General features: G+C 70.2%; 53 protein-coding genes and 12 pseudogenes (2 of these 65 only partly in view). 48 read left to right on the top strand and 17 right to left on the bottom strand.

Annotation, left to right across the window (positions count from 1 at the left end; translation table 11 throughout):
- The 3 genes in view from rpsP to rimM are tightly spaced (at most 2 nt apart) and all read left to right on the top strand, a layout consistent with a single transcriptional unit that may run on beyond the window.
- On the top strand, positions 1–106 hold the end of the coding sequence (gene rpsP, locus QQK29_RS11240; RefSeq protein WP_284300353.1) for a 30S ribosomal protein S16. 410 nt of this gene lie to the left of the window's left edge; 106 of the gene's 516 nt are visible here — the last part of the coding sequence; its start codon lies off the left edge, out of view; the stop codon is at positions 104–106.
- A 2-nt stretch (positions 107–108) separates the two neighbouring features.
- The gene (locus tag QQK29_RS11245) at positions 109–348 is read left to right on the top strand and encodes an RNA-binding protein (protein ID WP_284300355.1); all 240 of its coding nucleotides are present in this window, start codon (positions 109–111) and stop codon (positions 346–348) included.
- On the top strand, positions 345–935 hold the full coding sequence (rimM, locus tag QQK29_RS11250) for a ribosome maturation factor RimM (RefSeq protein ID WP_284300357.1): 591 nt from the start codon (positions 345–347) through the stop codon (positions 933–935). Before QQK29_RS11245 ends, rimM begins: the two co-directional genes overlap by 4 nt.
- Positions 936–1,003: 68 nt before the next feature.
- On the opposite strand, the gene QQK29_RS11255 is transcribed toward rimM, so the two are convergent.
- From QQK29_RS11255 to nirB, 3 genes and pseudogenes are all read right to left on the bottom strand, one after another.
- Positions 1,004–2,140, bottom strand: coding sequence for a uroporphyrinogen-III synthase (locus QQK29_RS11255; RefSeq protein ID WP_284300358.1), 1,137 nt, complete (start codon positions 2,138–2,140; stop codon positions 1,004–1,006).
- Positions 2,137–2,936: pseudogene (gene cobA / locus QQK29_RS11260) on the bottom strand (uroporphyrinogen-III C-methyltransferase). Before cobA ends, QQK29_RS11255 begins: the two are co-directional and overlap by 4 nt.
- Positions 2,929–5,528 (bottom strand): annotated as a pseudogene (nirB, locus tag QQK29_RS11265) (nitrite reductase large subunit NirB). Before nirB ends, cobA begins: the two co-directional pseudogenes overlap by 8 nt.
- Before the next feature lie 198 nt (positions 5,529–5,726).
- Here nirB and nirD point away from each other — a divergent pair.
- The 4 genes and pseudogenes from nirD (at position 5,727) to QQK29_RS11285 (ending at position 8,712) form a co-directional block, all read left to right on the top strand.
- Positions 5,727–6,167 carry a nitrite reductase small subunit NirD gene (gene nirD / locus QQK29_RS11270; RefSeq protein ID WP_284300359.1) on the top strand — a complete coding sequence of 147 codons (441 nt, stop codon included), beginning with the start codon at positions 5,727–5,729 and terminating at the stop codon, positions 6,165–6,167.
- Positions 6,164–6,883: a sirohydrochlorin chelatase gene (locus QQK29_RS11275; RefSeq protein ID WP_284300360.1), complete on the top strand. Its 720-nt coding sequence runs from the start codon at positions 6,164–6,166 to the stop codon at positions 6,881–6,883. The genes nirD and QQK29_RS11275 overlap by 4 nt, the downstream gene beginning before the upstream one ends.
- Positions 6,884–6,998: 115 nt before the next feature.
- Positions 6,999–7,690: pseudogene (trmD, locus tag QQK29_RS11280) on the top strand (tRNA (guanosine(37)-N1)-methyltransferase TrmD).
- A gap of 146 nt (positions 7,691–7,836) precedes the next feature.
- Positions 7,837–8,712, top strand: coding sequence for a formate/nitrite transporter family protein (locus tag QQK29_RS11285; RefSeq protein ID WP_284300361.1), 876 nt, complete (start codon positions 7,837–7,839; stop codon positions 8,710–8,712).
- A 95-nt stretch (positions 8,713–8,807) separates the two neighbouring features.
- Here the strand turns inward: QQK29_RS11285 and map are convergent.
- Positions 8,808–9,577 (bottom strand): annotated as a pseudogene (gene map, locus QQK29_RS11290) (type I methionyl aminopeptidase).
- A gap of 22 nt (positions 9,578–9,599) precedes the next feature.
- On the opposite strand from map, the gene QQK29_RS11295 reads away from it, so the two are divergent.
- The 12 genes and pseudogenes from QQK29_RS11295 (at position 9,600) to QQK29_RS11355 (ending at position 16,646) form a co-directional block, all read left to right on the top strand.
- Positions 9,600–10,112 carry a hypothetical protein gene (locus tag QQK29_RS11295; RefSeq protein WP_284300362.1) on the top strand — a complete coding sequence of 171 codons (513 nt, stop codon included), beginning with the start codon at positions 9,600–9,602 and terminating at the stop codon, positions 10,110–10,112.
- Positions 10,109–11,215, top strand: a complete 1,107-nt coding sequence (locus QQK29_RS11300) for a type III polyketide synthase (RefSeq protein WP_284300363.1) — start codon at positions 10,109–10,111, stop codon at positions 11,213–11,215. Before QQK29_RS11295 ends, QQK29_RS11300 begins: the two co-directional genes overlap by 4 nt.
- Positions 11,216–11,555: 340 nt before the next feature.
- Positions 11,556–11,912, top strand: a complete 357-nt coding sequence (locus QQK29_RS18025; protein ID WP_348533858.1) for a methyltransferase domain-containing protein — start codon at positions 11,556–11,558, stop codon at positions 11,910–11,912.
- The gene (locus QQK29_RS11310; protein WP_284300364.1) at positions 11,909–12,310 is read left to right on the top strand and encodes a hypothetical protein; all 402 of its coding nucleotides are present in this window, start codon (positions 11,909–11,911) and stop codon (positions 12,308–12,310) included. Before QQK29_RS18025 ends, QQK29_RS11310 begins: the two co-directional genes overlap by 4 nt.
- Positions 12,310–13,115 (top strand): annotated as a pseudogene (locus tag QQK29_RS18700) (nitroreductase family protein). The gene QQK29_RS11310 and the pseudogene QQK29_RS18700 overlap by 1 nt, the downstream one beginning before the upstream one ends.
- 174 nt (positions 13,116–13,289) lie before the next feature.
- Positions 13,290–13,637: a 50S ribosomal protein L19 gene (rplS, locus tag QQK29_RS11325; protein WP_284300365.1), complete on the top strand. Its 348-nt coding sequence runs from the start codon at positions 13,290–13,292 to the stop codon at positions 13,635–13,637.
- A gap of 181 nt (positions 13,638–13,818) precedes the next feature.
- Complete coding sequence (lepB, locus tag QQK29_RS11330; RefSeq protein WP_284300366.1) at positions 13,819–14,658, top strand: signal peptidase I; 840 nt, start codon at positions 13,819–13,821, stop codon at positions 14,656–14,658.
- A 58-nt stretch (positions 14,659–14,716) separates the two neighbouring features.
- Positions 14,717–15,319, top strand: a complete 603-nt coding sequence (gene rnhB, locus QQK29_RS11335; protein WP_284300367.1) for a ribonuclease HII — start codon at positions 14,717–14,719, stop codon at positions 15,317–15,319.
- Positions 15,320–15,392: 73 nt separating this feature from the next.
- A complete protein-coding gene (locus QQK29_RS11340) occupies positions 15,393–15,716 on the top strand; it encodes a DUF2469 family protein (protein WP_284300368.1) in 324 nt (107 codons plus the stop codon).
- Positions 15,713–16,096: a YchJ family protein gene (locus QQK29_RS11345; RefSeq protein WP_284300369.1), complete on the top strand. Its 384-nt coding sequence runs from the start codon at positions 15,713–15,715 to the stop codon at positions 16,094–16,096. Before QQK29_RS11340 ends, QQK29_RS11345 begins: the two co-directional genes overlap by 4 nt.
- The gene (locus tag QQK29_RS11350; protein WP_284300370.1) at positions 16,093–16,488 is read left to right on the top strand and encodes a VOC family protein; all 396 of its coding nucleotides are present in this window, start codon (positions 16,093–16,095) and stop codon (positions 16,486–16,488) included. The genes QQK29_RS11345 and QQK29_RS11350 overlap by 4 nt, the downstream gene beginning before the upstream one ends.
- Positions 16,488–16,646 carry a hypothetical protein gene (locus tag QQK29_RS11355; RefSeq protein WP_284300371.1) on the top strand — a complete coding sequence of 53 codons (159 nt, stop codon included), beginning with the start codon at positions 16,488–16,490 and terminating at the stop codon, positions 16,644–16,646. The genes QQK29_RS11350 and QQK29_RS11355 overlap by 1 nt, the downstream gene beginning before the upstream one ends.
- Before the next feature lie 10 nt (positions 16,647–16,656).
- Here QQK29_RS11355 and QQK29_RS11360 read toward each other — a convergent pair whose 3' ends face one another.
- Complete coding sequence (locus tag QQK29_RS11360) at positions 16,657–17,196, bottom strand: CGNR zinc finger domain-containing protein (RefSeq protein WP_284300372.1); 540 nt, start codon at positions 17,194–17,196, stop codon at positions 16,657–16,659.
- 124 nt (positions 17,197–17,320) lie between these two features.
- Here QQK29_RS11360 and QQK29_RS11365 point away from each other — a divergent pair, with 124 nt between their 5' ends.
- The 4 genes from QQK29_RS11365 to QQK29_RS11380 are packed head-to-tail and all read left to right on the top strand — an operon-like array spanning position 17,321 to position 19,619.
- Complete coding sequence (locus QQK29_RS11365; protein ID WP_284300373.1) at positions 17,321–17,554, top strand: hypothetical protein; 234 nt, start codon at positions 17,321–17,323, stop codon at positions 17,552–17,554.
- A 9-nt stretch (positions 17,555–17,563) separates the two neighbouring features.
- Entirely contained in the window at positions 17,564–18,133 is a 570-nt protein-coding gene (locus QQK29_RS11370; RefSeq protein ID WP_284300375.1) for a TetR/AcrR family transcriptional regulator, read from the top strand.
- Positions 18,130–18,861, top strand: coding sequence for an ABC transporter ATP-binding protein (locus tag QQK29_RS11375; protein WP_284300377.1), 732 nt, complete (start codon positions 18,130–18,132; stop codon positions 18,859–18,861). Before QQK29_RS11370 ends, QQK29_RS11375 begins: the two co-directional genes overlap by 4 nt.
- Positions 18,858–19,619: an ABC transporter permease gene (locus QQK29_RS11380; protein ID WP_284300379.1), complete on the top strand. Its 762-nt coding sequence runs from the start codon at positions 18,858–18,860 to the stop codon at positions 19,617–19,619. Before QQK29_RS11375 ends, QQK29_RS11380 begins: the two co-directional genes overlap by 4 nt.
- 9 nt (positions 19,620–19,628) lie before the next feature.
- Here the strand turns inward: QQK29_RS11380 and QQK29_RS11385 are convergent, their stop codons facing one another.
- Positions 19,629–20,117, bottom strand: a complete 489-nt coding sequence (locus QQK29_RS11385; protein ID WP_284300381.1) for a GNAT family N-acetyltransferase — start codon at positions 20,115–20,117, stop codon at positions 19,629–19,631.
- Between the two features lie 102 nt (positions 20,118–20,219).
- On the opposite strand from QQK29_RS11385, the gene QQK29_RS11390 reads away from it, so the two are divergent.
- The 6 genes from QQK29_RS11390 (at position 20,220) to QQK29_RS11415 (ending at position 25,074) form a co-directional block, all read left to right on the top strand.
- The gene (locus tag QQK29_RS11390) at positions 20,220–20,924 is read left to right on the top strand and encodes a hypothetical protein (RefSeq protein WP_284300383.1); all 705 of its coding nucleotides are present in this window, start codon (positions 20,220–20,222) and stop codon (positions 20,922–20,924) included.
- Positions 20,925–21,063: 139 nt separating this feature from the next.
- A complete protein-coding gene (locus QQK29_RS11395) occupies positions 21,064–21,420 on the top strand; it encodes a YraN family protein (protein ID WP_284300385.1) in 357 nt (118 codons plus the stop codon).
- Positions 21,420–22,949 carry a YifB family Mg chelatase-like AAA ATPase gene (locus QQK29_RS11400; protein WP_284300387.1) on the top strand — a complete coding sequence of 510 codons (1,530 nt, stop codon included), beginning with the start codon at positions 21,420–21,422 and terminating at the stop codon, positions 22,947–22,949. The genes QQK29_RS11395 and QQK29_RS11400 overlap by 1 nt, the downstream gene beginning before the upstream one ends.
- Entirely contained in the window at positions 22,946–23,479 is a 534-nt protein-coding gene (locus tag QQK29_RS11405) for a hypothetical protein (protein ID WP_284300389.1), read from the top strand. Before QQK29_RS11400 ends, QQK29_RS11405 begins: the two co-directional genes overlap by 4 nt.
- Positions 23,410–24,243 (top strand): DNA-processing protein DprA, encoded by an 834-nt coding sequence (locus QQK29_RS11410; protein WP_284300390.1) that lies wholly within the window; start codon positions 23,410–23,412, stop codon positions 24,241–24,243. Before QQK29_RS11405 ends, QQK29_RS11410 begins: the two co-directional genes overlap by 70 nt.
- A 60-nt stretch (positions 24,244–24,303) precedes the next feature.
- Positions 24,304–25,074, top strand: a complete 771-nt coding sequence (locus QQK29_RS11415) for a class I SAM-dependent methyltransferase (protein WP_284300392.1) — start codon at positions 24,304–24,306, stop codon at positions 25,072–25,074.
- Between the two features lie 238 nt (positions 25,075–25,312).
- On the opposite strand, the gene QQK29_RS11420 is transcribed toward QQK29_RS11415, so the two are convergent.
- On the bottom strand, positions 25,313–25,513 hold the full coding sequence (locus tag QQK29_RS11420; protein WP_284300394.1) for a hypothetical protein: 201 nt from the start codon (positions 25,511–25,513) through the stop codon (positions 25,313–25,315).
- 264 nt (positions 25,514–25,777) lie between these two features.
- Between QQK29_RS11420 and QQK29_RS18705 the strand changes: the two genes are divergently transcribed.
- Positions 25,778–26,509, top strand: a complete 732-nt coding sequence (locus QQK29_RS18705) for a trypsin-like serine protease (RefSeq protein ID WP_431308689.1) — start codon at positions 25,778–25,780, stop codon at positions 26,507–26,509.
- Positions 26,510–27,089: 580 nt separating this feature from the next.
- On the opposite strand, the gene QQK29_RS11425 is transcribed toward QQK29_RS18705, so the two are convergent.
- On the bottom strand, positions 27,090–28,268 hold the full coding sequence (locus QQK29_RS11425; RefSeq protein WP_284300396.1) for a hypothetical protein: 1,179 nt from the start codon (positions 28,266–28,268) through the stop codon (positions 27,090–27,092).
- A gap of 348 nt (positions 28,269–28,616) precedes the next feature.
- Between QQK29_RS11425 and QQK29_RS11430 the strand changes: the two genes are divergently transcribed.
- Together QQK29_RS11430 and QQK29_RS11435 are read left to right on the top strand one after the other, a co-directional pair.
- Positions 28,617–29,540: a phosphodiesterase gene (locus tag QQK29_RS11430; protein WP_284300398.1), complete on the top strand. Its 924-nt coding sequence runs from the start codon at positions 28,617–28,619 to the stop codon at positions 29,538–29,540.
- 225 nt (positions 29,541–29,765) lie between these two features.
- Positions 29,766–30,670 (top strand): annotated as a pseudogene (locus tag QQK29_RS11435) (tyrosine recombinase XerC).
- A gap of 15 nt (positions 30,671–30,685) precedes the next feature.
- Here the strand turns inward: QQK29_RS11435 and QQK29_RS11440 are convergent.
- The 3 genes from QQK29_RS11440 to QQK29_RS11450 all read right to left on the bottom strand — a co-directional run bounded on the left by QQK29_RS11440 (position 30,686) and on the right by QQK29_RS11450 (position 32,403).
- Positions 30,686–30,985: an SHOCT domain-containing protein gene (locus QQK29_RS11440; protein WP_284300400.1), complete on the bottom strand. Its 300-nt coding sequence runs from the start codon at positions 30,983–30,985 to the stop codon at positions 30,686–30,688.
- A gap of 45 nt (positions 30,986–31,030) precedes the next feature.
- The gene (locus tag QQK29_RS11445; RefSeq protein WP_284300402.1) at positions 31,031–31,423 is read right to left on the bottom strand and encodes a M23 family metallopeptidase; all 393 of its coding nucleotides are present in this window, start codon (positions 31,421–31,423) and stop codon (positions 31,031–31,033) included.
- A gap of 149 nt (positions 31,424–31,572) precedes the next feature.
- Positions 31,573–32,403 (bottom strand): serine protein kinase RIO, encoded by an 831-nt coding sequence (locus QQK29_RS11450; protein ID WP_284300404.1) that lies wholly within the window; start codon positions 32,401–32,403, stop codon positions 31,573–31,575.
- Positions 32,404–32,778: 375 nt separating this feature from the next.
- Here QQK29_RS11450 and rpsB point away from each other — a divergent pair, with 375 nt between their 5' ends.
- Together rpsB and tsf are read left to right on the top strand one after the other, a co-directional pair.
- Positions 32,779–33,867, top strand: coding sequence for a 30S ribosomal protein S2 (gene rpsB, locus QQK29_RS11455; RefSeq protein WP_284300406.1), 1,089 nt, complete (start codon positions 32,779–32,781; stop codon positions 33,865–33,867).
- Positions 33,868–33,905: 38 nt separating this feature from the next.
- A complete protein-coding gene (gene tsf / locus QQK29_RS11460) occupies positions 33,906–34,733 on the top strand; it encodes a translation elongation factor Ts (RefSeq protein ID WP_284300409.1) in 828 nt (275 codons plus the stop codon).
- Positions 34,734–34,808: 75 nt separating this feature from the next.
- Here the strand turns inward: tsf and QQK29_RS11465 are convergent, their stop codons facing one another.
- Positions 34,809–35,243, bottom strand: coding sequence for a cupin domain-containing protein (locus QQK29_RS11465; protein WP_284300411.1), 435 nt, complete (start codon positions 35,241–35,243; stop codon positions 34,809–34,811).
- Between the two features lie 163 nt (positions 35,244–35,406).
- Here QQK29_RS11465 and pyrH point away from each other — a divergent pair.
- The 9 genes and pseudogenes from pyrH to QQK29_RS11510 all read left to right on the top strand — a co-directional run.
- Positions 35,407–36,134: pseudogene (gene pyrH, locus QQK29_RS11470) on the top strand (UMP kinase).
- A 16-nt stretch (positions 36,135–36,150) separates the two neighbouring features.
- Positions 36,151–36,986 (top strand): annotated as a pseudogene (locus tag QQK29_RS11475) (DUF3097 domain-containing protein).
- Positions 36,987–37,025: 39 nt separating this feature from the next.
- On the top strand, positions 37,026–37,580 hold the full coding sequence (gene frr / locus QQK29_RS11480) for a ribosome recycling factor (RefSeq protein ID WP_284300413.1): 555 nt from the start codon (positions 37,026–37,028) through the stop codon (positions 37,578–37,580).
- Complete coding sequence (locus QQK29_RS11485) at positions 37,580–38,605, top strand: phosphatidate cytidylyltransferase (protein ID WP_284300416.1); 1,026 nt, start codon at positions 37,580–37,582, stop codon at positions 38,603–38,605. The genes frr and QQK29_RS11485 overlap by 1 nt, the downstream gene beginning before the upstream one ends.
- A 70-nt stretch (positions 38,606–38,675) precedes the next feature.
- Positions 38,676–39,221, top strand: a complete 546-nt coding sequence (locus tag QQK29_RS11490; RefSeq protein ID WP_348533921.1) for a DivIVA domain-containing protein — start codon at positions 38,676–38,678, stop codon at positions 39,219–39,221.
- Positions 39,222–39,435: 214 nt separating this feature from the next.
- Positions 39,436–40,026: an aggregation-promoting factor C-terminal-like domain-containing protein gene (locus QQK29_RS11495; RefSeq protein WP_284300420.1), complete on the top strand. Its 591-nt coding sequence runs from the start codon at positions 39,436–39,438 to the stop codon at positions 40,024–40,026.
- A 135-nt stretch (positions 40,027–40,161) separates the two neighbouring features.
- Positions 40,162–41,918, top strand: a pseudogene (locus QQK29_RS11500) (cation:proton antiporter).
- 21 nt (positions 41,919–41,939) lie between these two features.
- A complete protein-coding gene (locus tag QQK29_RS11505; protein ID WP_284300422.1) occupies positions 41,940–42,233 on the top strand; it encodes a hypothetical protein in 294 nt (97 codons plus the stop codon).
- A pseudogene (locus QQK29_RS11510) lies at positions 42,175–42,939 on the top strand (alpha/beta hydrolase); the annotation flags it as partial. The gene QQK29_RS11505 and the pseudogene QQK29_RS11510, both read left to right, overlap by 59 nt.
- A 5-nt stretch (positions 42,940–42,944) precedes the next feature.
- Here the strand turns inward: QQK29_RS11510 and QQK29_RS11515 are convergent.
- The 3 genes from QQK29_RS11515 to QQK29_RS11525 form a co-directional block, all read right to left on the bottom strand.
- Positions 42,945–44,006, bottom strand: coding sequence for an AI-2E family transporter (locus tag QQK29_RS11515; protein ID WP_284300424.1), 1,062 nt, complete (start codon positions 44,004–44,006; stop codon positions 42,945–42,947).
- Positions 44,007–44,078: 72 nt separating this feature from the next.
- Positions 44,079–45,509: a coiled-coil domain-containing protein gene (locus tag QQK29_RS11520; protein WP_284300426.1), complete on the bottom strand. Its 1,431-nt coding sequence runs from the start codon at positions 45,507–45,509 to the stop codon at positions 44,079–44,081.
- A 176-nt stretch (positions 45,510–45,685) separates the two neighbouring features.
- Complete coding sequence (locus QQK29_RS11525) at positions 45,686–46,498, bottom strand: hypothetical protein (RefSeq protein WP_284300429.1); 813 nt, start codon at positions 46,496–46,498, stop codon at positions 45,686–45,688.
- 291 nt (positions 46,499–46,789) lie between these two features.
- Here QQK29_RS11525 and QQK29_RS11530 point away from each other — a divergent pair, with 291 nt between their 5' ends.
- From QQK29_RS11530 to QQK29_RS18030, 3 genes are read left to right on the top strand one after another with little or no spacing between them, the layout of a single operon-like run.
- Complete coding sequence (locus QQK29_RS11530) at positions 46,790–48,652, top strand: DUF8094 domain-containing protein (RefSeq protein WP_284300431.1); 1,863 nt, start codon at positions 46,790–46,792, stop codon at positions 48,650–48,652.
- A gap of 9 nt (positions 48,653–48,661) precedes the next feature.
- Positions 48,662–49,402, top strand: a complete 741-nt coding sequence (locus QQK29_RS11535) for a thioredoxin domain-containing protein (RefSeq protein ID WP_348533859.1) — start codon at positions 48,662–48,664, stop codon at positions 49,400–49,402.
- A complete protein-coding gene (locus QQK29_RS18030) occupies positions 49,366–49,575 on the top strand; it encodes a tetratricopeptide repeat protein (protein WP_348533922.1) in 210 nt (69 codons plus the stop codon). Before QQK29_RS11535 ends, QQK29_RS18030 begins: the two co-directional genes overlap by 37 nt.
- Positions 49,576–49,632: 57 nt before the next feature.
- On the opposite strand, the pseudogene glgB reads toward QQK29_RS18030, so the two are convergent.
- Positions 49,633–51,800, bottom strand: a pseudogene (gene glgB / locus QQK29_RS11540) (1,4-alpha-glucan branching protein GlgB).
- A gap of 1 nt (position 51,801) precedes the next feature.
- Positions 51,802–53,811 (bottom strand): annotated as a pseudogene (locus QQK29_RS11545) (alpha-1,4-glucan--maltose-1-phosphate maltosyltransferase).
- 412 nt (positions 53,812–54,223) lie between these two features.
- On the opposite strand from QQK29_RS11545, the gene QQK29_RS11550 reads away from it, so the two are divergent.
- Together QQK29_RS11550 and QQK29_RS11555 are read left to right on the top strand one after the other, a co-directional pair.
- Positions 54,224–54,754, top strand: coding sequence for an alternate-type signal peptide domain-containing protein (locus QQK29_RS11550; protein ID WP_284300433.1), 531 nt, complete (start codon positions 54,224–54,226; stop codon positions 54,752–54,754).
- A gap of 90 nt (positions 54,755–54,844) precedes the next feature.
- Positions 54,845–55,294: the 5' portion of a hypothetical protein gene (locus QQK29_RS11555; RefSeq protein WP_284300435.1), read on the top strand. Its footprint extends 141 nt past the window's final position; only the first 450 of its 591 coding nucleotides appear in the window; it begins with the start codon at positions 54,845–54,847; its stop codon lies beyond the right edge, outside the window.

The raw sequence follows: 55,294 nt of genomic DNA on the forward strand, positions 1-55,294 counted from the left end.
GACCGCCGAGACGGTCACCGACGCCGAGGCCGCGGTCGACGAGGCCGCCGGTTCCGAGGCGACCGAGGCCGAGGCCCCGGCCGACGCCGACGCCGACAAGGAGTAATCGTGCTCGCATCCGCCCTTGAGCACCTCGTCAAGGGGATCGTCGATCACCCCGACGACGTGCAGGTGGATTCGTCGAGCTCTCCGCGCGGCGAGGTCCTCGAGGTGCGTGTGCACCCCGAGGACCTCGGCCGCGTGATCGGCCGCTCGGGGCGCACCGCGAAGGCCCTCCGCACCCTCGTGACGGCGCTCGCCGACGGGCGCCGGGTGCGCGTCGACGTCGTCGACACCGACGCGGCGTGAGCGGGACCAAGCGTCCCGGCACCACCCAGCTGCGCGTCGGGCGGCTGCTGAAGGCGCATGGACTCAAGGGCGCCCTCAAGCTCGAGCTCTACACCGACGACCCCGCCAAGCGCTTCGTGCCGGGAGCGACCTTCTCGCTGCAGGTGCCTGCGGCATCCGAGTGGCACGGCAAGAGCCTCGAGCTCACCGAGCTGCGCTGGTACAACGGCCACCCGGTGGCCTTCTTCGAGGGCGTCGCCGACCGTACGGCGGCTGAGACCCTCGTCAAGGCGATTCTCTGGATCGACGCGGATGTCGCGGCCGAGGAGCCCGAACCCGACGCCTGGTACGACCACCAGCTGGTCGGCCTGCGCGCGCTGCGCGACGGCGTCGAGGTCGGCGAGGTCGTGCGCGTCGAGCACCTGCCCGCCCAGGACCTGCTCGTCGTGAAGACGCCCGCCCGCGAGGTGCTCGTGCCGTTCGTGGCGGCGATCGTGCCGACCGTCGACGTCGAGGCGGGCACCCTGACCCTCACCCCGCCCGCGGGCCTCTTCGAGGACCTGCCGACCGATCCGGCTGACACCGTCCCCGACGACACCGGGGCGTAGCTGGAGCCGTGACCCGAGGGCGGGGGACACGCCCCCGTCGTGCGGTCGTTCCTCCCGCCGCGGACGGCTCAGGCCGCGACGTCGAGCCGGTAGCCGCGCTTCACGACGGTCGCGATGATCGGCGCGCCGAGCGCCCGTCGGAGTCGGCTGAGCGCCATCTCGAGCGCGTGCTCGTCGGCCGTCCCCGCCGCCCGCAGCAACTGCTCGCGCGACACGACGGCACCCTCGGCATCCAGCAGGGTGCGCAGCAGCGCGAGCGGCGTCGGCGTGAGCGGGATGCGCCGCCCGTCGAGCTCGACGATCGTGCCCCGCACCACGACATCGCCGTGCGCCGTGCGGGCCCGCGCGACCCGCAGCTCCGGCAGCCGCTCGCACACGAGGCGGATGAGCGCCCCCATCCGGTAGCGATCCGGTTGCAGGGGCAGGATGCCGGCCGACACGAGCGGTGCCGCGGTCACCGGCCCCACGGCGGCAGCGACCACGCCCCTGCGGAACGCCGCGAGCATCGCGTCGTACGCCCCCAGAGCATCCGCCGCGGCATACAGCGCATCGACGGCGGGCGCGCTCGTGAACGTGACGCAGTCGAGCTGGCCCTGGCAGATCGCGTCGACGAGACGCGGGATGCGTTCATCGGCGTCGTCGAGGGCGCGCCACCGGTAGGGCGCGACGAGCAGAACCCGATGGCCGGCCCGCCGCAGCGGATCCAGCAGCGCGTCCTCGAGGTAGCCGTGCGCCTGCACCGCGATCGTGAGCCCCGCCGCGTGCTCGGCGAGCACCTTCGCGACGAGGGATGCGGTGGTCTCCTCCTCGCTCATGCCCGCGTCGTCGAGGCCGGCAGCGCGCACCCCGCCGCGCGCCTTGGGGCCCCGCACGAGGATGCGCGAGGCCTCCATGGCGTCGAGGAGCGCCTCGCCGAGCCCCGCGGCATCCGCGACCTCGAGCCAGCGCCGGATGCCGAACGCGGTCGTCGCGAGCACGATGTCGGGCTCGGCCTCGATGATCGCGCGCGTGTCGGCGATGACGCGGTCGTCGTCGCGCGCGTGCTCCATGCGCAGCGTCGGGGCGTGCACGACCTGCGCGCCCCGGCGTTCGAGGGCGTCGATCAGATCGGCGGCCCGGCGCTCGCTCGTGACCCCGATGCGGAACCCTTCGAGCTGCGCGCGGTGGAACCCCGGCACGAGCTCGGCCCCCGGTGCCCCCGTCATGGCGCGATCGCGTCCTCTCCGGCGCGGCGCAGCACGGCATCCGCCGCGACGTCACCCTCGGCCGCGAGTCGCACGACCTCGCCGATCACGATCACGGCGGGCGAGCGAACCCCGCGCGCGCCGCGGCGACGGGCAGCTCGCCGAGCGGCGCGCAGGTCGTGCGCTGCCCGCTGCGGTGTCCGCGTTCGATGACGGCAGCGGGCGTGTCGGACGCAAGCCCGGCCGCGACGAGCCCGGGCGCGAGCGCCGGCAGGGCGCTCACCCCCATGAGCACGACGATCGTGCCGCCGAGCCCCGCGAGGTGGGTGAACTCGGATGCCGTGAGCGGCGCGTGCCCCGAGATCACGGTGAACGCGTGGCTGATGCCGCGGTGCGTGAGCGGGATCCCGGATGCCGCCGGCACCGCGACCGCGCTGGTCACGCCCGGGATCACCTCGACCGGCACCCCCGCACGTCGGCACGCGAGGACCTCCTCGCCACCCCGCCCGAAGATGTACGGATCCCCGCCCTTCAGGCGCACCACGCGAGCCCCCGCGAGCGCGTGCTCGACGAGCAGTCGCTCGATCTCGTGCTGCGGCACGGCGTGGTGGCCGGGCAGCTTGCCGACGTCGATGTGCACCGCGTCGGGGCAGAACTCGTCGAGCACCTCGATCGGCGCGAGGCGGTCGTAGAGCACGACGTCGGCCTGCCGCAGTGCTTCGACGGCGCCGAGGGTGAGCAGGTCGCGCGACCCGGGCCCGCCGCCCACGAGGGTGACGCGCCCGGGGGTGACGCCGTCGGAGCGCCGCTCAGTCATCCTCGCCTCCCCGCACCGGGATGCGCGCGCCCGCGAGCAGCACGCGCCCGTCCGGCACGCCCGCCGAGAGCTCCGCCGCGGTCGCCGGTCGCGCCTGCCCGCGCTCGATGACCCGGGGAATGCCGGGCGCCGCATCCGCCGGCGCGTTCACGAAGCTGCGGAAGCGCTTGAGCCGCTCCGGGTCGCGCAGCGTCGCGGCCCACTCGTCCTCGTAGTTCTCGACGTGCCGCGCCATCGCGGCCTCGAGCTCCGCGCCGATGCCGAGTGCGTCATCCACGACGACGGAGCGCACCCGGTCGAGCCCGCCGTCGAGCTCCTCGATCCAGCGGGCCGTGCGCTGCAGGCGATCGGCGGTGCGGATGTAGTACATCAGGAAGCGATCGATGTAGCGGATGAGGGTGTCGTCGTCGAGATCGCTCGCGAGCAGCTGCGCGTGGGCTGGCTGGAAGCCGCCGTTGCCGCCCACGTAGAGGTTCCATCCGGCCTCCGTGGCGATCACGCCGACATCCTTGCCGCGGGCCTCGGCGCACTCGCGCGCGCATCCCGACACCCCGAACTTGAACTTGTGCGGCGCCCGCAGCCCGCGGTAGCGCAGCTCGAGCTGGATCGCCATGCCCACCGAGTCCTGCACGCCGAAGCGGCACCACGTCGATCCGACGCAGCTCTTCACGTTGCGCAGGGCCTTGCCGTAGGCCTGCCCCGACTCGAAGCCGGCCTCCACGAGCTGCGCCCAGATGTCGGGCAGCTGGTCGAGCCGTGCCCCGAACAGGTCGATGCGCTGACCTCCCGTGATCTTCGTGTAGAGCCCGAACTCGGTGGCGACCCGCGCGATCACCGCGAGCTTCTCGGGGCTGATCTCGCCGCCCGGGATGCGCGGCACGACCGAGTAGGTGCCGTCGCGTTGCATGTTGGCAAGCGCCCGGTCGTTGGTGTCTTGCAGACCGCCAAGATCGCCGTCGAGGATGTAGCCGCCGCGCTGGCTCGCGAGGATGGATGCGACGGCCGGCTTGCAGATGTCGCAGCCGCGTCCGGTGCCGAAGCGCGCGATCGTCTCGTCCCACGAGGTGATGCCGAGCGTGCGGATGAGCTCGAAGAGCTCCTGCCTGCTGTGCCCGAAGTGCTCGCAGAGAGCGTGCGACACGGTGAGACCGGACTTCGCGAGCTCCTGCTCGAGGGTCTTCTTGATGAGCGGCACACACGATCCGCACTGCAGCCCGGCGCGCGTGCAGGCCTTGAGCTCCGGCACGGTGTGGCAGGGCTCGGCCCCGTCGACGCCGTGCACGGCGGAGCGCACCGCGCCGACCGTCACGTTGTTGCACGAGCACAGCAGGGCGTCGTCGGGCAGCTCGTCGGCGCCCGCGGGCTCCGCACCGGATGCCGAGAGGTACGCGGCAGGCTCGGAGCCGAGTTCGCGTCCGAGCAGGGGCCGCAGGGTGAGGTAGGGCGCGGCGTCGCCGACGAACACCCCGCCGAGCAGCGTGCGGGCGTCATCCGACACGACGACCTTCTGGTACATGCCACGCGCCGGGTCGGCGTAGACCACCTCGAGCGCGCCCGGGGTGGTGCCCATGGCATCCCCGAAGCTCGCGACCTCGACCCCGGCGAGCTTGAGCTTGGTGGCGTCGTCGATGCTCGTGAACGTCGCGTCGCCCCCGAGCAGTCGGTCGGCCACGACCTCGGCCATGGCGTTCGCTGGGGCGACGAGCCCGACGCAGCGACCCAGCACGTGCGCGACCTCGCCGATCGCCCACACGCGCGGGTCGGAGGAGCGGCACTCCTCGTCCACCACGATGCCGCCGCGCGGTGCCACCTCGATCGCGGCGGCGGATGCCAGCTCGTCGCGCGCGGCGATGCCGATCGCGAAGACGATGAGGTCGGCATCGATGCTCTGGCCGTTCGTGAGCCTGACGCCCGACACGGCGCCCGCGGTGCTGAGGATCTCGCGCGGGCGGGTACCGAGGTGCATCGTGATGCCGCGGGACGCGATGAGCCGGCCGAGCGCTTGCCCCGCCCCTCGTCGAGCTGGGCCGACATGAGCCAGCCGCCCGAGTGCACGATCGCCGAGTCGGCGCCCAGCTCGGCGAGACCGCCCGCCGCCTCGAGTCCCAGCAGGCCGCCGCCCGCGACCACGGTGCGCGGTGCGCGCCCGAGCACCGCCGAAAGCAGGGCGACCTCGGCGGCGAGGTCGTCGACATCCGCGATCGTGCGATAGACGCGAGCGTGCTCGGCGCCGGGGATCTCGGGAACGGGTGCACGCGATCCGGTCGCGAACACGACGTCGTCGTAGTCGAGCATGCGCCCCGCATCCGTCGTCACCGTGCGCGCGACGCGGTCGAGGGCGATCGCGCGTTCCCCGCGCAGCAGCGTGATGCGCTCGTGCTGCCAGACCGAGGGGTCGAGGGTGAGGTCGTCACCGCCGATGAAGCGCTTGCTGAGCGCCACCCGGTCGTACGGCAGCTGCTCCTCCTCGCCGATCACCCAGAGCCGGATGCGGCCCGCGGCATCGCGTGTGCGGATCGCGTCGGCCAGGCGGTGCGCCGCAGGCCCCGCCCCGATCACGATGACGCGGCGTGGTGCGTTCTCGTCGGTCATGCTGCCTCCCGTCGTGCTCGACAGTAGGCAGCCGCCGTTGCCCCGCTGTTTCCCCCGTGTAACAGGCACCTCACACGCACCCCACGGATGCCGCGTGACCGTGTGAGCACAGCGTCACAGTCCCGAAACCTGCCGCGCCGGTGGGCGAAACACGCGCCGCCTAGCGTGGCGGCATCCGCGATTCGCAAGGAGCACGCCATGACCCTCACGATCCCCGGCACTGCGACCCCGTCTGCCACGAGCGACGCGCGCGCGAACGACGTCATGACGGAGTCCGCATCGACCGGGCCCGCCTCGGCCGAGCCCGCCTCGGTCGGCTGGTTCCCGGTGTGCGAGGTCGAGGCCCTCGAGCCGAGCTGGGGCGAAGCCGTGCTCGTGGAGGGGCACCAGATCGCCCTCGTGCTCGCCTCGCCCGGCGAGCTGTACGCCGTCGACCACCGTGATCCGGTGACGTCGTCGTACGTCATGGCCCGCGGCATCGTCGGCTCGCGCGGCGACCGGGCCACGATCGCCTCGCCGCTGCTCAAGCAGGTGTACGACCTGCAGACCGGCGCATGCCTCGACGACCCCGCGCTCGCGCTCGCCGTGTACCGCACGCGTGTCGTGGGAGGCATGGTCGAGATCGAGGTGGCCGCGTGAGCTCCGCGGCGCTCGCCACGCGCACCGCTCCGGCGCTGCTCGCGGTCTCGCACGGCACCGCCTCGCCGAGCGGGGCAGCCGCCGTCGCCGCTCTCGTGGACGCCGTGGCCGCGCGCGGCGCGATCGAGGTGCATCCGGCTTTCGTCGACGTGCAGCAGCCGGATGTGCCGACCGTGCTCGGTGCCCTGACTCCCGGGCGCTCTTCGGTCGTCGTGCCGCTGCTGCTCTCGGCCGGCTACCACGTGCACGTCGACCTCGCGGCGGAGGCGGAACGGGCCCCGCACGTCGTCGTCGCGGGGGCGCTCGGGCCAGACGACCGGCTCGTCGCGGTGCTCGCGACGCGCCTTGCGCACGCCGACCTCGGGCCGGACGACGTCGTCGTGCTCGCTGCCGCCGGATCGAGCGATGCGCGCGCGGTCGCGGACTGCGTCGAGATGGCACGTCGCCTCGGCGTCGTGCTCGAACGGCCGGTGTCGGTCGGCTTCATCTCCGCAGCGCTGCCGCGCATCGCCGACGAGATCCAGACCGCGCGGCAGGCGCATCCGGGTCGCCGAGTGGTGGTCGCGAGCTACCTGCTCGCGCCCGGGTACTTCGCCGATCTCGCGGCGAGCGCCGGCGGCGACATCACCACCGACCCGCTGCTCGTGGCGGGCGGGCCCGTCGCCGAGGAACTCGTCGACATCGTGCTCGAACGGTACTCGGCAGCATCCGGCTGACCGCATCCGACTCGTCTCGCCCGTCGTCCGGGAGGACGACACGCCACATCCAGGCACACCTCTCGCCCACGATGGCGTGTCGTCCTCCCGAACGGCGGGCGGCTACGCTCGATCCGTGCGCATCGACGTCGTCACGATCTTCCCGGAGTTCTTCTCGGTGCTCGACGTGTCGCTGCTCGGCAAGGCGCGGGCGAACGGCCTCATCGACGCGCGCGTGCACGACCTGCGCGACTTCACCCACGATCGGCACCGCACCGTCGACGACACTCCGACCGGTGGCGGAGCCGGTATGGTCATGAAGCCCGAACCGTGGGGTGAGGCGCTGGATGCCGTGCTCGCGGATGCGGCGGACGCGGTGGTCGTGTTCCCGACGCCCGCAGGCGAGCTGTTCCGCCAGCCCATCGCGCGCGAGCTCGCCGCGGCATCCCACCTCGTATTCTGCTGCGGACGATACGAGGGCATCGACCAGCGCGTCATCGAGCACACCGCGAGCCGGCCCGAGGTCGCCGCGGTGCGCGAGTTGAGCCTCGGCGACTACGTGCTCAACGGGGAGAGGTCGCCGTCATGGCGATGATCGAGGCGGCGGCGCGACTCGTGCCCGGCATGGTCGGCAACCCCGAGTCGCTCGTCGAGGAGAGCCACGAAGACGGCCTGCTCGAGTACCCGAGCTACACGAAGCCCGCCGTGTGGCGGGGGCTCGAGACCCCGCCCGTACTGCTCTCGGGCAATCACGCGGCGATCAACGCCTGGCGTCGCGAGCAGCAGCTCGAGCGCACGCGGCGCATCCGTCCCGAGCTCCTCGGCTAGCGGTTCCCGCTCCGGCCCGCGCCTCACCTCGGGGTCTGCTCGATGTGACCCCTTCGTTCGCGGAGCGCAACAGAGTGCGACGGCGGCTGAAACATCCGGCGGGAATCCTGGGACGAACGCTTCCCCGTTCCCACCCCGGAGGTCCCATGTCCTACGTCACACCGGCCGAGCTCGTCAACCGCATGATCGATGCGGGCGAGTACAAGATCAAGCTCTCCACGCGCGACACGCTCATCCGCTCCTACATGGGGGCGGCGCTCCTGACGCTCGGCGCGGCGTTCGCGGTGACCGTCTCGGTGCAGACCGGGCAGCCGCTGCTCGGCGCCGTGCTGTTCCCGGTCGGCTTCGTGCTGCTCTACCTGCTCGGCTACGACCTCTTGACCGGCGTCTTCACCCTCGGGCCGCTCGCGCTGCTGGCGCGCCGCCCCGGCATCCGGGCGCGCGGACTGCTGCGCAACTGGGGACTCGTCTTCCTCGGCAACTTCGCCGGCGCGTTCACCGTCGCCGTGCTCATGGCGATCTACTTCACCTACGGGTTCTCGGCCGACCCGAGCCCCGTCGGGCACGCGATCGGCGAGATCGGGCACGGCCGCACGGTCGGCTACGCCGAACACGGGGCGGGCGGGATGCTCACGCTCTTCGTGCGCGGCGTGCTCTGCAACTGGATGGTGTCGACGGGCGTCGTGGCGGCGATGATGTCGGACACCCTGATCGGCAAGGTCGTGGGCATGTGGCTGCCGATCATGCTCTTCTTCTACATGGGGTTCGAGCACTCGATCGTGAACATGTTCCTGTTCCCCTCGGGCCTGCTGCTCGGCGCCGACTTCACCCTCGGGGACTATCTGCTGTGGAACGAACTGCCCACGATCGCCGGCAACCTCGTCGGCGGTCTCAGCTTCGTGGGGCTTCCGCTGTACGCGACGCACCGCATCCGCGCCGCGAAGCAGCTGCCGCTCGACGTGCCCGCCGTCTCGCGCACCCGCCGCGCCGCCCGCCCGGCGCTCGTGCCGGAAGGCTCGTAGCCGCGGGACTCCTGGCGGCGGGAGGAACGACCCCACGGCGGGAGTCGTTCCTCCCGCCGCCGTGTCACGGCTCCAGCCGCGCCACGAGGAAGGGGTCAGCTTGCGCGGGCGGTCAGCACGATCGGGCCGTCGTCGGTGAGGGCGACCGTGTGCTCGGCGTGGGCGCCGCGCGAGCCATCGCGCGAGCGCAGGGTCCAGCCGTCCTTGTCGGTGTAGATCTCATCCGTGCCGTGCATGAACCACGGCTCGATCGCCATGATGAGCCCGGCCCGCAGGGGCAGGCCCGCCCCGGGCGGCCGTCGTTCGAGACGTGCGGGTCGCCGTGCATCGTACGGCCGACGCCGTGGCCGCCGAACTCGAGGTTGACCGAGAGCCCAGCACCGCGCGCGACGTCGCCGATCGCCGCCGACACGTCGCCCATCCGATTGCCGACGCGGTACGCGCCGATCGCCGCCTCGAGCGCGCGCTCGGTGGTCGCGATGAGGTCGAGGTCAGCGGGATCGGCCTCGCCCACCACGATCGACAGCGCCGAGTCGGCGACCCAGCCGTCGACGGATGCCGCGAAATCGAGCGAGAGCAGGTCGCCGTCGCGCAGGCGGTAGTCGTGCGGCAGCCCGTGCAGCACGGCGTCGTTGACCGAGGTGCAGATGACCTTGCCGAACGGCGAGGCGCCGAACGACGGGTGGTAGTCGATGTAGCAGCTCTCGGCGCCCGCCTTGCGGATCATCTCGTGCGCGAGCGCGTCGAGCTCGAGCAGGTTGACTCCGACGTCTGCCGCGTCGCGCGTGGCCTCGAGCACGCTCGCCACGAAACGCCCCGCGGGCTTCATCTGCTCGATCTCAGCCGACGTCCGGAGTTCTATCACCCTTCGAGCGTAACGTTGCGACATGGTCGCACGCCGCGTCGTCTACCGCCTGTTGTTCCCGGCCGCCGTCGTGCTGCCCATCTGGCTGTTCATCGGGCGCGGCATCGTCACCGGTGACGCCTGGACGGCCGCCGGATTCCTCGTCATCTCGCCCGTGCTGTTCCTCGCGCTCGCGATCATCGCGGGCCTCGTGACCTGGCGACCGGGGGTGCGCGGCGAGCGCGCCGTCTCGATCGCGGATGCCGTGGCGCTGCCCGTGCTGTGGCTGCTGCTGATCGCGGCGGCGATCGCGACGCATCCGGCGCTCGCCGCGGTGACCGTGGTCGCGCTGCTGGCGATGTTCTGGTTCGCCGTGTGGGAGCTCGTCACCGAGAGCCGCCGCCGCATCCGCGCCGTCATGGACGACGTCGAGGCGACGCTCGGCGGGGCGCGCGCCTCGGTGCCCCAGCGCCCGGAGGCGACCGACATCGGTGAGGTGATCGTCGTGACCTCGGAGGATGTCACGCCCATCGACCGAGGCGATCGCACGTCGTGACGCCGTCCGGGGCGCCGCAGGGCGCAGCGCCGCGGATCGTGGCGATCGAGACGGCGGTGCCGCCGACGGTGCTGGCGCAGGAGCGGGCGCGTGACATCTTCGCGCGCCAGCCGGGTCGCTCGCGTCTCGGGGCGCGTCTCACGATGACGGCGTTCGACGCCTCGGGCATCGAGCAGCGGCACACCGTGGTCGACGCGCTCGCCACGGGGGAGGCCTCGGAACTGCTCGCCGCCGATGGCACGATCCGACCGGCGTCCACCGGCGTGCGCAATGCGCTCTACGCCGAGCACGCCTCGGCACTCGCACTCGAGGCGGCACGCCAGGCGCTCGCCACCTCAGGGTTCGATGCCGCGCAAGTGACCCACGTTGTCACGGCCTCCTGCACGGGCTTCGTGTCGCCGGGCCCCGATCTCGCGCTCGTGACCGGCTTGGGGCTCGCGCCGAGCACCGCGCGACTGCATGTGGGGTTCATGGGATGCTCGGCCGCCTTCCCCGCGCTGCGTGCGGCGGATGCGGTGTGCCGCGCCGACCCCGACGCCGTCGTGCTCGTGGTGTGCGTCGAGCTCTGCACGCTTCACCTCGGAGTGAGCGACGAGCCCGAGCAGATCGTCGCGATGTCGCTCTTCGCCGACGGGGCCGCCGCGGCCGTCGTGACGGCGCGCGACGCGCCGGGCCCCGCTCTTGCACTCGACGGCTTCCTCACCGGTCTGCTCCCCGACAGCATCGACGAGATGCGCTGGACGATCGGCGACACCGGCTTCGTGATGCACCTCTCGAGCAAGGTGCCCACGCACCTCGGCCGCGGCATCCGATCCGGGCTCGCGCCGCTTCTGCCCGAGGGTGCGGATGCCGTCGACGCCTGGGCGGTGCATCCGGGTGGGCGCAGCATCGTCGACAACGTGCAGCGGGCGCTCGCGCTGTCGGAGGCCGCGATGGCGCCCACCCGTGGCGTGCTGGCGCGCTACGGCAACATGTCGAGTCCGACCGTGCTGTTCGTGCTGCGCGAGCTGCTCGCCGGGGGCGCGCGCGGCATCGTGTGCGCGATGGCGTTCGGCCCGGGGCTCACCCTCGAAGCGGCGCGGATGCGGGTGGAGGCGGGGTGAGCGGCCTGCGGGAGCGCGAGACGCGGCTGCTCGAGCTCATGGACGATCCCGAGTGCGACCTGCGGCGCCTCGAGAACACCTACCGGCTGTTCGGACCCGTCAACCGCGCGGTCTCGGGCTGGCGCGGGCTCTACCGCGACCGCATCCGCCCCCTGTTGGATACGTCGCGGCCGTTCCGGTTGCTCGACCTCGGTTCCGGCGGCGGCGACATCGCGCGTTCCCTCGCCGGCTGGGCGCACCGCGACGGGCTCGCTCTCGAGGTGACGGCAGCCGATCCCGACGAGCGCGCCTATGCCTTCGCATCCGCGGCGCCGCATCCAGGCGTCGAGTTGCGGCGCGCATGGGCCTCGAACTCGCGGATGCCGGTGAGCGCTTCGATCTCGTCGTGTCGAATCACGTGCTGCACCACCTCGACGACGTGCCGGGATTCCTCGCCGAGAGCGCGCGGCTCGCCTCGCGGGCGCTGCACAGCGATCTGCGGCGCTCCGGCCTCGCCTTCGCGCTCTACTCCGCGGTGACCTGGCCGACGGCGCGGCGTTCGTTCCTGTTCACCGACGGGCGGCTGTCGATCCGGCGCAGCTACACGCTCGACGAGCTGCAGGCGCTGGCTCCGGAGGGCTGGCGGGCCGAGTCGGCTCGGCCGTTCCGCGTGCTGTTGAGCCGGGGCATGACGCGCAGTGGGGAGGACCACGGATGAGCGCCCGCCTCGCCGCGACGTACGCTGCGGTCTCCTACGCCGCGAATTGCGCGCTCGGCCTCGCCGTCGCGTCCGGACGACTCCGCACGGGCCGCGCCCGCTGGGTGCACCACACGCTCTTCATCAACACGGCCGCATCGACCACCGCGGCCACGGTCGCGCTCATCGCCGAGCGGGGCCGCGCGGGTGCTGTGGTTGCGCCGGCTCTCATCCCGCTCGCCGCGATCCCGTACGCGGGCACCCGCGGCTGGCGGCATCCGGCGCTCGCCGTCTCGATCGCACCGTTCATCGTCGCGGGCCTGATCGTGGCATGGCGGCGGCCCGCGACCAGCCGCCCGACCGAGAGAAGCCGCCTAGCGCGCAGAAGCCGCACGACCGAGAGAAGGAGAGCACGCTGATGGAGTTCCTCGACGTGGTGCGACGCCGGAAGACCACCAACGGGCCGCTCGCGCCCCATCCGGTGTCCGAGGAGCACCAGCGACTGCTCATGGAGGTCGCGAGCCGCGCACCCTCGCAGCTCAACAGTCAGCCGTGGCGGTTCGTGCTCATCGAGGAACGCGACACGATCGAGCAGATCGCACGCATCAGCGGGGAGTCGATGACGACAGCGATGTCGAACGGCACCTTCTTCGAGCGCTACAAGCCGTACTTCCGCTTCTCGAAGGAGGAGATGGCCGAAAAGCGCAGCGGGATGCTGTTCGACAAGCTGCCCGCGCCGCTGCGGCCGTTCACGGGGCAGGTGTTCACGAAGCGCGGGCAGAAGCTCATGAACACCATGCGTGTGCCGCAGCTGCTCGGCGAGGAGAACCGCAAACTCGTCGCGGGGGCGCCCCTGCTGCTCGGTGTGATGCTCGACCGCGCCGAGTACCGGCCGGGGAGCTGTCGTCGTTCTACTCGGTGTTCTCGATGGGCGCCGCGATGGAGAACGTGTGGCTCACGACGGTGGAGCTCGGGATGGGCATCCAGTTCGTGTCGTTCCCGATGGAGGTGCCGGGGCAGTGGGATCGCATCGTGGAGTTGCTCGCGGTGCCCGACGAGCTCGAGCTCATGGCCGTCTACCGCCTCGGCTACCTGCCGGAGTCCGACAAGCGCCCCGCGATCGACTGGACCAGCCACGAACGCAAGCTGCCGTCGCAGTACGTCTTCCGCGGCACCTGCGCCACCCCCGAGACCCGCTGGGACGAGCCGCCCGCCGATCGCTGACGGCCGATCCCTGACCGCCGGTGTCGCCGGGGAGGCCCGCGGTGTGGCAGAATTGCTCCTTGTGCTTCCGCACGGCCCTGCCACAGGGGAGCCGTGACTGCGAGAAGCGCGTCTGACACCCACTTTCTTGATACCCGCGTTCGACCTGTGGCGGGCGCAGAGAGCGAAACTCCCATGCACATCCTCGACGACGTCGACGCCGCCTCGCTGCGTTCCGACATCCCCGAGTTCCGCGCCGGCGACACCGTCAAGGTGCACGTGAACATCATCGAGGGCAGCCGCTCCCGTATCCAGGTCTTCCAGGGCGTCGTCATCGGCCGCTCCGGTCAGGGCGTCCGCGAGACCTTCACGGTGCGCAAGGTCAGCTTCCAGGTGGGCGTCGAGCGCACCTTCCCGGTGCACTCGCCGGTGATCGACCGCATCGAGGTCGTCACCCGCGGTGACGTGCGTCGCGCCAAGCTCTACTACCTGCGCGGGCTGCACGGCAAGAAGGCCAAGATCAAGGAAAAGCGCGACGCGTAACGCGCTCCCGCATCCGTCCGAAGCCCGGTTCCCGCATCGCGGGGCCGGGCTTCGTCGTCGGCGCGTGGGCGCGCGTTCCGCGCGACGGATGCCGCCACCGCATCCGGATGCCGTCACCGGGTGTCGCATGGAGGGCGGCGCGTGAGGCGGCGCATATGCTTGCAGAGACTTCAGGGGAGTGATGAGCGAGGACACTCGAGCGCGCGCGGACGACACCGCCGACGACGCCACGGCAGAGGCGGCTCCCGCCGAGCAGGCCGCGACCGAGAAGCGCGAGCGGGGCGGCTCCCGCAAGCGCGGATTCGCCCTCTTCCTGCGGGATGTGGCGCTCATCATCGTCGCGGCGATCATCATCTCGTTCCTCATCAAGACGTTCCTGATCCGGTCGTTCTACATCCCGTCGGAATCGATGGAGGACACCCTCCTCGTCAACGACCGCATCATCGTGAACCAGCTCGTGCCCGACGTGACCGCGATCGAACGTGGTGACGTCATCGTGTTCACCGACCCGGGCGGCTGGCTCGACCCGGTGTACGAGGCCCCGAAAGACCCGATCTCGGGCTTCTTCGAGTGGCTCGGGTCGATCGTGGGGCTCACGGCGCCCGACTCGAACGATCACCTGATCAAGCGCGTCATCGGACTCCCCGGCGATCACGTCACGTGCTGCAACGACTTCGGACAGTTGAGTGTCAACGGCGTCGCCCTCGACGAAGACCCCTACGTGCGCCTGCCGGACGGGGTCACCAAGGTGTCGCGCGACGACTTCGACGTGACAGTACCGGAGGGGTCGCTCTGGGTGATGGGTGACAACCGTTGGAATTCGCGCGACTCGCGCTACAACCGCGACAAGCCGGGGAATGGCTTCGTGCCGATCGACGATGTCGTGGGCCGCGCCATCCTGATCTCCTGGCCGGTCGAGCGCTGGACCTGGCTCGACAACTACCCGCTCGTGTTCGACGGCGTCGAGAACGACGCCACCCCGAGCCCCGAGCCGACCGCGACGGAGACCTCGGGCGGATGACGGTGGCCGATCCGACGCTGCGGATGGAGCGGGGCTCTTCCGCGAGGGAGCCGCGCTCGTGATCGGCTGCGACGAGGTCGGGCGCGGCGCGATCGCGGGCCCGGTCGCCGTGGGTCTCGGCGTGTTCCTGCCCGACGTGCGGCGGATGCCGAAGGGGCTGCGCGATTCGAAGCTGCTCTCGGAGCAGCGCCGCGAGGAGCTGCACCCGGAGGTGCTCGCCTGGGCCCCGCACTCGGCGGTCGGACTCGCCGACAACACCGAGGTCGACGCGCTCGGCATCATCGCGGGGCTCGGTCTGGCCGCGGTGCGCGCCTTCGAGACGCTCGTGCTGCAGGGGGTGCCGATCGAGTCGGCGATCGTCGTGCTCGACGGATCGCATGACTGGCTCACCCCGGCGCTCGCCGACTGGCCGGCGTCGTCGCGTCCGCGGGTGATGACCCGCGTCAAGGCCGACCGCGACTGCGCGACCGTTGCTGCCGCATCCGTGTTGGCGAAGGTGCACCGCGACCGCCTCATGATCGACGCGGATGGCGTGCACCCCGGCTACGACTGGCCCAGCAACAAGGGCTACGCCTCGGCGAGCCACTACGCCGCGATCGACCTGCTCGGCGCATCCGCTCTGCACCGCTGGAGCTGGCTCAAGCAGCCCGCGCTGTTCTAGGGGCAGACAACAGCCGGCAACAGCACGCTCGACGGGCGAGCCGCTCGCGCCCGCCCCAACTAGACTCATCCCGATGGATGACGACGACTTCGACGACTACGACCGCGAGGTCGAGCTGGCTCTCTACCGCGAGTATCGCGACGTGGTGGGCCAGTTCAAGTACGTGATCGAGACCGAGCGCCGTTTCTACCTCGCCAACGACGTCACGCTCGAGCGCCACGACACCGAGCACGACTTCTACTTCGAGCTCACGATGAACGACGTGTGGGTGTGGGATGTCTACCGCAACGACCGTTTCGTGAAGAGCGTGCGCGTGCTCACCTTCAAGGACGTCAACGTCGAGGTGCGCGGCGACAAGGACCTCGAGCTCCCGAAGGAGCTCGCTCTCGACGAGTGAGCGACTGCCCCTGCGGTTCCCTCCTCCCCTACGAGGAGTGCTGCGGAGTTCTCCACAACGGCGAGACCGCGCCGACCGCCGAGGCGCTCATGCGGTCGCGGTTCGCGGCGTTCGCGCTGGGGCGGGACGACTATCTGCTGGCCTCATGGCATCCGTCCACTCGCCCTGCGGCCCACGATCTGGATCCGGATGTGGTGTGGCGGCGCCTGCAGATCGTGGACACGGTCGCCGGCGGACCGGATGACGCCGAGGGCATCGTGGAGTTCCGCGCGTCGTATCGCGACGCCGATGGTGCGGGGCTGCTGCACGAGCGCTCGCGTTTCGTGCGCGTCGATGGCCGCTGGGCCTACCTCGACGGCGCGACTACCCTGACCCCATGACCGGCCTCGTTCCGTACCTCTTGCTCCCCGGCACAGCCCGCGCCGCCCTCACGCGGTACGCCGAGATCTTCGGCGGCGACCTCGCCCTCCACAGCTACGCCGACTTCGGCCGGGACGACGGCCCGGCGGATGCGATCGCGCACGGCATCCTGAGCGGTCCCGTGGCGCTGTTCGCGGCTGACGTCGCGGGTGACGACGAGCCCTTCGCGGCATCCGGGCTCATGTTCTCGCTGCTGGGCGCGGCGGATCCGGCGACGCTCGAGACGTGGTTCGCGGCGCTCGCCGAGGGTGGCGAGGTGCTCGAGCCCTTGCAGGCCCGCGACTGGGGCGACCACGACGGCCAGGTGCGCGACGCGTTCGGGGTGCATTGGCTCGTCGGATACCAGGGCTGATGCCAGCCGCGTACGCGTCGCTCATCGCCGGGTGGAACCCGGATGCGACAGTGTGGCTGCGCGACGGTTCGGTGGTGCAGACGGGCGACCCGCAGACGTGGATTCGTGAGGAAACGGGTGGTACGCGCGCGGTCTGGTCGCCCGCTGCGGTGAACTGAGCCTTCCGCCCTACTGACGTCGAGCCGCGGCCCGGCGGGCGACGTAGCGGCGCATCTTCTCCTGCGTGCCGCAGTCCTCCATCGTGCACCAGCGGCGGGTGCGGTTCTTGGTCGTGTCGAGCAGCAGGAAGCCGCATCCCGGGCAGATCCCGATCCGGTCGACGAGCTCTCCGCGCATGAGGTCGACGGCGGAGACGGCGATCCGGGCGAGCACCCCGTCGACCGTGGCGGTGTTCCACGACCAGGTGAGCCCCGCGCCGTCCATGCGGCAGGTCGCGCTGCGCAGCGCGACGGCGGCGGCAGAGGTCAGGGTCGTCAGCGCGCGCGCGTCGGGTTCCCGACCCGCGGCGAGCGCTTCTGCGATGGCGCGGAGGGCCGCGCGGAGGCGGCGCGCGCGGCTCATCGCGGACGGGCGATCGCTTGCGGTGTCGGTGTCGCCGTGTGCGAGGTCGGCCTCGCGCGCCCAGGCGAGGAACACCTCGGGGGACCTCAGGATGTCGGACTCCCGGTTGGCGCCCGCGAAGACGCCGGTGTTGACGAAATCGAGCACGACGTCTCCGGCGACCGAATGGGGCCATCCGCCTCGTTCCACGGTATCGATGTCGGACCCCCTGTTACCGTCTAAACACTTATAGATGGTAACACTTCGGGTGGCCGCAGCTGAGGAGGAACGCATGATCGACATGATGTTCGCGGCCGGACTGATGACCGCCGCACGCGCCGACGACGAGAACCGCTACGCGGGCACCACCATGTGGAGCGCCCTGCCGCATGCACCCGTGGTCGCTGAGCGGCCTCCGCGTTTCCGGCGCCTCCGCGCGGTGATGGTCGCCGGGGTGCGGGGGCGTTCAGCTGCGGGGCGTCGCCGCGGATCGGTCCGCCTTGCCGCGCAAAACGTTAGTGACTAACATTTTGGCATGGCCCTTTCCGAAGCGCCCGTCGGGCGCGCTGCTCGCACGCGGGCGAGCATTCTCCAGGCGGCTCACCTGCTGTTCGCCCAGCACGGCTATGAGAGCGTGACGGTCGCGCGGATCGCGACCGAGGTGGGCATCAGCGAGATGACCTTCTTCCGTCATTTCCCGACTAAGGAATCGCTCGTCGTCGACGACCCCTACGACCCGCTCATGGCGGAGCATGTGGCGCGGCAGCCGGCGGAGGCGCCACTCATGGCGCGGGTCGTCGGGGGCATTCGTGCGGCATGGGCCGCGGTGCCACAGCCGGACGCGGCGGTCGTGCGTAGCCGGCTGCGCATCGCCGCGGTCTCGCCCGTGCTGCGTGCCGCGACGCGCCAAGCCAATGAAGCATCCGCGCACGCCATCGCCGACAGCCTGGTGACGAGCGGCGCGGACGCAGTCGAGGCGCGCATTGCGGCCGAAGCAGCCCTGGCGGGCTTGACCGAGGCGCTGCTCAGCTGGGCGGCGCACGACGATCTCGAGCTCGGTGAAGTACTCGAGCAGGCGCTCAGCGTGCTGGAGGGCTCGCGATGACCGGTATCGAAGCCGCCCGACTCGGTCGCACCTTCGCGGGCGGCGCGGGCGTGCACGACATCGACATGCGCGTCGATGCCGGCAGCCTTCACGCGCTCATCGGCCTCAACGGGGCGGGCAAGTCGACGCTCATGCGCCTGCTGCTCGGGATGCTCGCGCCGCAGCGCGGGAGCGTGCGCATCGCGGGCCACGATCCCCGTCGGGCCGAGGCAGAGCTCGGCCCCCTCGTCGGGCATCTCATCGAGTACCCGCTCGCCTATGGCGAGCTGACCGCGCGGGCGAATCTGGAACTCGGCGCGCGACTGCACGGCGTGCCCGCGGCGGAGGTGCGGACCACGGTCGCGCGCGTGTTGGACGAGCTCGACCTCGAGCGCTTCTCAGACGTGCGGGCGCGGCGCCTGTCGCTCGGCAACCGCCAGCGCCTCGGGCTGGCGTCGGCGCTGCAGCACGACCCCCGGGTGATCGTGCTTGACGAGCCGAGCAACGCCCTCGATCCGGCGGGGGTCGTCCTCCTGCGGGAGGCGCTTGTGCGCCGTGCGCGAGACGGTGCCGCGGTGCTCGTGTCGAGTCATCATCTCGACGAGGTCGCACGCATCGCCGATGTGATCACCGTGATCAATGGCGGCCGCATCATCGGCAGCCTGGAGCCCCGGCAGAGCGAGCTCGAGCACGCCTTCTTCGAGTTGGTGCACGCCGATGATCGTGCACGCGCGGAGGTGGCGGCATGAGCCGTTGGTTGCTGGCGCTGCGGATCGAGACGGCCAAGGCGCTCGCCTCGCGCGTGGTGTTCGCGACAGCCGTGCTGACCGTCGCCGGGATCGCGGCGATCGTGATCTCCTTCCGGGCTGTGGCGGCATCCGGCGACCCTCAGGTTCTCGCCAAGCTGGGCGAGGCGGGCGCCGCTCCCGGTTGGCCGGGCATGCTGGCGACCGCGATGCAGGTGGCCGCGCCTGCCTTCCTGCTCGGCATCACCGTCTTGCACGCGTGGTTGGTCGGGCGGGAGTTCGCCGACGGTACGGTCGTCGCGCTCTATGGGCTGTCGGTCGGACGGGGACAGGTGGCGGTAGCGAAGTTCGTGCTCGCGGTGGGCGCGTCCGCTGTGATGGGCGTGATGCTCGCGGTGGCCCTGCTCGCGGGCGGTCTTCTGCTCGGGTACGGCGCGCCCAGTGGCGCCGACGCTGCCGTGCTCGGGCGCATCGCGGTGCTCGCGCCGTTCAGTGCTCTCGTGGCGAGCCCGGTGGCACTCGCCGCGACGCTCGGCCGCGGCATGCTCGCGGGCATCGCGACCGGCTTCGTGCTGCTTGCGAGCGCGCAGGTGCTCGTGGTGCTCGGGGTCGGGGGCTGGTTCCCGCTCGCCGTGCCGGCGCTGTGGGCGCTGTCACCGGATGCTGTGGCGCTGCCCGCTGTTGCGCTCGCCTTGGCGATCGGGGTCGCCGTGAGCGCCATCACCGCGGTGGCGTGGCGTCGACTGCAGCTCAACAGATGACAACGCGAGCTATGCCACGGGCGAGCGCAACTCCATCCGGTGGCACGGGACGGGCAGGTGGCCTGCCTCGCCGATCTCGGCGGGGTAGCTGAACTCGCCGGCATCCGTCCAGCCTTCGCGCTCGTAGAAGTGGCGGGCGCGCGCGTTGCCGCGGGCGACGGCGAGCCACGGCTTGGGATGCCCGGCGGCACGGATGCGATCGGCGGCGTAGGCGAGCAGCTGCGACGCGATCCCCGTGCCCCGGAAGGGCGCGTCGACGTAGAGCTGGTCGACCTCGTCGTCGTGCACCATCGTGAAGCCGGCGACCTCACCACCGGTCTCGGCCACCCAGGTGCGACCGATTGCGGCGTCGACGCGCGGCACGAAGGCGTCGTGATCGCGGTGCGCGAGCAGCTCGGGCGGGGCATCGGCGAGGTGCCCGTCGCGCCATCCTGTCGCCCAGATGTCGACGATGCGGGCCGCGTCATCGGGGCGGGCGGGGCGGATGCGGGCGGTCATGCGTCCAGTCTGCTCCTCTCGCCCCCAAGCAGGGTCCGCGGCTGGGCGATGAGCACGAAGTCGTGGTCGCGCGCGCTCGCCCCCGACTGTCATCCTGAAGGCATGCGCACAGAAGTCGTCCTTCCCGGAGACTTCACTCTCGCGCACGTCGACGCGATCCTGCTCGAGCTCGCGGGAGGTCGGCAGGGTCCCGTCAAGATGCCTTACCTTGCTGTCGGCGGCCGCAGACGCGTGGCCGGGGAGCTCTTGCCGCGCTCGGTCCATGTGTATCGGCGGCTCGGGACGGCTCAGGCGCTTGCGCGACGGCTCGACCTCACCCCCGACATGGCGAGCTACATGCACGGCGACCACGTTGTGGACTTCTGGTGGGATGAGCACGGGCAGGTGAAGCTCGTTCTCGTCGGTGAGGCCGGTCCCGTCATCGACGCGCTGCGACGGATCCACGGAGATGCGGCCCGAGTCGGGCCGGCGTCGGACGTCGCTGTCCAGCGGACTGATCGTGGGGTCGAGGAGATGGCGGCGATCACACGGCGTTCCTTGCCTCCGAAAGCGCCCCGATCCGTCGCCCCGGTGGCCGCGCCTTCGACATCTCGAGCGGTGTCGAAGGGGTCGGCCGCTCAACCCGGCGCGAGACCTCCGAGACCGACGGTCGACGGCCGCCGCACGACGTCACCGGCGCAGCGTGCCGATGCCAATGCGGGGCAGCGAGCGGAGAAACCGTCTGAATCCCGAGAGCTCAAGAGGTTCGTGACCTCAGTCTCGGCCGCCGTCGTCGCGGGGATCATCTTGCGGGCTCTCGGGTTCTGAACGAAGCGGGGTGTCTCCGTCCCTCAGTTGATGACGTGTCGTCGTTCACGTTCCCTCAACAGCCCACGCCCCGGGTGAGCTTTCCACTATTCGCAGTGGAGCCCCTGTCCTGCGTTTCTCGCTGCGCGAAGCTCGCCTCATGGCGGCGAAAGACGACTTGGGCAGGCGCGGCGAGCGGCTCGCGGAGCAGCACCTGCTGGCCCGCGGGTATCGACTCGTGGAGCGCAACTGGCGGTGTCGGCAGGGCGAGATCGACCTCGTCGTGCGCGACGGCGACGCGCTCGTCTTCGTCGAGGTGAAGACCCGCACCTCGACCGCGTTCGGGCACCCCTTCGAGGCGATCACGCCCGTGAAGCTCGCCCGGCTCCGGCGCCTCGCCGTCGAGTGGTGCACGGCGCACCCGACCGAGCGCGGACGCATCCGCATCGACGCCGTCGCGGTGCTGGCGCCGCGAGACGCCGTGCCCGCGATCGAGCACCTCGTGGGGGTGTTCTGATGGGCGTTGGACGGGCCCATGCCGTCGCCCTGCTCGGACTCGACGGTGCGCCCGTCGAGCTCGAGGCCGACACCGCGAGCGGCCTGCCCGCGTTCGTGCTGGTGGGGCTTCCGGATACCGCGCTCGGCGAGGCGAAGGCGCGCGTGCGCTCGGCGATCGGCAACAGCGGGTTCGCTTTCCCGAGCGGCCGGGTGACGGTGAACCTCTCACCGGCGTCTCTGCCCAAGACCGGTGCAGCCTTCGATCTCGGCATTGCGATGGCGTTGCTCGCCGCCGAGGGCTGGGTCGACCCCACGTCCGTGACGGGCGTCGTGCACCTCGGCGAGCTCGGGCTCGACGGCCGCCTGCGACCGTGCCGGGGGATCCTGCCCATGGTGCTCGCCGCTGAGCGGGCGGGCTTCGACACCGTGATCGTGCCCGCGGGTAACACCGACGAGGCGTCTCTGGTGCCCGGCGTACGCGTGGTGGGCGTCGCGAGCCTGCGCGACGCCGCCATCTGGCACGGCGCCGAGCTCGAGCCGGTCGAGGTGGAGCCCCTCGTGCCTGCCGCAGTCGCCGAAGCCGGGGACGATTCCGGAGATCTCGCGGAGGTGGTGGGCAACCGGGATGCCGTCGAGGCTGTGCAGGTCGCGGCGGCGGGTGGGCATCACATGTTCTTGCTCGGCCCGCCCGGCGCCGGCAAGACGATGATCGCCTCACGGCTGCCCGGCATCCTGCCCGACCTCGACGAACGGGCCGCGATCGAAGTGAGTTCGATCCGTTCACTCGCGGGGCTGCCGGTCGGGCGCTCGCTCGCGACCCGGCCCCCGCTCGAGGCGCCGCACCACTCGGCATCACCGGCGGCCATCGTGGGCGGCGGCAGCGGAGTCATCCGCCCCGGGGCCGCGGCCCGAGCCGCGCACGGCATCCTGTTCCTCGACGAAGCCCCCGAGTTCGCGCCGTCGGCACTCGACTGTCTGCGGCAGCCGCTCGAATCGGGCGTCATCACGATCTCTCGGGCAGCCGCGACGGCGAGCTTCCCCGCACGTTTCCAACTCGTCTTGGCCGCGAACCCGTGCCCGTGCGGCAACGCGGGGGTGCGCGACGCGGAGTGCACCTGCACCCCCTTCGCGCGTCGACGGTACCTGGGGCGACTCTCGGGTCCGCTGCTCGACCGCGTCGACATCCGGCTCGACGTGCCGCGCGTGACGGCCGCCCAGCTGAGGGTGGCGACGGATGCGCCCACCACCACGAGCGCGGCGGCCCGGGCGCGTGTGCAGGAGGCCAGATCGCGCGCCGCGCGACGGCTCGCGGGCAAACCGTGGCGTCTCAACGCGCACGCTCCCGGAACCTGGCTCCGCAACGAGGGTGCACCCGGGTCCGGCGCGACGGCGGCGCTCGATCGCGCTCTCGAGCGCGGCGCCCTCACGATGCGCGGTTACGACCGCGCGCTTCGTCTCGCCTGGACCCTCGCCGACCTCGATGGCATCGACCGCCCCGGACTCGACCACGTCGGTCGCGCCCTCTACCTCCGAAAGGCCGCCGCATGACCATCCTCGGGATCGCCGAAGCCACAGTCGCGTCGCTGGTGCGTGCTGTCACCGATCCGGCGCACGACCGCGATGCGGTCGCGGAGCGCTTCGCCCGCGCGACCTGGACCGGCATCGCCGAACCCGGCGACCGCCTCGCGGGGCTCGTCGTCGGCGCGGTCGGGGCCGAGCAGGCGCTCGCGGCGCTCATCGCCGATCGCGAGGGCGGGGCACTGCGTCAACTGGTCAGCGCGTGCGACGGTGGTCTCGCCGGTCTCGGCATCGACGAGCGCGACCTCGACGACGCCGTCGCACGGTGGGCGCCGCGCATCTCGCAAGCGGATGCCTTGCGTGCGTTGCGTCAGGCCGCGCGCTTCGCGGTCCAACTCGTGGTGCCGGGGGATCCCGACTGGCCTGCTTCCTCGGCGATCTCGCCGAGCACGCCCCCATCGCACTCTGGCTTCGCGGACGTCGCGACGCATTGGCTGACCTCGATCGCGGTGTGGCGATCGTGGGTGCACGCGCGGCGACCGGCTACGGCGAGCACGTGACGATCGAACTCGCAGCCGGGCTCGTCGACCGCGGCTACGCGATCGTCTCGGGAGCCGCCTACGGCGTCGACGGTGCCGCGCACCGCGCCGCGCTCGCGAGTCGCGGCACCACCGTCGCCTTCCTCGCAGGTGGCCTCGATCGCTTCTACCCGTCGGGCAACGAGGCCCTCATCACGCGCGTCACCGAGCACGGTGCCGCGATCTCCGAGGTACCCTGCGGCGTCGCACCCACCAAATGGCGCTTCCTGCAGAGAAATCGGCTCATCGCGGCGGCAAGCATCGCCACCGTCGTCGTCGAGGCAGGGGCGCGGTCCGGATCTCTCAATACCGCGGGGCATGCGGCGGCGCTCGGTCGTCCGCTCGGCGCGGTTCCCGGGCCGATCACGAGCTCGGCCTCGGCGGGATGTCATCGACTGTTGCGGGAATACGACGCGGTGTGCGTCACCACGGCCGACGAGATCGCTGAGCTCGCGCCCCTTCCTGAGCCGCTCGAGCCGATGGCCGATGAGACGGACGCAGACGCTGTGCACGCCGACCCACCGACTGTCGAGGAGGCGGAGGCCCGGGGGCGCCGCCCGGCCGCGGACCCCACGGGCACCCGCATCCGCCTCCTCGACGCCCTCTCCGCCCGCAGCCCGCGCAGCGTCGAGAAGGTCGCCGCGCTCTCGGGCCTCGCCGCCGACCGAGTGCGCGCCGAACTCGGCCTGCTCTCCCTCGACGGAGCGGTGCGCGAGCGGGCGGGCGGATGGGTGCGGGCGTCATGATCCGAGCGGTGCCGGCAGGTCGCACTAGCGTGGGAGCATCAGGCAGCAGGAGGCGACGAGATGCGCGCGCACCGCGACGGATCCGCCGGAGACGCGGACTACGGCACGATCGGAGAGGGATACGGCCGGTACCGACAGCCGGAACCCGCGTTCGAAGAGGCCATCGCGCGCGCCCTCGGCGACGCACGCACGGTGATCAACGTCGGAGCGGGCGCGGGATCGTACGAACCAGCGCATCTCGACGTCATCCCCGTCGAGCCCTCCGCATCCATGCGCGCGCAGCGACCCGCGCACCTCGCCACCGCGATCGACGCGACCGCCGAGTCACTGCCGTTCCCCGACGATCACGTCGACGCCGCCATGGCCACCTTCTCAGTGCACCAGTGGGCCGACCTCGACGCCGGGCTCGGCGAACTGCGACGCGTCGCGCGCGGGCCCGTCGTCATCATGACCTGCGACCCCGAACGGCTCGACCGGTTCTGGCTCGTCGACTACGCACCCGAGGTGATCCGCACCGAAGCGCGTCGGTACCCGGCCATCGACCGGATCGCGCGCGGGCTCGGCGGCGATATCGAGGTCGTGCCGCTGCCCATCCCGCTGCAGTGTCGTGACGGCTTCGGCGAGGCCTACTTCGGCCGCCCCGAGATGCTGCTCGACCCCGCGGCGCGCCGAGCGAACTCCGCGTGGAGCTTCCTCGAGCCGGCCGAGGCCGAACGTGCCGTCGACCATCTGGCGCGCGATCTCGCATCCGGAGCATGGGACGCGCGCTACGGCGAGCTGCGAACGCGCCCCACCTTCGACGGATCGCTCGTGCTCGTGGTGGCGCGCTGACGGCGCCGCCGTCGGCGTGACGGATGCGGCGGCTACGCTCGCTGCATGGTGCAGCTCGGACAGCACGCCCCGCCGATCCATGCGATCGCGCACATCAGCGACACCCACCTGCTCGGGGAGGGCGCCCGCTCTACGGCGCCGTCGACACCGACGCCCATGTCGAGCGCGCCCTCGCCCAACTCGAGCGCAGTGGTGCGAACCCCGAGGCACGACGAGCGCGAGCCGTTCGCATCTATTCTCATGGTGGAGGAGCCCACTCGCGCTCGTAGGCTGATGCCTCTTGCATCACCTTGGCGCCAGTCTCCATGACCGCGACGAGGTCAGTAATCGTGCGGAGGAGTCGGTCGACGTCAACGGCGACGATGGCGTCGAACCGAGCGCGCGACGCGTCGGCGAGCATCCCAGCCCACTCCGTACCCTCGCCGCGACTCGAGGTCACCGACGCATCATTGTCCGTCTAGGTCGCCGCGAGGATAGAGCTTCGCGCGTCGCCGACGAGGTTCGGCCGAACTCGGCTTGCTCTCCCGCGAGGGAGCGATGCGTGAACGTGCGGGCGTCTGGGCGCGCGCAAGGTGGTTGGTGCCGCGGCCGCACGAGGCCGTTATCGTTTCCGCCGCCGAATACGTCGGGGCGCTGGGGCGCCGGCGCGACGCGGTGTATCGTGCGATCAAATGCCTTGCCGTTCTGTGTTCCAGATCCACCGGTGGCGTACGTCAGCGTTCGGCGAAGCGCTCAAGGCAGGGATCTGAGCGTAGCGGACAGGGTTCGGCGTGTTCTTGCGACCGCTACGGCGATCATCGCTCTTGTCGGTGCTCTGTCCGGTTGCGCGGATCCTCACCCGGACGAGCCTCCCGGTTATCTCGTAGCCCTGATCAACGCAACTGCACCGGATAACGATGTTTCGAGCACGCAATTCTGTACCGGCGTGCTCATAACTGAGACTGAGGTCCTAACAGCTGCTCATTGTCTACGTGATCGAGAATCACTCTCGATTGACGCCATCGTCGGCGCCAAGAACCTCTGCAATACCGGCCCCATACAAGGAGAGCGTGTGGGGGTCCAGTCGATGAACCTGAGTGATTCAGTCGACGCCGCGGTGCTCACTTTGAGCCGCGCTGTCGATCGCGCCCCCGCGGCAACTGATAGACCCGAGGCGGAAACTGGCTCTGTCGCGGTCGCGTGGGGTTGGGGAAAGGACTCGATGGGAGGCGTGGCGCCGTGCGACGCGGAGCCTAAGGAACTTGTAATCGTGTTGCCGTCAGCGTGCCTCGGTGCACCGGGCGCGGGCCCCGGCACGCTTTGTGGCATTCCCGCTGGCGATGCGAACACCTGCGAAGGGGACAGTGGAGGGCCGCTTGTCGGCCGCGATGGCTCCATCAAGGCAATAACTACGTCGGGACTTGGGTGTGGGCAAGACACGCAGGTGTCTACCTGAGTGTCGACGTCGCCCTTGCGGCGCTGCGCTAGGCAATCGTGACGTGCACCCGTCGCATTCAAACGAACTGACTAGGTGCAGGGCTCGGTCGAGAGCGTCAGACCCAAATGTGAGATGGTCTGGTACTGATCTCCATTGAAGGAATAGTTCACTCGAACGCCATCCAAGTGTCCTCCGCCTGCGCCCGTTGTGACACGGAGGACCATGTCGTAGGCGCCGTCCGTCGGAAGCTCGGCGTCAATGGCGGGCACCGCACGCCTCCAAGAATTGGGAGTCTGCCCGGTTGGCGGGAACGCATCCAGGAGCAGCCGTAGCCGATCCGCGGCTGGCATGACATAAACGCCGCCAAGCGCAACTCCGGATGCCCCCACGGGCTCAATCGAATTGAATACGATTCCGTCGGGAAGGTCGTCTGCCAAATTGATTCCCAAAGCGGCATCAGCGAACTGCGGAACTGGCGCACAAACTCGGGTCTCTTCGTCCGAAAGCACGAGCGGTCCGTCGGTTCGAATTGAGCCACATGCAGACAGCAGGGTGGTGCTCGCCAGCGTAGCGAGCACCACCACACCAATGCGGTTTCTCACAGGAGTGAGATGAAGCCGGGAGTTCCGCCGGGGTACCCACTGACTCCGCACAGATTCTTGCTGGACCCGGACGAGTTTGTGAACGCGACTTTCGTGGACGACGTGTAGCCGGTTCGCACGGAGAGGTCGATGCCGATATCCGCAATTAGCTTTGCCCCACTCGAGAAGGTGCCCGCGGTCGTGCTGCTCTTCGTTAACGTAGATCCATTTGCCAACGCCACGCAGTAGTTGGCGGGCGGTGCCGAGGTAACGCTTACGGCCGACCCGCCGGCAAAGCTGGACGCGCGCACCTTGTACGCATAAATGTCACTCGGATCATATGAGCCGCCGATGGGATAGCACCATTGGGCATATTTGCCGTAAACGTAGTACGTCTTGTAGAGGCGTCCACCGGTGCCGCCGGCGAATGAGACGGTGGTCGTCGAAGAGAGCGAAATGCTGCCAGAAGCTGAGTAGGAGCCATAGACACCGGTCATCGACAGCCCTACGCCGAGGGTCGACGAGGACCCGCTCGTGTATGTCAAAGAACCTGTACGACCGGCTCCGGCTGTGTAGGTCTGGCCGATTGCCACGGCCCGTGTGCCGTAGTTTGCGACCAGGGTCTCGCCACAAATTTGGGTCTTGTTGATGGGTCCCATGCGAGAGCCCTCGAGGTTGAGTACCGCATCGTTGGCTGGGAGAGAAACAAGATTCAACCCGACAAGGTCAGCGCGTTGCATGCGTGCCCCATTGAGTGCGTCCAACTCGCTGCTGAACGAGAAGGCGGCATAGTATGCGCCGCTGATAGCTCGGATCTCGAAATTGACAACGCCGAGCGCCGACGCATAACGCTTCAGTTTCGAAGGCTCCGCCAAACGCATCTCGAAATGACCGCTTTCATCGGTACGAGCTTTTGCGACGGGAGAGACCTGGATGGTGTCGCCCTCCTTCAGCGTTCGCATTACCTCCTCGGCTGGATATGCAACGAGTTCGACGGTTGCGCCTTCTGGGAAGGCGTGGCCGTCTGGGCTCGTGACGTTGCCGGAGCTGACGACGGAACTCGTGAGCATCGAGGAGTCAACTACGCTCGGTAGCCACTCATCGGGAGCAGGTGTTGCCGCTGCTGCCGGCTGCGCGAGACTCGCTATGAGGAGCGCACCCAGAAGCGCGCTCGCCGATCGATATGACTTGAGCACTGAAGTGCCTTTCGCTCATTCGATGGTCGGGCACCTCGATTCGGGTGATCTGAAACTACCCTCGGCGGGAATGTACTCTCGCGATCGCAGGCAATGCAAGCAGTTCTCAGGTGCGGGTACACGGAGGCGCCTCGCTCAAGAGCGGGCCCCTTCTCGAAGCTCACAGGCCGGTCCTTACATTTCGGTCGAAGGAGCAGGCCTTCGACCGTCACCTTGGCGCGAGCATTGCCCCCGAACTGGGGTAGGCCAAGCGGCCTCGATCGACCGGTAACTGGGTGGCTCCTTATGTAGGAGCGACCCGATCGAGTCGCCAACGTGTTCCGCGGATGCGGCGGCTACGCTCGCTGCATGGTGCAGCTCGGACAGCACGCTCCGCCGATCCACGCGATCGCGCACATCAGCGACACCCACCTGCTCGGAGGCGGGCGCCCGCTCTACGGCGCCGTCGGCACCGACGCCCACGTCGAACGCGCCTTCGCCCAACTCGAGCGCAGTGGTGCGAACCCCGAGGCCATCGTCATCACCGGCGACCTCACCGACCTCGGGGAGCCCGATGCCTACGAGCGGCTGAAGGCACTCGTCGAACCGGCTGCCGAGCGCATGAGGTCACGCATCATCTGGGTCATGGGCAACCACGACGAGCGCGAGCCGTTCGCATCAATCCTCCTGGGGGAGGAGCCCACCGCCGCACCGCAGGACCGTGTGTACGACGTGGGCGGGCTGCGCATCATCGCCCTCGACTCCTCCGTGCCCGGCTACCACCACGGCGACCTCGAACCCGCCCAGCTCGAATGGCTCCGCGACCAGCTCGCCACCCCCGCGCCGCACGGCACCCTGCTGGCGCTGCACCATCCACCGATCCCGACGCCCGTCGAACTCATGGCGATCATCGAGCTCGACCACCAGGCCGAGCTCGCCGAGGTGCTGCGCGGCAGCGACGTGCGCGCGATCCTCGCCGGGCACCTGCACTACTCGACCTCCGGAACCTTCGCCGGCATCCCGGTGTCCGTCGCGGCCGCCACCTGCTACACGATCGACTCGAGCGCCGAGCCGGGCACGCTCGCCGGCGTCGACGGCGGGCAGACCTTCAACCTCGTGCACGTCTACGACGACCAGGTCGTGCACTCCATCGTCCCCCTCGGCGACGCGCGCCGGGTGGCCGGATTCTCGGGCGCATTTCTCGACGCGCTCGCGGCCATGACGCCCGAGGAGCGGCGCGAGGCGTTCTCGAGCAAGGCGTCGACGTTCCAGCTGCCGCCGCTCACAGACTGAGCTGAGACGGCGGCTTCGAGACGCGCATCACTGCGCGATGCGCTCCTCAGCCACCTGAGTCCGCACCCGCTCGCTGAGGGCACCGTCCGCCCGCCGCGGATGAGCGCCGCGCGCAGCGCACCGCCTGCGGATGAGTGCCGCGCGCAGCGCACCGCCCGCCGCGGATCGAGTGCCGCGCGCAGCGCGGTGTGTCGAGATCGACGCCGCCAGTGCGACCATGGCCGCATGGAGCTGCGCGCCGCCGTCGAGGCCTACCTCGCTGCGCTCACACACGAGCGCGGCTACTCGCCGCACACCGTGCGCGCCTACGGCATCGACCTCGCCGACCTCGTCGGCTTCGCCGAGGCGCTCGGCCAGCCGGATGCGGCATCCCTCGACCTCGAGACCTTGCGTGACTGGGTCTGGCGCGGTTCGCAAGCGGGGCTGGCGGCATCCACTCTCGGTCGACGCGTCTCGTCGGCGCGGTCCTTCACCTCATGGCTCACCCGCCAAGGCGTCATCGCCGCCGACCCCGGCCTGCGGCTCCGCACTCCGCGGGCGGGGCGCCGCCTGCCCCGTGTGCTCACGCGCGGCCAGATGGACAGCATTCTCGAGCGCCTGCACGCCGCTGCGGGAGAGGGGAGCCTGGCGCCCTGCGTGACGTCGCGATCATCGAGCTTCTCTACGCCTCGGCCGTTCGCGTGAGCGAACTCGTGGGTCTCGACATCGACGACGTCGACCGTTCCGCGCGCACCGTGCGGGTGCTCGGCAAGGGCGCCAAGGAGCGCGTCGTGCCCTACGGCGGGCCTGCCGCCCACGCCCTCGACGACTACCTCGATCGCGGGCGTCCGCACCTCGCGGGCGAGGCATCCGGCGCGGCGTTGCTGCTGGGTGCCCGCGGTCGACGCCTCGGCACCCGCGCGGTGTACGAGCTCGTGGCTCGAGAGCTCAGCGAGCTGCCCGGCTCCGGTCCGGCCGGTCCGCACGCCCTGCGGCACACTGCGGCGACGCACCTGCTCGACGGCGGCGCCGATCTGCGCATCGTGCAGGAGCTGCTCGGCCACGCGAGCCTCGCCACGACGCAGCTCTACACGCACGTGTCGACGGAGCGGCTGCGGGAGAGCTACCGACTCGCGCATCCCCGCGCCTGAAGCGCGAGCGAGCGGTCAGGGCCCCGCGAGCGTCTCGGCCCGAGCCTTCGCGTGCTCGTCGGCCGTGATGACACCTCGTGCGTGCAGATCGTCGAGTTCGGCGAGTCGGGCCTCGAGGCTCGGCCGGGGAGCGAGCAGTTCCGAGTCCATGGCGCGTGCCGCGAGCTCCGTCTGCATCGTGAGCGGGTCGTGCCCGAGTTCCCGCGCCTTGGCGGCGTTCCGGCTGATCATCACGACCATCACCACTGCCACCGCGATGATGAACAGCACCGCCAAGGCGAAGAAGATCACGAAGCCGGCACCGAGGATGTTCATCGCCCCATCATGACGCATCGCCTTCCGCGGGAACGCGAAGCGCCGTTACGGCGGCAGCAGCACGGCTCGGGGCTGTCCGCCCAGAAACAGCAACGGCGACACGTACTCGCCGTGGATGCGCACCCCGAAGTGCAGGCATGCTCCGCTGGTGCAGTGGCTCGGAAGGAGCTCGCCGATCACCTGCCCACGCCGCACGACGTCACCTTCCTGCAGAGAGGTCACGACCGGCTCATAGCTCGAGAGCACACCGCCTCCCTGGTCGATGGAGAGCACCGGGCGGTCCACCACGATCCCGGCGAAATGCACGATGCCGTCGGCCGGGGAACGCACCTCGTCGCCGGCAGCGGCACGGATATCGATGCCGCGATGGCCCGATGCGTAGGGGTGGCCGGCGCGAGATACGGTCGCGCGATCGGATGCGGTGCCGCGATCGGCCACGACCACAGCGCCGCGACCGCCAGGGCCGCGGTGGCGAGGCGACGAACGGGAACGTGCATGCCCGCATCCTGCTCCCGTCCGCACGCGTGGCCGCGGCCGCCCGCAGGCATCCGCGAAGAACCCGTGCCGCGCGCGGCGGGGAGGAGACGTCAGAACAACTCGCCCACCGCCCGTGCGAACAGTTCATCGACATCGCACGCGAGCCCGCGCCGTGCGAACCACGTGCACACGTTGCGGCAGTCGCGCTCGAGCAGAGCCATGCCGTTGGGGTTGGCGACGACGTCGACGAGCTGGGGAAGATCGATCACGACGACGCGCCCGCGATCCACGAGCAGGTTGTAGGGCGAGAGATCCCCGTGGGCGCATCCGGCCCGGGCGAACCCCAGCACGATGTCCACCACCTGCGCGAAGAGGTCGGCGAGCTCACGGCCCACAGCATCCGACTGTGCGAGCCGCGGTGCCGTTTCACCGTCGTCGCCGATGAACTCGAGCAGCAGCTCGGTGCCGTTCACCTGCACGGGATAGGGCACCGGGATGCCGAGCTCATACGCCCGCGAGAGCGCGGCGAACTCCGCGTACGACCAGGCGACGGCCGCGACCGAGCGCCCGTAGGCGGTTCCGCGTTCCACCGCCCGTTGGTCGCGCGAGCGCCGCTCGATGCGGCCCTCCCGGTAGACGCTCGAGCGGTGGAAATCGCTGCGCTCGGCCGATCGATAGCGCTTGGCCGCCAGCAGCACCGTCTGCGCCGGCTCGTCGGGCACCGCGCGCTCGAGGAGGAACACGTCGGCCTCCTTGCCCGTCTTCAGGATGCCGAGCTCGGTGTCGATCGCCGCGGCTGAGGTGACGATCCAGTCCGGCCACGGCTGCGGGCCGCGCTCGGACGGGGTGATGGCCGGCCAGGTCGACCAGCGCTGTCCGTCGCCGGGTTCGGCGTCGGAGAAGGTGGGAACGACGAAGTCGTCGCCGAAGAAGTTGTTCACGTGGTGGCTCCGGATCGGAGACCACCACAGGTCAGTAGGCGGTGGCCTCGAAGATGAGGGTCGGGTCGTCAGGCACGACAAAGACGGTGCGCATCGAGTCCTCCTTCCCTCACAGAGCCGCGGGCCATCCGGGCCGCCTCAGCATAGACCCGTGGCGCGCGCGTGTACACCCGCGCTGCTACACTGAGGTCAGCACCCGCATCGCGCGGGTGACTTCGCGTGCCCATCGCACACGGTCCACATCCTTCAGTCCGCCTCGAACGAGGCAGCGGATGTTGCGCCGGGGCACCAGGGATCGCGACCGGCCGGTCGCGGCAGACAACTGAGAAAACAGCGGGACGGCTCTGCCGTGCCCGCGAGAGAAGGAGAACGGCCATGGCCGTCGTCACCATCCGCCAGCTGCTCGACAGCGGCGTTCACTTCGGACACCAGACCCGTCGCTGGAACCCGAAGGTCAAGCGCTTCATCCTCACCGAGCGCAGCGGCATCCACATCATCGACCTGCAGCAGTCGCTGGCCTACATCGACCGCGCCTACGACTACGTCAAGGAGACGGTCGCCCACGGCGGCACCATCCTCTTCGTCGGCACGAAGAAGCAGGCCCAGGAGGCCATCGCCGAGCAGGCCACCCGGGTGGGTCAGCCCTACGTCAACCAGCGTTGGCTCGGCGGCCTCCTCACCAACTTCCAGACGGTCTCCAAGCGTCTCGCGCGCATGAAGGAGCTCGAGGAGATCGACTTCGACGACACGACGAAGGGCTTCACCAAGAAGGAGCTCCTCATCAAGAAGCGCGAGCTCGACAAGCTGCACAAGACCCTCGGCGGCATCCGCAACCTCACCAAGACCCCGTCGGCGATCTGGGTCGTCGACTCCAAGCGCGAGCACCTCGCGGTCGACGAGGCCACCAAGCTCGGCATCCCGGTGATCGGCATCCTCGACACCAACGCCGACCCCGATGAGCTGCAGTACCCGATCCCGGGCAACGACGACGCGATCCGCTCCGTGAGCCTGCTCACGCGCATCATCGCCGACGCCGCGGCCGAGGGCCTCATCCAGCGTCACCAGAAGCCCGAGGCCGAGGGCAACGTCTCGGCTGTCGAGCCGCTCGCCGAGTGGGAGCGTGAGCTGCTCGAGGCGTCGAGCACGCCCGAGTCGACCGCCGAGAAGATCGAAGAGGTCGACGGCCGTGTCGACGGTGACGTCGAGGCCGGTGCCGAGAAGGTCGCCGAGGTCGTCGAGGCCGCGGTTCCCACCGAGCAGAACGACGCGGATGCCGTGGTCGCCGAGCACGAGGCCGAGGCCGACCCGAACCTGGTTCCGGCGCACGCCCCCGAGTCGGACGAGTTGACCGAGGCCAAGATCGAGGCGGAGAACGAGAAGCCCGCCCCGGCGAAGAAGGCGGCGGCCAAGAAGCCGGCTGCCAAGAAGGCCGACGCGGCGGACGCCGACGCGGCTGCCGAGTAACACCCCCTTTCGATTTCGAGAAGCTAAGGAACACATCCATGGCCAACTTCAGCCTGGAAGACGTGAAGGCCCTGCGCGAGCGCCTCGGTACCGGCATGGTCGACACGAAGAACGCCCTCGTCGAGGCGGACGGCGACATCGAGAAGGCCGTCGAGATCCTGCGGCTCAAGGGTGCGAAGGGCAACGCGAAGCGTGCCGACCGCTCCACGAGCGAGGGCCTCGTCGCCGTCGTCGAGTCGGCCACGGCCGCCACGATGATCGAGCTCGCCTGCGAGACCGACTTCGTCGCGAAGAACGAGAAGTTCGTCGCGCTCGCCGAGAAGGTCGTCGCGGCTCTCGCCGACTCGGGCGCCGAGACGGTGGATGCCGCCCTCGCGGTCGCCGTCGACGGCACCACCGTCGGCGCCCTCATCGAGGACCAGGCCGCCACGATCGGCGAGAAGGTCGAACTGCGTCGCGTCGTCCGCATCCCGGGCGACAAGTTCGCGGTCTACCTGCACCGCACCTCGAAGGACCTCCCGCCGCAGATCGGCGTCGTGGTCTCGTACACGGGGGATGACGCGGAGACCGCGCGCTCGATCGCGCAGCACATCTCGTTCGCCGACCCGGCGTACCTCTCGCGCGACGACGTGCCGCCGGCCGACGTCGAGAACGAGCGTCGCATCGTCGAGCAGATCAGCCGTGAGGAGGGCAAGCCGGAGGCCGCCCTTCCGAAGATCGTCGAAGGTCGCCTCGGTGCCTACTTCAAGCAGGTCGCCCTGCTCGAGCAGGACTACGCCCGCGACAACAAGCTGAACGTCGGCAAGGTCATCGCCGACGCCGGCCTGACCGTGACGGGCTTCGCCCGCTTCAAGGTCGGCGCCTAAGCAGCCGCACCGAGGGCCCCGGATCCGCGTGATCCGGGGCCCTTCGCGTTGTCGGAACCGCGTCGTACGCGGAGGTCAGTCGCGCCAGGGTTGGGGCCGGTCGGGTCCGCGCTCGCTGTCGTCGGGCAGTTCCGGCAGTTCGTAGCCGCCGGCGCGGATGCACAGCCAGCGCAGCTGCGTCGGGCTGTCGGGCACGCAGCGCCAGGTGCGCCAGACGCCCTGGCCGACGCGCACGACAGTGCCGGGCCCGACATCCACGACTTCGTCATCGAGTCCCATCTGGCCGTGCCCCTCGAGGAACACGTACACCTCCTCGACGCGCGAGTGCCGGTGCCAGTAGCCGGCCTGCTCGCCGGGTTCGTAGGCGTTGGCGGTGAACCCCAGATACTGCATGGTGAGCTCGAAGTCGACGACGCGGCGTCCGTCACGCGAGCTGTCGGGGCGGAAGCCGCCGTAGTGGTCGCGCCAGGTGTCGAGAGAACCCAGTTCGGTCAGCTGGTAGTCGCTCATCCGGCCACTCTAGGTACCCGCGCATGCCCGCATCGGTGCGCGCGCGATCCGCGTCCCCGCGCCGAAACGGCACTGCGGGGTCGTTGTCGAGCCGTGACCCCAGCGTGACCCGGTACGATCGACACGGCCCCCGGGCCCGCGTGATCCCCTCGGAAGGACCCCCATGTCGAAGCGCCGCCGCGTCCTGCTCAAGCTCTCGGGGAGGCCTTCGGCGCCGGATCGCTCGGCGTGAACCCGGATGTGATCGCCGGCATCGCGAAGGAGATCGCGGCGGCGACACCCGCGGGCGAGGACGACCCGGACGGTGTCGAGGTCGCGGTCGTCGTCGGTGGCGGCAACTTCTTCCGCGGTGCGGAGCTCAGCCAGCGCGGCATGGACCGCGGACGCGCCGACTACATGGGCATGCTCGGCACGGTGATGAACGCCCTCGCCCTCCAGGACTTCCTCGAACAGGCGGGCGCCCCCGTGCGCGTGCAGTCGGCGATCTCGATGATCCAGGTGGCCGAGCCCTACATCCCCTTGCGCGCCGAGCGCCACCTCGAGAAGGGTCGCGTCGTGATCTTCGGCGCGGGCGCCGGGCTTCCGTACTTCTCCACCGACACCGTGAGCGCCCAGCGAGCGCTCGAGATCGGTGCGGATGCCGTGCTGGTCGCCAAGAACGGCGTCGATGGTGTCTACGACGACGACCCGCGCAAGAACCCCGACGCCAAGAAGCTCGAGCGTGTGAGCTACCAGGATGCGCTCGTGCAGGGTCTCAAGGTGGTGGACTCGACGGCGTTCAGCCTCTGCATGGACAACAACATGCCGATGCTCGTGTTCGGCATGGAACCCGCGGGGAACATCACCCGGGCGTTGCGGGGCGAGCAGATCGGCACCCTGGTCACGGCGTGAGCGGTCGGAGCATCGCGTGACCGACCCCTACGGCCGCGACGTTCTCGCGGGCGACTGGCGTGCGCGCGGCCGCAAGGTCGTTCCCCAGGTGCCGGCGGAGAGGGCCTCGTCGTCGAGCTCGCCGACGGCTTCGTCGGCGCCGTGACGGGCATCGAGAAGGGCAACGTGGGCCTCGAGGATCGCCGTGGCAAGGTGCGCTGGTTCCCGCTCGGGGGCGGCTACCTCATCGACGGCGAGGCGGTGGTCTTGACCGCCCCGAAGGCTCCGGCCGCCGCGCGCGCGTACACGGCATCCGGATCCCGCGCCGCGGCGCCGCAGCGGGCGCGGGTGGCGCGCGAGAGCCGCATCTTCGTCGAGGGCCGCCACGACGCCGAGCTCGTGGAGAAGGTGTGGGGCCCCGACCTGCGCACGGAGGGGGTCGTGGTCGAGTACCTCGAGGGTGTCGACCATCTGCCCCAGGTGCTCGCCGAGCTGAGCCCGGGCCCCGATGCGCGGCTCGGCGTGCTGGTGGACCACCTGGTGCCGGGGTCGAAGGAGTCGCGGATCGCGGCGCAGGTCGCAGGCAGTCACGTGCTCGTCGTGGGCCACCCGTACATCGACGTGTGGCAGGCCGTGCGCCCCGAGCGCATCGGCATCCGCGCCTGGCCCGAGATCCCGCGCGGCGTCGAGTGGAAGCACGGCGTGTGCGAGGCGCTCGGCTGGCCGCACGCCGATCAGGCGGATATCGCGGCCGCCTGGCAGCGCATCCTCGGTTCCGTGCGCAGCTACACCGACCTCGAGCCGGCGTTGCTCGCGCGCGTCGAGCAGCTCATCGACTTCGTGACGACGCCCGCCGACGCCCCCGGTCACTAAGCTTGACCGGGAACACCCCGGAACTTCGAAGGAGCCCCCGTGATCAGTGACGTCCTCACCGAGGCGAAGGACAAGATGGGCCGGGCGGTCGAGGTCGCCAAGGACGACTTCGCCACCGTGCGCACCGGACGCGCGAACCCGGCGCTGTTCCAGAAGATCCTCGTCGACTACTACGGCACCCCGACCCCGCTCGGTCAGCTCGCCGGGCTGCAGAACCCCGAGGCCCGCACCCTCGTCATCACGCCGTACGACAAGGCGGCGCTCAAGGACATCGAGAAGGCGATCGTCAACTTCCCGAACCTCGGCGCGACCCCGACCAACGACGGCAACATCGTGCGCGTCACGATGCCGGAGCTCACCGAGGACCGTCGCAAGGAGTACGTCAAGATCGTGCGCGCCAAGGGCGAGGATGCCAAGGTGGCGATCCGCAACGTGCGCCGCAAGGCGAAGGATGACCTCGACGCTCTGCAGAAGGAGGTCGGCGAAGACGACGTCGCTCGTGCCGAGAAGGAGCTCGACAGCATCACCAAGGCGCACGTCGACCAGATCGACGCGGCCCTCAAGGTCAAGGAAGCCGAGCTGCTCGAGGTCTGATGGACGCCGATTCCGAGGGCGCCGCGAACACCTCGAAGACGGCCTCGTCGCGCAAGCGGACGCCGCGCGAGGAGATCGAGGCACGGGCGCAGCAGACGCGCGCCGACATCGAGGCGCACGCCCAGCACGCCCGCGAGGAGTTCGAGGCGCAGGTCAAGCACGCGCGCGACCAGTTCGATCAGACGCAGGAGAAGATCAAGCAGCGCACGGGGCGCAACCTACTCGCGGCCATCGGCATCGGCGTCGGCCTCGGCGCGATCCTGCTCGTGAGCCTGCTGTTCTACACCTGGCTGTTCATCCCCTTCGCCGCCTTCCTGGTGGGTTTCACCGTGTGGGAGCTCGCGACCGCCCTGCGCACAGCAGGACGCGACGTGCCCCGGGTGGTCTCGATCGTCGTGGGCGTGGCGATCATGCCCATCGCCTACTTCTTCCACGTGCCCGGTCTCTGGCTCGCGGTGATCGGCGGGGTCGTGATCATCAGCCTCTGGCGGATCGCGGAACTCGCCCGTCCGAGTCACCGCGGCCCCGCGCGCGTGGTGCTCGCCGACATCGGTGCGGGCGCGCTCGTGCAGCTCTACGTGACCTTCCTCGCGGGCTTCTACGTCGTGCTCTCGGGCGAGGACGGGGGCCAGTGGTGGGTGCTCGCGGCGCTCATCATCGTGGTCGTGGCCGATGTCGGCGCGTACGCGACCGGCCTGAGCTTCGGGCGCCACAAACTCGCCCCCAAGATCAGCCCCGGCAAGACCTGGGAGGGCTTCGCAGGAGCCGCCGTCTCGGCGATGATCGCCGGAACCCTGCTCGCGTGGCTCATGCTCGGGCAGCCATGGTGGGAGGGCACCATCATGGGTCTCGTGCTCATGCTCGTGGGCACGATGGGGGATCTCATCGAGTCGCTTATCAAGCGCGAGCTCGGCATCAAGGACATCTCGGGCTGGCTGCCCGGCCACGGCGGCTTCCTCGATCGGCTCGACTCGATCCTGCCCTCGGCAGCGGTCGCCTACGCCTTCTTCCTGATCTTCAGCTAGCCGGATCGGCCGCTGCACACCTCCGTTCGGCGGATGTGCGGGGCGCGCTCGCTAGCATGTTGCAGTGAGCATGACCTTCCCCCGCGCGCGCAAGGGCCGTCTCGGATACGACATCGACGAGGTCGAGGACTTCCTCGAAGACGCCCGCCGGGCCTACACCGCCGAGAGCCCGGACGTCTCCGTCGTGACGGCGGACACCATCCGCACCACCGCGTTCACGATGCGCAAGGGCGGCTACTCGGCAACCCACGTCGACGCGGCGCTCGAGCGACTCGAGGATGCCTTCGCGGCCCGCGAGCGCGAGCGTCGGATCGCGCTCGAGGGCGACGAGAGCTGGTACGCGTCGGCCCGTGAGACCGCGCAGGAGATCCTCGACCGGGTCGTGCGGCCCAAGGGCAAGAAGTTCCAGCGGGTCACCGTGCTCACCCTCGGCTACTCGGTCGCCGACGTCGACGGCTTCTCCGACCGCATCGCGGGCTACTTCCAGAGCGGCGAGCCGCTCACGCCCGAGGATGTGCGCACGGTCGCCTTCCGGCCGCAGCGTGGCGGGTATCGCGAGGCCCAGGTCGACTATCTGCTCGACACGGTGACGCGCGTCATGCTCGCGGTGCGCTGAGCCGGTGCCTGTTTGGCGCCGCGATAATCCGCGGCGCTCGGCCGATCGGCCGACCGTGCGCGAACGCTCGGCCGCTCGAGTGCCGACCTCGGGGCTGGATCTCCGCTTCGACTCTTCCCATGGCGTTATCGGGATCCGTCAGTACACTGGTGCGACTGTGAGCGGATATCGGCGCCGGGGGACGCTTCCCGAACCGCCCAGGCAGGCGGATGCGATGGTGCGCGCCCGCTCGGGCTTCGTGCGTCCACGCTGGGCGCTCGGTGTCTTCGCCTATCTCGTCTCGATCGGACTCGTCGCCGCTCTGCTCGTGGAACCGACCGGGCTGACCTCGGCGGCGACGCTCGCCGCAGCGAGCAATCCCATCGACGCACCGGGGCTCGAGGGGCAGAGCGTCGCGGTCGACGGCGAGGTCGCGGCATCCGGGCGCGACGGCTTCGAGGTCATCAAGCCGAAGCCCAAGCCCGTGCTGGCATCCGCGCCCGCCGTCGGCGTGCCCGACCCGGGAACCGCGCAGGCGATCGCCTACGACATGGTCATGGCGCGCGGCTGGAATCAGGCCGAGTTCGACTGCCTGGTGGCGCTGTGGAACAAGGAGTCGCACTGGAACGTCTACGCGCACAACGTGCGCTCGGGTGCCTACGGCATCCCGCAGGCGCTGCCGGGCGACAAGATGGCGACCGTGGGGGCCGACTGGGCCACCAACCCCGTCACGCAGATCACCTGGGGCCTCGGATACATCAGCGGCCGCTACGGCACCCTGCGGTGCGTGGGGCCACTCGCAGGCCAAGGGCTGGTACTGAGTTAGTCTGGCGCGGCGATAATCCGCCGCGCGCGCCGCGTTCGAGCACGAGCGCGGTCGCGCCCGAACGCGAGTGCGCACACCGGTGACATCGGATAGTCCACCGGGATCGACAACCTGCCCCATCGTTACGATGGGTGAATGGACTACGCGCTGGTGGCGATCGCGGGCATCGTCGCCATCGTCGCAGCAGCCGCGTGGAGTCCGAAGCTGGGGGTCGCTGCCCCGCTCATCCTCGTCGTGCTGGGGGTCGGCTACAGCCTGATCCCGGGTGTGCCCGAGATCGACGTCGAGCCTGACCTGATCCTGCAGGGCGTGCTGCCACCCCTGTTGTACGCGGCCGCCATCACGGTTCCGCTCGTCGATTTCCGCCGCAACTTCTTCACGATCGGCGTGCTGTCGGTCGTGCTGGTCGTCGCGAGCGCTCTCGTGACCGGGTTCGTGCTCTACATGATCCTCCCCGACCTCAACCTCGCCGCGGCGATCGCCCTCGGCGCGGTCATCTCGCCGCCGGATGTGGTGGCCGCCACCGCGATCGCGAAACGCATCGGTCTACCCGCCCGACTGGTGTCGATCCTCGAGGGGAGGGGCTCGTCAACGACGCGACCGCGCTCGTGCTGCTGCGCACCGCGATCGCCGCATCCGCGCTCACGGCATCCGGTGCCGATGTGATCGCCTGGAATGCGATCGGCGAGTTCTTCTACGCCGTGTTCGTCGCGCTCGCGATCGGCATCGTGGTGGGCATCGCCGCAGTCTGGGTGCGCAAGCGGCTCAACAACCCCATGCTCGACACGGCCATCTCGTTCGCGGTGCCGTTCATCGCCTACATCCCGGCGGAGGAACTGCACGGATCGGGCGTCATCTCGGTGGTCGCTGCCGGTCTGTACTGCGGGCATCAGAGCGCCAAGGCGTTCACGGCCCAGTCGCGCATCTCGGAGCGCTTCAACTGGCGCACCGTGCAGTTCGTGCTCGAGAACGGTGTGTTCCTGCTCATGGGTGCGCAGATCCACACCATCATCATCGACATCGATCAGAGCAAGCTCCCGATCGTCGACGCCGTGCTGCTGGGCCTGCTGCTCACCGCCCTCCTCATCGTGATCCGCTACGCCTTCGTGTGGCCGCTCATCTTCGTGATGCGGGCGCAGGAGCAGCGCTTCGACGAGCAGGAGACGATGCTCACGCGAGGTCTTGAACGCATGCAGGCCATGGTGGGCCTCGGCAGCGAACGTTTCGAGCGACGGCGCGCGGTCGTCGAGCGCCGCATCGATCGCCGCCGCAACGACATCGCCCAACTGCGGGCGGAGGGTCTCGGATGGCGGGGTGGCGTCGTGCTCGGCTGGGCCGGGATGCGAGGCGTCGTGACGCTCGCGGCGGCGCAGTCCCTGCCGCGCGGCACCCCGTACTACGAGCAGCTCGTGCTGATCGCCTTCGTCGTGGCGGTGACGACCCTGCTGGTGCAGGGAGGCACGCTGCCGTTCGTGATCCGTGCCACCGGCATCCGGGGGAGCGATCGCGTCGCCGACCGTCGCGAGCTGGCCTCGTTGCTCGAGGTGATGTCGACCACCGGGCTGGCCCTGCTCGACCGCGACGAGGTGACGATCGACGGCGAGCCGGTGGCGCCCGACGTCGTCGAGCGCGTGCGACAGGACGCCCTGCTCGCCGTCGAGTCCGCATGGGAGCGGGCGGACCACGCCGACGAGGAGTCGTTGCGCCAGGCACCCCACCAGCAGTACCGACTGCTGCGCCGCGAGGTGCTCGCCGCCGAGCGGGACGTGCTGCTGGAGGCCCGCGCGCGCGGCGCCTACCCGTCGCGCATCGTGCAGCGCGCCCAGGCACTGCTCGACCTGGAGGAGGCGCGGCTCGAGCAGCTCGACACCGGCGGCCGGGTCGAGGAGTAGCAGCCCTCGTAGACTTGCGGTATGTCTCCGTCGCGCCGCCCTCGTCGCCGCGACGCGGAACCCGAGCCGCTCGATGTGGAGCGCATCCTCGGCGGGATGAAGCACACCGAGACGCGCCGCGACGGGCTGTGGAACGTGCAGCCGCAGAGTGCCGCATCCGCCGTCAAGGAGTACGTGTGCCCCGGATGCGGTCTCGGCATCGCGGTCGGCACGGCGCACGTCGTCACCTGGCGCGCCGACGGCCTCTTCGGCGAGGATGACGACCTCGCGGCCCGTCGACACTGGCACACCCACTGTTGGAGGATCCGCACGTGAGCATCCACATCCGCGGGGAGTGGAGCTCCCCGCCTTCCGCGAAGACATCGAGCTGCGTACCGCCGACGGTCTCACCCTCGTGGGCGAGCTCGCGCTGCCCGAGACCGCCGACCCCGTGGCGACGCTCGTGTGCCTGCACCCGCTGCCGACGCACGGTGGGTTCATGGACTCGCACATCATCCGCAAGGCGGCGGCCCGGCTGCCGGCGCTCGCCGACCTCGCGGTGCTGCGCTTCAACTTCCGCGGCGTCACCTCGCCGCGCGGCACGAGCGAGGGCGCCTTCGGCAAGGGCGTCGACGAGCAGCACGACCTCGCCGCGGCGATGGCCTTCGTGGCGCAACGGCACCTGCCGCATCCCTGGCTCGTGGGCTGGTCGTTCGGCACCGAGGTGGCCCTCAAGTACGGGCTGCAGCATCCGATCGAGGGCGCGATCCTGCTCTCGCCCCCGCTGCACCGCACGACTCCGGATGAGGTGGCCGCGTGGGCGGGCGACAAGCGCAAGCTCGTGGCGGTGATCCCGGAGCACGACGACTACCTGCGTCCCATCGAGGCGGCCGAGCGGTTCGCGTCGGTGCCTGAGATCGACCTCGTGCCCGTGCAGGGCGGCAAGCACCTGTGGGTCGGCGAGAAGCAGACGTATCGCGTGCTCAGCGAGATGGTGCGCGTCGTGAACCCGGCGGCGCTGCCGCTGCCAGGGAGTGGCCCGCCTAGCTACAGTTCGTTCTGCCGCGGGATGATGACCTGCTTCACGATGATGAGGATCGACGCGGCGACCGGGATCGCGACGAGTGCGCCCAGCAGACCCAGCAGGGTGCCGCCGGCGAGGGCGGCGATCACGACGACGACGCCGGGCACCTTGACGGCGCGGTTCATGATGTTGGGGCTCAGCACGTAGGCCTCGATCTGCATGTACACGAGGTACCAGATACCCACGACGAGCACGGCGGGCCAGCCCTCGAAGATCAGCACGAGCAGCGTGATGATGACCGAACCGGTGATCGTGCCGACGAGCGGGATGAGCGAGAACAGGAACGCGATGAATGCGATGAGCGCCGCGTACTCGATCACGTCTCCGCGGATCCATCCGAGCACCGTGAGGAAGAGGAAGCTCAGGATGCCGTTGCACGCACCCAGCGCCACCTGCCCGACCACGTAGCGGCCGACCGAGCTCGAGATCTGCTCCGAGATGTCGATGAACTTCTCGCGCTTGCTGGCCGGGACGAGCTGGTACATGGCCCGCTTGATGCTGCCGAGCGACGCGACGAAGTAGAGCATGAGGATGAGCACGATGAGGCCGCCGAACACGCCGCTGGCCACCGTGAAGACGGTGTTGAGCACACCGGAGGTGATGTTCTCGAGGTTGCTCGTGAACCACTCCTGCACGTTCTGGAGCGCGTCGTCGTACTTGATCCAGTTGACGTACGTCTCCCACCACTCGCGCAGCAGATCCTGTTCGGTGATCTGGGTGATGAGCTTCGGCACCTGATTGATGAGGTTGCCGACCTGGTCGGCGATCACCGGGATGATCGCGAAGATGAAGCCCGCGAACACGGCCAGGATCGCCGTGAGCACGGCGACGATCGCGAGCGGACGCGGCACCTTGCGCTTCTCGAGGAACGAGACAGCTGGATCGACGCCGAGGGCGAGGAAGAGCGCCGCTCCGACGTAGGTGAGGATCGTGGCGAGGTTGCCGAGCCCGGTGCCGATGAGCACGGCGACGAGCACGCCGAGACCGCCGAACAGGCCCAGCCGGAACGCGTTCTGGATCTTCATCGACACCCTCCTCGCTCGCGCCATGCGAGCGTAGGGAAAGGCTAGCGGGCCACTCGACGCGCGAGGCGCCGGTCAGCGCGTGTTCGCGTCCTCGGCTTCCGGCTCGGCCTCAGCGGCAGCGACCTCAGGCTCGGATGCGGGCTCCACGGCCGGCTCCGCCGACTCGACGGCGGCGACCGGCTCGGGCTCATCGCCCGGCACCGGGAAGCCTGCCGCGGGGGCCGTGAAGGCATCCGCGCCCGCGAGCAGACCGCGCAGGTTCTCGAAGTAGCCGGCGACGGCCTCGCGCTCGACGCGGATCTTCGCGAGGCGGTCTTCTGCATCCGCGATGAGCGCCTTCGCCTGCTTCTGCGCGTCGGCCACGAGCTTCTTGGCCGTCTTCTCAGCGTCGCGCTTCGTGGCGGTGGCGGCGGCCTGCGCGTCTTCGGTGATCGCGCGCGCCTCGGCGATGCCCGAGGTGCTCAGCTGCTCGACCTCCGCGCGCTTCTCGGCGGCACGGGTGGATGCCTCCTGCAGTTGCGCGGTCGCCTCGTCGAGGTACTTCTGCGTGGTGGCAGCGGCCTCCTGCTGCGTGGCCGTGAACTGCTTCTCCGCCTCGTCGCGACGTGCCGCGAGCTCGACGTCGAGGTCGGCACGTGCCTGCTCGGCCTCGGCGGCGAGGCGCGTGGCCTGCGCATCGGCCTCGTGGGCGAGACGGGCCCGGTGTGCTTCCTGTTCGGCGGCGAGCTCGGCACGGATGCGGGCCGCCTCACGGTCGGCATCGGCGCGCAGCTTGCCGGTCTCGGTGGCGGCCGCGTGCCGCAGCTGCGCGACCTCCTGCTCGGCCTCGGCACGGCGGGAGGCGAGCTCTGCTTCGAGTGCCTCGCGGGCAGCGGCGAGCTCGGCGGCCCAGCCCTCGCGGCCGGCGGTCTCCTCGGTCTCCCACGCGGTGCGCGCCGTAGCGAGTTCGGACTCCTGGGCGGCGCGACTCTGGGTGAGCTCGGTGGCGAGCGCCTTGCGTGCGTTGCGCAGTTCGGTGTCGAGCACCTTGCGGGCGTTCGCGAGCTGGCTCTCGTGGCTCTCCCGAGCCGCCGCGAGCTCGGTCTCCTGAGCCGCGAGGGCGGCGGCGAGCTCCGCCTCTTGCGTCGCCTTGGCCTGTGCCAGCTCCGACTCCTGCTGCTCACGCGCGGCGGTGAGCTCGGCTTCCTGCTCGGCACGCGCCGCGGCGAGCTCGGCCTGCACGGCGCTGCGGGTGGCGGTCACCTCGGCCTCGAGCGCGGAACGCGCGGTCGCAAGCTCCTGCTCGAGCTCGGATCGCGCCGTGGCGAGTTCCTGCTCGAGCGCGTTGCGCGTCGACGCGGTCTGCTGCGCGAGTTCGGTGGCGGTGCGCTCCCGGTCGCCCGCGAGCGACGCCCGGGTGGTCTCGACCTCGGTGGCGAGGGTGGATCGGGTCGTCTCGACCTCGGCTGCGAGCTCGGCGCGAGTGCGGGTGACTTCGGTCTCGACCTCCGACCGCATCCGCACGAGCTCGGTCTCGAGGGCCGCACGCCGGTCGGCGATCTCGGTCTCGAGGGCCGCGCGCTGGGCTGTCGTATCGATCTCGAGCTGCGCACGCGCGGCCGAGATCTCCTGCGCGAGCGCGGTGCGCTCGGCCGCCGTGCGCTCCTCGAGCTCGGCACGCGCCTTGCGGGTGTCGGCTTCTAGGCCGCACGCGCGGCCTCGGTGTCGATGCGCAGCCGCTCGCGGCTCTCGGTGGTCTCGCGCTCGAGGTCGGTGCGGCCCTGCTCGAGGTCGTGGGCGAGCTGGGCGCGCAGCCGCGCGTCTTCGGCCTCGAAGTCGGCGCGACCCTTCTCGGTGTCGCGCGCGAGTGCTGCCGCAGCCTCGCGGGCCTCGGCGACCTCGCGCTGCGCGACGACACGCAGTTCGGCGAGCTCGCGCTCGGCCTCCGCGCGCAACGCGGCCACCTCGCGGCGACCGGCGGCCCGAGTCTCGGCGACCTCCGTCGCCACGGCGCCGCGGATCGCAGCGGCCTCACGCAAGGCTTCCTGCGTGGTCGCCTCGGCATCCGACGACGCCCGCGTCACGAGCGCCTCGGCCTCCTCGCGCGCCCCGGTCAGGATGCGATCGGCCTGCGCCTGCGCATCGGCGACCAGGCGAGCGGCCGTCTCGGCGGCATCCGCGCGCAGCTCGTCGACCTCCTGCTGCACGGATGCCCGCAGCTTCTCGGCGTCGATGTCGGCCTGGGCGATGAGCCGGGTCGACTGCTCCTCCGCCACCCGCAGGGTGTTCTCGAGCTTCGTTCCGAGCCCGGCGTAGGTCGGGCTGCCGACCTCGTCGAGTTCCGCCTGCAGGTCTTCCGAGAGGGCCTGGAGGCGCTTGACCTCCTTGAGCGCGTCGCTGCGATCGCTGTTGGCCTTGATCAGATCGCGGCGCAAGCTGGCCAGGGTCTGGTCGACCTCGTCCTTCTTGTAGCCGCGAAGCTCGGTCGTGAATCCCGTGTCGTCTGCCGCCACGTGCGCTCCTCGCTCGGGAAAACTGGTGTTCTCACACGCCGGAACCGGCGGCGAACCCTCCCGAGTCTAATCGGCGGGTCACCCCGGCGTCTTCGCCCGGTCCACATCCCGGTCAGCTGACTCCCAGGGGCTTCCCGGAGTCCATCCGGAGTAACTCGGTGGTTCTCCGCTAATCTTGGGTGTCTTTGCCTGCTGCCCCGTCGAACCCCCGACGGCGGGGGTCTGCCTTCTGGATGAGATCCGGCGGACCGCGTGGAGCCCTCCGCGCCGCAGCTCGAGAGGAGTTCATCCGTGCGATTCGTGATCGCCATCCTGCTGTTCGTCGCAGCCCTTGTGTCGATCGGCCTCGGCGTCGCTCAGCGCACCGTGCTGCAAGGCCCCGACCACCTCACCGCCTCCGTGGAGGTGAGCGGCGGCGCGGCCTTCACGGTGATCGACGGGGCCGTGCTCAACGCCCACCCCGGCACGCAGCTCGTCACCGCCGACGCCATCGCGTCCGACCCGGTGTTCATGGCCTACGGCCGCACCGATGATGTGCGTGCCTGGCTCGACGGAACCCCCGCGGCGGCGCTCAGCTACGACGCCGAGCTCGGTGAGCTCACGTCGGGGCCGCTCAAGGTGCAAGACGGCGATGTCGACGAGACGCCCGCGCCCGCCGAGACGCCGACCCCGGGCGCCACGGATGCCGCGACCACCGGGCCGTCCGACGACGATGCGGCCGCCGACGACGCGACCACGGACGATGCGGCAGCTGCGAAGTCGGAGGCCGACCCGAACGCCTCGCCCGTCGGCAGCGACCTCTGGATCCAGGAGTTCGAGGGCGAGGGCTCGCTCGTGCGCAAGATCAACGTGCCCACCGATGTCTCGGTGATCATCGCATCCGACGGCACCGCTGCGGCTCCCTCCGACATCTCGATCACGTGGCCGCTCGACAACACGACGCCGTGGTCGGGGCCGCTCATCGTGGCCGGCATCGGCGCCCTGCTGCTCGGGCTCGTGGCGCTCATCTGGGCGCTCGTGCACGCCCGTCGCCGTCACGGACCGCGCCGCAAGACGCCCAAGATGCCGAAGCCGCCGAAGCCCGCACAGCTGAAGCCCGCGCCCCGTCGCGGGGCCATCACGAGCGGTGTCGACACCCGGGGGCGGCGGCGCGCATTCGTGGCACTGCCCGTGCTGCTCGTGGGGACTCTCGCGCTCTCGGCGTGCACCGGTAGTGGCGACGTCGCCCCGACGATCGATCCGTCGAGCACGGCGACGCCTGCGGCCGAGATCGATCCGCCGGTCGTCACGAAGCAGCAGTTCACGCGCATCGTCGCGCGCACGGCCGATGTCGTCGAACGCGCCGACGAGGCCCGCGACGCCGAGCTTGCGGCCGAGCGGCTCGATGGCGCCGCGCTCACCCTGCGCACCGCCAACTACGCCGCGCGGGGTGCCGACTCCGGGATCGCGGCGATCCCCGCCTTCCCCGACGGCGAGGTGACGCTCATCCTGCCGCAACAGCAGCCCGACTGGCCCCGCGCCGTGTTCGCCGCCGTGAAGGACGCCGACGGCAACGACTTCGGCCTCATGTTCGTGCAGGCCGCCCCGCGCGAGCAGTACAAGGTGAGCTCGCTCGTGCGACTCACGCATTCGATCCCCGAGGTCGCCCCCGTCGACCTGGGAGCTCCGCGCTACCGCACCGACACCAAGCTGCTCGCCTTCGCACCCGCCGAGATCGCGGCGCAGTACGGCGACGTGCTCATCAACGGCGACAGCTCCGAGTTCGCGGCCCGTTTCGACGCAAGCGAGGACTTCCTGCAGCAGAGCGTCGGCGCGAGCTACAAGGCTCAGCGTCGCGCGGACCTGCCGAACGCCGTGCTCGAGTACACGAGCGCCGTCGGCACCGACGCGCCGATCGCGCTTGCGGCGAACGACACCGGCGCGATCGTCGCGGTCGAACTGCGCGAGACCGAGACCGTGAAGCCCGCCGAGACGGGTGCGGCCATCAGCCCGACCGGGGCTGTGAAGGCGCTCGCCCAGCTGCAGACGACGACCAAGGGCGTCGCGGCGGAGTACGGCATCCAGATCCTGTTCTACATCCCCCGGCGACGGCGAACGACCCGACCGTGCAGGTGCTCGGCTTCGCACAGGGCCTCGTCGCCGCGAGAGAAGTAGCGTAGAAGCGTGACCGATCTTCCTTCCGCGAACCTGCGCGGCGCCGTCGACCTGTCCGGACTCGTGCGACGCGCCTCGGATGCCACGCGTCCCGCTGGCGATGCCCCCGCCTCCTCCTCGCTCGTCTTCGACACGAACGATGCGTCGTTCCAGAGCGTGGTCGAGCTCTCGACGCGCGTTCCCGTGATCGTGGAGTTCATCGCGCCGGGCCTCAGCTCGGCTCTCGGCCCCGTCGTCGAGTCGTACGGCGGACGCCTCGTGCTCGCGGTCGTCGACGGCAGCGTCAACCCGCAGCTCGCGCAGGCGTTCCAGGTGCGTGAGGTGCCGACCGTCGCCGCGATCATCGGTGGACGGCCCGTGAACCTGTTCATCGGCATCCCCTCGGATGCGGAGGTGCGTCAGGTGCTCGACGAGCTGCTGCAGCTCGCGGCCGAGAACGGCGTGACCGGCACCGTGCCGACGGGGGAGCCCGCCGAGGGCGAGGACGACGCCGAGCCGGCCCCCGAGCCGCTGCCGCCGCACCACCAGGAGGCGTTCGACGCGATCTCTGCGGGCGACTACCCGACAGCGATCGCCGAGTACCGCAAGGCGATCACCGAGAATCCGCGCGACCAGCTCGCCGTGGCCGGGCTCGCGCAGGTGTCGCTGCTCGACCGGCTCACCGGCACGACCGCGGGGAGATCCGGGATGCCGCCGCCGCGCGTCCCGGCGACATCGACGCGCAGCTGCGGGTCGCCGACCTCGACATGAGCGGCGGCCACGTGGACGACGCGTTCGGGCGCCTGCTCGACCTCTTCACGGGAGCGTCGCAGCCCGACCGCGACCGCATCCGCACCCGCCTGCTCGACTACTTCGAGATCGCAGGCGCGGACGACCCGCGCGTGACCGCGGCGCGGGCGCGGCTCGCCTCGTTGCTGTACTGATTGCGGAGGTGGTCGAGGAGCGGGCCGCGCAGCGGCACGCGTCTCGAAACCACCGGCTCACCCCCGCACGAGCCAGAGCGCGCCCAGGGGTGGCAGCGTGAGCTCCACCGAGGCCGGCATGCCGTGCCAGGGCTCGTCGCTCGTCGCGGTGACGCGCCCCAGGTTGCCGACGCCCGAGCCGCCGTAGATCGCCGCATCCGTGTTGAGCAGTTCGATCCATTCCGCCGCGGCGGGCAGCCCCACGCGATAGGGCCCGACGGGTGCGCCGCCGAAGTTGACGATGCACGCCAGTTCGCTACCGTCGCGCGCACGGCGCAGGAACGCGACGACGTTCGCGCCGGGGTCGCTCGTGATCCACTGGAAGCCGTCCGCATCCGCATCGAGCTCCCACAGTGCGGGGTGCTCGCGGTAGACCCGGTTGAGTTGGCGCACCAGCTCGGCGAGGCCCTGATGCACGGGCTGGTCGAGGATCCACCAGTCGAGGCCGTGCTGCTCCGACCACTCGGAGGGCTGGCCGAACTCGGAGCCCATGAACAGCAGCTGCTTGCCCGGATGCGCCCACATGAAGGCGAGGTAGGCGCGCACGTTGGCGAGCTTCTGCCACTGGTCGCCGGGCATCTTGGCCAGCAGCGAGCCCTTGCCGTGCACGACCTCGTCGTGACTGATCGGCAGCAGGAAGCTCTCGCTGAAGGCGTACAGGAACGAGAAGGTGATGTCGCCATGGTGGTCGGCGCGCCACATCGGGTCCTCGTGCATGTACTGCAGCGAGTCGTGCATCCAGCCCATGTTCCATTTGAGGCCGAAGCCGAGCCCGCCCTCCGCCGTCGACCGCGTCACGCCGGGCCACGAGGTCGACTCCTCGGCGATCATCACGATGCCGGGGTTGCGCTTGTAGGCGGTCGCGTTGACCTCCTGCAGGAAGCTGATCGCCTCGAGGTTCTCGCGCCCGCCGTGCACATTCGGCACCCACTCGCCGTCCTTGCGTGAGTAGTCGAGGTAGAGCATGCTCGCCACCGCGTCGACGCGCAGGCCGTCGATGTGGAACTCCTCGAGCCAGTAGAGCGCGTTGGCGACCAGGAAGTTGCGCACCTGCGAGTCGCCGAAGTTGAACACGTAGGTGCCCCAATCGGGATGCTCGCCCACGCGCGGGTCGGAGTGCTCGTAGAGGGGCTCGCCGTCGAAGCGGGCGAGTGCCCATTCGTCTTTCGGGAAGTGCGCGGGAACCCAGTCCATGATCACGCCGATGCCCGCCTGGTGCAGACGGTCGACGAGCAGGCGGAAGTCATCCGGATGTCCGAAGCGGCTCGTGGGGGCGTAGTAGCCCGTCACCTGATACCCCCACGACCCGCCGAAGGGATGCTCCGCGAGTGGCAGGAACTCGACGTGCGTGAACCCCATCCCGGTCACGTAGTCGATGAGCTCGTCGGCCGCCTCGCGGTACGACAGCCCCGGACGCCACGAGCCGAGATGCAGCTCGTAGACGCTCATCGGACCTTGGTGCGGGTCGCGGGCGGCGCGCTGCGACATCCACTCCGCGTCGCTCCACAGGTAGCTGGAGCGGCCGATCACCGAGCCGGTGGCGGGGGCACCTCGGTGAAGCGGGCCATCGGGTCGGCCCGGGTCACCCAGACCCCGGATGCCGTGAGCAGTTCGTACTTGTACACCCCGCCTGCCGCGAGGCCCGGCACGAAGAGCTCCCACACGCCGTTGTCGTCGAGGCGGCGCATCGCGTGCCCGGAGCCACTCCAGGAGTTGAAGTCGCCGATCACCCGAACGGCCTGGGCATGCGGCGCCCACACGACGAAGCCGGCGCCCTCGACGCCCTCGTGCTGCTTGAGATGCGCACCGAAGACGTGCCAGAGCTGCTCGTGCCGGCCCTCACCCCACAGGAACAGGTCGATCTCGCCGATCGACGGCACGAAGCGGTAGGGGTCGTCTGCCACCCAGTCGGGCCCGTCTGGATAGCGGGTCAGGAGGCGATAGGCCTGCCCGGCTCCGGGGGCGTAGCCCTGCCACAGCCCGTCTGCGACATGCTCGAGGGTGATCTCGGTGCCGTCGGCGCGCACGGCCACCACCTCGTCGGCGAGGGGGCGCACCGCGCGGATGACCCATCCGTCGCCGAGCGCGTGCTGACCGAGCCAGTCGTGCGGTCGCGGATGGCGCCCCTCCACGAGGCTCGCGATAAGGCCCGCGTCCAGCGGCGGCAGCGAGGAGCGGGCGGCCATGTCAGCGTCCCTTCGGCGGTTCGACGACGAGCAGGTGCACGGGTTCGACGAAGGCGTCGAGGCGCACGTAGTTGTTCTCGCCCCACGTCCAGCGTGCGCCCGTCACCAGATCGTGCACCCCGAAGCTGTCGCCCGGCTGCATGCCGATCGCCGTGAGGTCGAGGTGCACCGTCGTCTCGCGCACCGAATGCGGGTCGACGTTCGCGACCACGATGAGGGTGTCGGGGCGGCCGTTCGGCGTGAACTCGCCTGCGAGGTGCTTCGTGTAGACGAGGATCGCGTCGTCGTCCGACCAGTGCACGCGCAGGTTGCGCAGTTGGGTGAGCGCCGGATGCGCCTGCCGCGTGTGGTTGAGCATCGTGAGGTAGGGCGCGAGGCTGTTGCCGCTCGCCTCGGCGGCCGCCCAGTCGCGCTGCTTGTATTCGTACTTCTCGTTGTCGATGTTCTCTTCCGAACCGGGCCGCGCGACATCCTCGAAGAGCTCGTAGCCGGCGTACACGCCCCAACTGGGGAGGCGGTCGCCGCGATCGCCGCGCGCACCTTGTAGGCGGGGCGTCCGCCGAACTGCAGGTACTCCGTGAGGATGTCGGGGGTGTTCACGAAGAGGTTCGGGCGCAGGTAGTCGGCCGAGGCGCCGGCGATGCCGGTGAGGAACTCCTCGAGCTCGTCCTTGGTGTTGCGCCAGGTGAAGTACGTGTACGACTGGTGGAACCCGGCCCCGGCGAGCGAGTGGAGCATCGCGGGGCGCGTGAAGGCCTCGGCGAGGAACACGACATCCGGGTGCCGGTCGGCCACCTCGCCCAGCAGCCACTCCCAGAAGTCGAGCGGCTTCGTGTGCGGGTTGTCGACCCGGAAGATGCGGATGCCGCGTGAGATCCACAGCTCGATGATGCGCAGCACCTCGGCCCGGATGCCGTCCGGGTCGCGATCGAAGTTGATGGGGTAGATGTCCTGGTACTTCTTGGGCGGGTTCTCGGCGTAGGCGATCGACCCGTCGGGACGCTGGGTGAACCACTCGGGATGCTCCGTCACCCAGGGGTGGTCGGGGGAGGCCTGCAGCGCGAGATCGAGGGCGACTTCCAGTCCGTTGGCCGCGGCCTGCTTCACGAAGAAGCGGAAGTCGGCGACGGTGCCGAGGTCGGGGTGGATGGCGTCGTGCCCGCCCTCGGCCGATCCGATCGCCCAGGGGCTGCCCGGGTCTCCGGGGCCTGCGACCGTGGAGTTGTTCGGCCCCTTGCGGTGGCTGTGGCCGATCGGGTGGATGGGCGGCAGGTAGACGACGTCGAAGCCCATTGCCGCGACGCCCGGCAGGCGTTTGGCCGCCGTGCGGAAGGTGCCCGACTTCCAGCTGCCGTCGCGCAGGCGTTTGGCGCCTTCCGAGCGGGGAAGAACTCGTACCACGCGCCCACGGCGGCCCGCGCGGTCTCCACCACGAGCTCGAGCGTCTCCGACTCGGTGACGAGCGAGCGAACGGGATGCCGGTGCAGCTGTGCGACGAGGCGGCGGTCGGTGGCGACCTTCATTCGCTGCGCGGGGAGGCATCCGCATCCAGCAGGGCCGCGCGCGCATCCGCTGCGATCTTGCCGGGAACCTGCTCGAGCAGTTCGGCACCCATCGCGAAGATCAGGTCGGCATCGTCACCCACGCCGAGCTTGATCGTGGCAGCGTGTAGCCAGCTGCCCCAGTCGTCGGAGTATGCCCGGATGCGGTAGTGGTGCCTGCCCGTCGTCTGGGGGCGCACGTCGACGCGCCAGCGGTCGGTGCCGGGGGCCAGCAGGGTCATGGCGTGCGCCGTCTCGGTGCCCGCCGGGTCGATCAGCAGCAGCTCCGCTCCGATGAGGCCGTGCCCCTCGCGGAAGACGGTGGCCTCGAAGGGAACGACCTCGCCGAGGTAGCTCTTCGCGGGCCAGCGGTTCTCAGGCTGGCGCGGCGAGAGGTGGCGGATCGGGATGCGGCCGATCCGGGCCGTCCGCTGCCTCGGGGCCGGCGTGGTGTGTTCCGTGGGCACCATCCGACCGTATCGCGTTCGGTTACGGATGCCACGGGGGTATCGGGGTACAGAGCCGCCGTAGACCAGTTCGTCTGTCCTCGGTGTGCCCCCCACGGGGGTGGACCGCTCACGGGTGTACCCCGAATCGCGAGGGGGACAAAGTCCCTTGTGGAACGTGATGGCGTAATAAATACCAGGTCAAAGGCCTGTTTATCTCTCTCGTGGGAGCGCTCCCATGACCCCCACAGTGGGGCGTCGTCGTCCCCTTTGTCCTCACTATGGAGGACCGTACATTTGGGTGACGGGGGATAAACCCGACCTCCGCCCACAGACGGCCCGCGCAAGGCGCTGACCGGTAGACAACCCGACGTCTCGACGTGCCTCCGGCGCGCCTTGCGTCATGCGCGAACCACATCATCCGAAAGGGAACACCATGAACAAGATCACCAAGGCGTCCATCGCCGCCGGCGCAGCCGTCCTGCTGCTCATGGGCGGAGGCGGAACGCTCGCCTACTGGAACGCCAGCACGACGGCAGGGGCCGGCAGCATCACCGCAGGCGTCCTCACGGTCACGTCCGCCGGCGCGGCCACGGTCGAGCACGCGAACGGCGACCCGCTCACGCTCGCCGTCCCCGGCGACACCATCGTCATCGAGCAGGACCTGACGCTCAACGCCACCGGCGACAACCTCAAGTTCGAGGTCGCGATCACGCCCGGCACCGTCACGGGTTCGGCGGACCTGATCGCCGAGCTTCTTCCCACGGCCGACTACGAGGTCTCGGGATCCAACATCAGCGAGATCACCGCTGGCTCGGACGAGTGGCAGGTCGACGCGAACGGCACCACCACGGTGACCGTCAAGGTGACGATCACCTGGCCCTTCGGCACCGCGGTCGACAACGGAAGCCAGGGCGGAACCGCCAACTTCGCCGCCGCGACCTTCACCGTCACCCAGATCGCCTAGTCAGCTCGGCCCGATGGCGGGCCGGAGAACATCTGAGTTTTCCGGCCCGCCTCCCCCACCCCCGATACCCCCAAACGAGAGGAGCGCGACATGATCTGGATGGTTCTCATCGCTCTCGCACTCCTCGTCGCGGTCGCAGCCACGGTGTTCACGGCAAAGAGCCGCTCCCGTCGGCCGAGGCATCGGGTCTCGAACGTGAAGCGTCTGCTCGCTTCCGCCGCCGGCGTCACGGCGGGCCTCGTCATCGCCGTCTCAGGCGCCGGTGCCACCTACGCCTACCTCAACGCTCAGACGAGCGCGGCCGGAGCGACCCTGAAGTCCGGCACGCTCGGACTCACCGTCAGCGCGGTGGACTCCACTGCCTTTACTCTCCTGCTGCCGGGCGAAACCGTGCAGCGCGACATCACCGTCACCTCCACCGGCAACGCCAAGGCGACCGTCACGGTCAAGCGGGCAGCCGCCGGCGCTCTCGTGGTCTCGCTGGCGCCTGTCGCATGTGCGAGCGTCACCGGCTCCACGACGTGGACGACCGTGACGACC

The organism is Homoserinibacter gongjuensis (assembly GCF_030161875.1).
GTDB classification, from domain to species: Bacteria; Actinomycetota; Actinomycetes; order Actinomycetales; family Microbacteriaceae; genus Homoserinibacter; species Homoserinibacter gongjuensis.

What these genes read in the sequence shown, in the direction of transcription:
- QQK29_RS11310 (WP_284300364.1), top strand. Translation starts at nt 11,909, where the DNA reads ATGAGCGCCCGCCTCGCCGCGACGTACGCTGCGGTCTCCTACGCCGCG.
- QQK29_RS11550 (WP_284300433.1), top strand. Translation starts at nt 54,224, where the DNA reads ATGAACAAGATCACCAAGGCGTCCATCGCCGCCGGCGCAGCCGTCCTG.
- QQK29_RS11495 (WP_284300420.1), top strand. Translation starts at nt 39,436, where the DNA reads ATGGTGCGCGCCCGCTCGGGCTTCGTGCGTCCACGCTGGGCGCTCGGT.
- QQK29_RS11400 (WP_284300387.1), top strand. Translation starts at nt 21,420, where the DNA reads ATGGGCGTTGGACGGGCCCATGCCGTCGCCCTGCTCGGACTCGACGGT.
- QQK29_RS11350 (WP_284300370.1), top strand. Translation starts at nt 16,093, where the DNA reads ATGACCGGCCTCGTTCCGTACCTCTTGCTCCCCGGCACAGCCCGCGCC.
- QQK29_RS11380 (WP_284300379.1), top strand. Translation starts at nt 18,858, where the DNA reads ATGAGCCGTTGGTTGCTGGCGCTGCGGATCGAGACGGCCAAGGCGCTC.
- QQK29_RS11430 (WP_284300398.1), top strand. Translation starts at nt 28,617, where the DNA reads ATGGTGCAGCTCGGACAGCACGCTCCGCCGATCCACGCGATCGCGCAC.
- QQK29_RS11390 (WP_284300383.1), top strand. Translation starts at nt 20,220, where the DNA reads ATGCGCACAGAAGTCGTCCTTCCCGGAGACTTCACTCTCGCGCACGTC.
- QQK29_RS11465 (WP_284300411.1), bottom strand. Translation starts at nt 35,243, where the DNA reads ATGAGCGACTACCAGCTGACCGAACTGGGTTCTCTCGACACCTGGCGC.
- QQK29_RS11415 (WP_284300392.1), top strand. Translation starts at nt 24,304, where the DNA reads ATGCGCGCGCACCGCGACGGATCCGCCGGAGACGCGGACTACGGCACG.
- QQK29_RS11370 (WP_284300375.1), top strand. Translation starts at nt 17,564, where the DNA reads ATGGCCCTTTCCGAAGCGCCCGTCGGGCGCGCTGCTCGCACGCGGGCG.
- QQK29_RS11485 (WP_284300416.1), top strand. Translation starts at nt 37,580, where the DNA reads ATGGACGCCGATTCCGAGGGCGCCGCGAACACCTCGAAGACGGCCTCG.
- QQK29_RS11385 (WP_284300381.1), bottom strand. Translation starts at nt 20,117, where the DNA reads ATGACCGCCCGCATCCGCCCCGCCCGCCCCGATGACGCGGCCCGCATC.
- QQK29_RS11515 (WP_284300424.1), bottom strand. Translation starts at nt 44,006, where the DNA reads ATGAAGATCCAGAACGCGTTCCGGCTGGGCCTGTTCGGCGGTCTCGGC.
- QQK29_RS11295 (WP_284300362.1), top strand. Translation starts at nt 9,600, where the DNA reads ATGGTCGCACGCCGCGTCGTCTACCGCCTGTTGTTCCCGGCCGCCGTC.
- QQK29_RS11405 (WP_284300389.1), top strand. Translation starts at nt 22,946, where the DNA reads ATGACCATCCTCGGGATCGCCGAAGCCACAGTCGCGTCGCTGGTGCGT.
- QQK29_RS11255 (WP_284300358.1), bottom strand. Translation starts at nt 2,140, where the DNA reads ATGACGGGGGCACCGGGGGCCGAGCTCGTGCCGGGGTTCCACCGCGCG.
- lepB (WP_284300366.1), top strand. Translation starts at nt 13,819, where the DNA reads ATGAGCGAGGACACTCGAGCGCGCGCGGACGACACCGCCGACGACGCC.
- QQK29_RS11340 (WP_284300368.1), top strand. Translation starts at nt 15,393, where the DNA reads ATGGATGACGACGACTTCGACGACTACGACCGCGAGGTCGAGCTGGCT.
- rpsB (WP_284300406.1), top strand. Translation starts at nt 32,779, where the DNA reads ATGGCCGTCGTCACCATCCGCCAGCTGCTCGACAGCGGCGTTCACTTC.
- QQK29_RS11375 (WP_284300377.1), top strand. Translation starts at nt 18,130, where the DNA reads ATGACCGGTATCGAAGCCGCCCGACTCGGTCGCACCTTCGCGGGCGGC.
- QQK29_RS11505 (WP_284300422.1), top strand. Translation starts at nt 41,940, where the DNA reads ATGTCTCCGTCGCGCCGCCCTCGTCGCCGCGACGCGGAACCCGAGCCG.
- QQK29_RS11440 (WP_284300400.1), bottom strand. Translation starts at nt 30,985, where the DNA reads ATGAACATCCTCGGTGCCGGCTTCGTGATCTTCTTCGCCTTGGCGGTG.
- tsf (WP_284300409.1), top strand. Translation starts at nt 33,906, where the DNA reads ATGGCCAACTTCAGCCTGGAAGACGTGAAGGCCCTGCGCGAGCGCCTC.
- QQK29_RS11285 (WP_284300361.1), top strand. Translation starts at nt 7,837, where the DNA reads ATGTCCTACGTCACACCGGCCGAGCTCGTCAACCGCATGATCGATGCG.
- QQK29_RS11490 (WP_348533921.1), top strand. Translation starts at nt 38,676, where the DNA reads ATGACCTTCCCCCGCGCGCGCAAGGGCCGTCTCGGATACGACATCGAC.
- QQK29_RS11395 (WP_284300385.1), top strand. Translation starts at nt 21,064, where the DNA reads ATGGCGGCGAAAGACGACTTGGGCAGGCGCGGCGAGCGGCTCGCGGAG.
- QQK29_RS18025 (WP_348533858.1), top strand. Translation starts at nt 11,556, where the DNA reads ATGGGCCTCGAACTCGCGGATGCCGGTGAGCGCTTCGATCTCGTCGTG.
- rplS (WP_284300365.1), top strand. Translation starts at nt 13,290, where the DNA reads ATGCACATCCTCGACGACGTCGACGCCGCCTCGCTGCGTTCCGACATC.
- QQK29_RS11355 (WP_284300371.1), top strand. Translation starts at nt 16,488, where the DNA reads ATGCCAGCCGCGTACGCGTCGCTCATCGCCGGGTGGAACCCGGATGCG.
- nirD (WP_284300359.1), top strand. Translation starts at nt 5,727, where the DNA reads ATGACCCTCACGATCCCCGGCACTGCGACCCCGTCTGCCACGAGCGAC.
- QQK29_RS11365 (WP_284300373.1), top strand. Translation starts at nt 17,321, where the DNA reads ATGATCGACATGATGTTCGCGGCCGGACTGATGACCGCCGCACGCGCC.